The 57,671-nt window shown below is 50.0% G+C and carries 51 protein-coding genes and 2 tRNA genes (1 of these 53 running past the window's edge); 32 read left to right on the top strand and 21 right to left on the bottom strand.

The window, feature by feature from the left end; genetic code table 11:
- Positions 1-224: 224 nt before the first annotated feature.
- A complete protein-coding gene (locus ACN0IC_RS03240) occupies positions 225-1,328 on the bottom strand; it encodes a histidine kinase dimerization/phosphoacceptor domain -containing protein (RefSeq protein WP_416877331.1) in 1,104 nt (367 codons plus the stop codon).
- A 259-nt stretch (positions 1,329-1,587) separates the two neighbouring features.
- On the opposite strand from ACN0IC_RS03240, the gene ACN0IC_RS03245 reads away from it, so the two are divergent.
- The 7 genes from ACN0IC_RS03245 (at position 1,588) to ACN0IC_RS03275 (ending at position 8,488) form a co-directional block, all read left to right on the top strand.
- A complete protein-coding gene (locus ACN0IC_RS03245) occupies positions 1,588-2,205 on the top strand; it encodes an ATP-dependent Clp protease proteolytic subunit (protein ID WP_415812029.1) in 618 nt (205 codons plus the stop codon).
- A 236-nt stretch (positions 2,206-2,441) separates the two neighbouring features.
- Positions 2,442-3,707 (top strand): ATP-dependent Clp protease ATP-binding subunit ClpX, encoded by a 1,266-nt coding sequence (clpX, locus tag ACN0IC_RS03250; RefSeq protein WP_416877332.1) that lies wholly within the window; start codon positions 2,442-2,444, stop codon positions 3,705-3,707.
- Between the two features lie 199 nt (positions 3,708-3,906).
- Complete coding sequence (lon, locus tag ACN0IC_RS03255; protein ID WP_416877333.1) at positions 3,907-6,315, top strand: endopeptidase La; 2,409 nt, start codon at positions 3,907-3,909, stop codon at positions 6,313-6,315.
- Between the two features lie 235 nt (positions 6,316-6,550).
- Entirely contained in the window at positions 6,551-6,931 is a 381-nt protein-coding gene (locus ACN0IC_RS03260; RefSeq protein ID WP_416877334.1) for a DUF6152 family protein, read from the top strand.
- A gap of 23 nt (positions 6,932-6,954) precedes the next feature.
- A complete protein-coding gene (locus tag ACN0IC_RS03265) occupies positions 6,955-7,416 on the top strand; it encodes a hypothetical protein (protein WP_416877335.1) in 462 nt (153 codons plus the stop codon).
- Between the two features lie 338 nt (positions 7,417-7,754).
- On the top strand, positions 7,755-8,045 hold the full coding sequence (locus tag ACN0IC_RS03270) for a putative quinol monooxygenase (RefSeq protein WP_416877336.1): 291 nt from the start codon (positions 7,755-7,757) through the stop codon (positions 8,043-8,045).
- Positions 8,045-8,488, top strand: coding sequence for a MarR family winged helix-turn-helix transcriptional regulator (locus ACN0IC_RS03275; RefSeq protein WP_416877337.1), 444 nt, complete (start codon positions 8,045-8,047; stop codon positions 8,486-8,488). The genes ACN0IC_RS03270 and ACN0IC_RS03275 overlap by 1 nt, the downstream gene beginning before the upstream one ends.
- Positions 8,489-8,554: 66 nt before the next feature.
- On the opposite strand, the gene ACN0IC_RS03280 is transcribed toward ACN0IC_RS03275, so the two are convergent.
- Positions 8,555-8,631: transfer RNA gene (locus ACN0IC_RS03280), tRNA-Asp, on the bottom strand.
- A gap of 78 nt (positions 8,632-8,709) precedes the next feature.
- Positions 8,710-9,066: an MmcQ/YjbR family DNA-binding protein gene (locus tag ACN0IC_RS03285; RefSeq protein WP_416877338.1), complete on the bottom strand. Its 357-nt coding sequence runs from the start codon at positions 9,064-9,066 to the stop codon at positions 8,710-8,712.
- An 87-nt stretch (positions 9,067-9,153) separates the two neighbouring features.
- Between ACN0IC_RS03285 and ACN0IC_RS03290 the strand changes: the two genes are divergently transcribed.
- Positions 9,154-9,229: transfer RNA gene (locus ACN0IC_RS03290), tRNA-Val, on the top strand.
- 574 nt (positions 9,230-9,803) lie between these two features.
- Here ACN0IC_RS03290 and ACN0IC_RS03295 read toward each other — a convergent pair.
- The gene (locus ACN0IC_RS03295; RefSeq protein ID WP_416877339.1) at positions 9,804-11,534 is read right to left on the bottom strand and encodes a vanadium-dependent haloperoxidase; all 1,731 of its coding nucleotides are present in this window, start codon (positions 11,532-11,534) and stop codon (positions 9,804-9,806) included.
- Positions 11,535-11,689: 155 nt separating this feature from the next.
- Positions 11,690-12,163, bottom strand: coding sequence for a nickel-responsive transcriptional regulator NikR (gene nikR, locus ACN0IC_RS03300; RefSeq protein ID WP_416877340.1), 474 nt, complete (start codon positions 12,161-12,163; stop codon positions 11,690-11,692).
- 759 nt (positions 12,164-12,922) lie between these two features.
- Here nikR and ACN0IC_RS03305 point away from each other — a divergent pair.
- A complete protein-coding gene (locus ACN0IC_RS03305; RefSeq protein WP_416877341.1) occupies positions 12,923-14,287 on the top strand; it encodes an NAD-dependent succinate-semialdehyde dehydrogenase in 1,365 nt (454 codons plus the stop codon).
- Here the strand turns inward: ACN0IC_RS03305 and ACN0IC_RS03310 are convergent.
- From ACN0IC_RS03310 to ACN0IC_RS03325, 4 genes are all read right to left on the bottom strand, one after another.
- Positions 14,284-14,745, bottom strand: coding sequence for a MaoC family dehydratase (locus ACN0IC_RS03310; RefSeq protein WP_416877342.1), 462 nt, complete (start codon positions 14,743-14,745; stop codon positions 14,284-14,286). The two genes, ACN0IC_RS03305 and ACN0IC_RS03310, sit on opposite strands and share 4 nt — an antisense overlap.
- Positions 14,745-15,914, bottom strand: coding sequence for an isovaleryl-CoA dehydrogenase (locus ACN0IC_RS03315; protein WP_415811790.1), 1,170 nt, complete (start codon positions 15,912-15,914; stop codon positions 14,745-14,747). The genes ACN0IC_RS03310 and ACN0IC_RS03315 overlap by 1 nt, the downstream gene beginning before the upstream one ends.
- Positions 15,915-16,104: 190 nt before the next feature.
- Entirely contained in the window at positions 16,105-17,979 is a 1,875-nt protein-coding gene (locus ACN0IC_RS03320; RefSeq protein ID WP_416877343.1) for an acetyl/propionyl/methylcrotonyl-CoA carboxylase subunit alpha, read from the bottom strand.
- A 2-nt stretch (positions 17,980-17,981) separates the two neighbouring features.
- Entirely contained in the window at positions 17,982-19,565 is a 1,584-nt protein-coding gene (locus ACN0IC_RS03325; protein WP_416877344.1) for a carboxyl transferase domain-containing protein, read from the bottom strand.
- A gap of 82 nt (positions 19,566-19,647) precedes the next feature.
- Between ACN0IC_RS03325 and ACN0IC_RS03330 the strand changes: the two genes are divergently transcribed.
- From ACN0IC_RS03330 to ACN0IC_RS03360, 7 genes are all read left to right on the top strand, one after another.
- Positions 19,648-20,253, top strand: coding sequence for a TetR/AcrR family transcriptional regulator (locus ACN0IC_RS03330; protein WP_416877345.1), 606 nt, complete (start codon positions 19,648-19,650; stop codon positions 20,251-20,253).
- 9 nt (positions 20,254-20,262) lie between these two features.
- Complete coding sequence (locus ACN0IC_RS03335; protein WP_416877622.1) at positions 20,263-20,976, top strand: CoA transferase subunit A; 714 nt, start codon at positions 20,263-20,265, stop codon at positions 20,974-20,976.
- On the top strand, positions 20,976-21,629 hold the full coding sequence (locus ACN0IC_RS03340; protein WP_416877346.1) for a CoA transferase subunit B: 654 nt from the start codon (positions 20,976-20,978) through the stop codon (positions 21,627-21,629). The genes ACN0IC_RS03335 and ACN0IC_RS03340 overlap by 1 nt, the downstream gene beginning before the upstream one ends.
- A gap of 2 nt (positions 21,630-21,631) precedes the next feature.
- On the top strand, positions 21,632-22,444 hold the full coding sequence (locus tag ACN0IC_RS03345) for an HpcH/HpaI aldolase/citrate lyase family protein (RefSeq protein ID WP_416877347.1): 813 nt from the start codon (positions 21,632-21,634) through the stop codon (positions 22,442-22,444).
- Between the two features lie 86 nt (positions 22,445-22,530).
- The gene (locus tag ACN0IC_RS03350) at positions 22,531-23,421 is read left to right on the top strand and encodes an ABC transporter substrate-binding protein (RefSeq protein WP_416877348.1); all 891 of its coding nucleotides are present in this window, start codon (positions 22,531-22,533) and stop codon (positions 23,419-23,421) included.
- Positions 23,421-24,419 carry a FecCD family ABC transporter permease gene (locus ACN0IC_RS03355; RefSeq protein WP_416877349.1) on the top strand — a complete coding sequence of 333 codons (999 nt, stop codon included), beginning with the start codon at positions 23,421-23,423 and terminating at the stop codon, positions 24,417-24,419. Before ACN0IC_RS03350 ends, ACN0IC_RS03355 begins: the two co-directional genes overlap by 1 nt.
- On the top strand, positions 24,416-25,174 hold the full coding sequence (locus ACN0IC_RS03360) for an ABC transporter ATP-binding protein (protein ID WP_416877350.1): 759 nt from the start codon (positions 24,416-24,418) through the stop codon (positions 25,172-25,174). The genes ACN0IC_RS03355 and ACN0IC_RS03360 overlap by 4 nt, the downstream gene beginning before the upstream one ends.
- A 24-nt stretch (positions 25,175-25,198) precedes the next feature.
- Here the strand turns inward: ACN0IC_RS03360 and ACN0IC_RS03365 are convergent, their stop codons facing one another.
- Positions 25,199-26,185 (bottom strand): hypothetical protein, encoded by a 987-nt coding sequence (locus ACN0IC_RS03365; protein ID WP_416877351.1) that lies wholly within the window; start codon positions 26,183-26,185, stop codon positions 25,199-25,201.
- Between the two features lie 307 nt (positions 26,186-26,492).
- Here ACN0IC_RS03365 and ACN0IC_RS03370 point away from each other — a divergent pair, with 307 nt between their 5' ends.
- Positions 26,493-27,272 carry a sulfotransferase gene (locus ACN0IC_RS03370; protein ID WP_416877352.1) on the top strand — a complete coding sequence of 260 codons (780 nt, stop codon included), beginning with the start codon at positions 26,493-26,495 and terminating at the stop codon, positions 27,270-27,272.
- A 62-nt stretch (positions 27,273-27,334) separates the two neighbouring features.
- Here the strand turns inward: ACN0IC_RS03370 and ACN0IC_RS03375 are convergent, their stop codons facing one another.
- Positions 27,335-32,782: a glycosyltransferase gene (locus tag ACN0IC_RS03375; protein ID WP_416877353.1), complete on the bottom strand. Its 5,448-nt coding sequence runs from the start codon at positions 32,780-32,782 to the stop codon at positions 27,335-27,337.
- 642 nt (positions 32,783-33,424) lie between these two features.
- On the opposite strand from ACN0IC_RS03375, the gene ACN0IC_RS03380 reads away from it, so the two are divergent.
- From ACN0IC_RS03380 to ACN0IC_RS03420, 9 genes are all read left to right on the top strand, one after another.
- Positions 33,425-34,741 (top strand): hypothetical protein, encoded by a 1,317-nt coding sequence (locus tag ACN0IC_RS03380; protein WP_416877354.1) that lies wholly within the window; start codon positions 33,425-33,427, stop codon positions 34,739-34,741.
- 247 nt (positions 34,742-34,988) lie between these two features.
- Positions 34,989-36,416 carry a hypothetical protein gene (locus ACN0IC_RS03385; RefSeq protein ID WP_416877355.1) on the top strand — a complete coding sequence of 476 codons (1,428 nt, stop codon included), beginning with the start codon at positions 34,989-34,991 and terminating at the stop codon, positions 36,414-36,416.
- A gap of 161 nt (positions 36,417-36,577) precedes the next feature.
- Positions 36,578-38,311 carry a GspE/PulE family protein gene (locus tag ACN0IC_RS03390; RefSeq protein ID WP_416877356.1) on the top strand — a complete coding sequence of 578 codons (1,734 nt, stop codon included), beginning with the start codon at positions 36,578-36,580 and terminating at the stop codon, positions 38,309-38,311.
- Complete coding sequence (gene gspG, locus ACN0IC_RS03395; protein WP_416877357.1) at positions 38,308-38,757, top strand: type II secretion system major pseudopilin GspG; 450 nt, start codon at positions 38,308-38,310, stop codon at positions 38,755-38,757. Before ACN0IC_RS03390 ends, gspG begins: the two co-directional genes overlap by 4 nt.
- A complete protein-coding gene (locus ACN0IC_RS03400; RefSeq protein WP_416877358.1) occupies positions 38,758-39,183 on the top strand; it encodes a type II secretion system protein in 426 nt (141 codons plus the stop codon).
- 64 nt (positions 39,184-39,247) lie between these two features.
- Complete coding sequence (locus ACN0IC_RS03405; protein WP_416877359.1) at positions 39,248-39,721, top strand: prepilin peptidase; 474 nt, start codon at positions 39,248-39,250, stop codon at positions 39,719-39,721.
- A gap of 137 nt (positions 39,722-39,858) precedes the next feature.
- A complete protein-coding gene (cysE, locus tag ACN0IC_RS03410) occupies positions 39,859-40,674 on the top strand; it encodes a serine O-acetyltransferase (protein ID WP_416877360.1) in 816 nt (271 codons plus the stop codon).
- Positions 40,671-40,883 (top strand): DUF3126 family protein, encoded by a 213-nt coding sequence (locus ACN0IC_RS03415; RefSeq protein WP_416877361.1) that lies wholly within the window; start codon positions 40,671-40,673, stop codon positions 40,881-40,883. Before cysE ends, ACN0IC_RS03415 begins: the two co-directional genes overlap by 4 nt.
- Positions 40,883-41,404: a gamma carbonic anhydrase family protein gene (locus tag ACN0IC_RS03420; protein ID WP_416877362.1), complete on the top strand. Its 522-nt coding sequence runs from the start codon at positions 40,883-40,885 to the stop codon at positions 41,402-41,404. Before ACN0IC_RS03415 ends, ACN0IC_RS03420 begins: the two co-directional genes overlap by 1 nt.
- Before the next feature lie 22 nt (positions 41,405-41,426).
- Here the strand turns inward: ACN0IC_RS03420 and ACN0IC_RS03425 are convergent, their stop codons facing one another.
- Positions 41,427-42,014, bottom strand: a complete 588-nt coding sequence (locus tag ACN0IC_RS03425; RefSeq protein WP_416877363.1) for a GYF domain-containing protein — start codon at positions 42,012-42,014, stop codon at positions 41,427-41,429.
- Positions 42,015-42,125: 111 nt separating this feature from the next.
- Here ACN0IC_RS03425 and ACN0IC_RS03430 point away from each other — a divergent pair, with 111 nt between their 5' ends.
- Entirely contained in the window at positions 42,126-42,812 is a 687-nt protein-coding gene (locus ACN0IC_RS03430) for a rhomboid family intramembrane serine protease (RefSeq protein WP_416877364.1), read from the top strand.
- An 8-nt stretch (positions 42,813-42,820) separates the two neighbouring features.
- Here the strand turns inward: ACN0IC_RS03430 and ACN0IC_RS03435 are convergent, their stop codons facing one another.
- From ACN0IC_RS03435 to ACN0IC_RS03445, 3 genes are all read right to left on the bottom strand, one after another.
- Complete coding sequence (locus ACN0IC_RS03435; RefSeq protein ID WP_416877365.1) at positions 42,821-43,003, bottom strand: hypothetical protein; 183 nt, start codon at positions 43,001-43,003, stop codon at positions 42,821-42,823.
- Between the two features lie 490 nt (positions 43,004-43,493).
- Complete coding sequence (locus tag ACN0IC_RS03440) at positions 43,494-44,495, bottom strand: patatin-like phospholipase family protein (protein ID WP_416877366.1); 1,002 nt, start codon at positions 44,493-44,495, stop codon at positions 43,494-43,496.
- A gap of 9 nt (positions 44,496-44,504) precedes the next feature.
- Positions 44,505-45,473 carry an alpha/beta fold hydrolase gene (locus ACN0IC_RS03445; RefSeq protein ID WP_416877367.1) on the bottom strand — a complete coding sequence of 323 codons (969 nt, stop codon included), beginning with the start codon at positions 45,471-45,473 and terminating at the stop codon, positions 44,505-44,507.
- A 180-nt stretch (positions 45,474-45,653) separates the two neighbouring features.
- Between ACN0IC_RS03445 and rpsU the strand changes: the two genes are divergently transcribed.
- The 3 genes from rpsU (at position 45,654) to ACN0IC_RS03460 (ending at position 48,756) form a co-directional block, all read left to right on the top strand.
- Positions 45,654-45,884 (top strand): 30S ribosomal protein S21, encoded by a 231-nt coding sequence (rpsU, locus tag ACN0IC_RS03450; RefSeq protein WP_416877368.1) that lies wholly within the window; start codon positions 45,654-45,656, stop codon positions 45,882-45,884.
- A gap of 91 nt (positions 45,885-45,975) precedes the next feature.
- The gene (locus ACN0IC_RS03455; protein WP_416877369.1) at positions 45,976-47,064 is read left to right on the top strand and encodes a glycosyltransferase family 4 protein; all 1,089 of its coding nucleotides are present in this window, start codon (positions 45,976-45,978) and stop codon (positions 47,062-47,064) included.
- A gap of 132 nt (positions 47,065-47,196) precedes the next feature.
- The gene (locus ACN0IC_RS03460) at positions 47,197-48,756 is read left to right on the top strand and encodes a tetratricopeptide repeat protein (RefSeq protein WP_416877370.1); all 1,560 of its coding nucleotides are present in this window, start codon (positions 47,197-47,199) and stop codon (positions 48,754-48,756) included.
- A 63-nt stretch (positions 48,757-48,819) separates the two neighbouring features.
- Here the strand turns inward: ACN0IC_RS03460 and ACN0IC_RS03465 are convergent, their stop codons facing one another.
- Both ACN0IC_RS03465 and ACN0IC_RS03470 read right to left on the bottom strand, forming a co-directional pair.
- Positions 48,820-49,842, bottom strand: a complete 1,023-nt coding sequence (locus tag ACN0IC_RS03465) for an aspartate-semialdehyde dehydrogenase (RefSeq protein WP_416877371.1) — start codon at positions 49,840-49,842, stop codon at positions 48,820-48,822.
- A 90-nt stretch (positions 49,843-49,932) separates the two neighbouring features.
- Positions 49,933-50,271, bottom strand: coding sequence for a hypothetical protein (locus ACN0IC_RS03470; RefSeq protein WP_416877372.1), 339 nt, complete (start codon positions 50,269-50,271; stop codon positions 49,933-49,935).
- 125 nt (positions 50,272-50,396) lie between these two features.
- Between ACN0IC_RS03470 and ACN0IC_RS03475 the strand changes: the two genes are divergently transcribed.
- Entirely contained in the window at positions 50,397-50,795 is a 399-nt protein-coding gene (locus ACN0IC_RS03475; RefSeq protein WP_416877373.1) for a hypothetical protein, read from the top strand.
- Positions 50,776-51,252 (top strand): hypothetical protein, encoded by a 477-nt coding sequence (locus ACN0IC_RS03480; RefSeq protein WP_416877374.1) that lies wholly within the window; start codon positions 50,776-50,778, stop codon positions 51,250-51,252. Before ACN0IC_RS03475 ends, ACN0IC_RS03480 begins: the two co-directional genes overlap by 20 nt.
- A 13-nt stretch (positions 51,253-51,265) precedes the next feature.
- Here the strand turns inward: ACN0IC_RS03480 and ACN0IC_RS03485 are convergent, their stop codons facing one another.
- The 4 genes from ACN0IC_RS03485 to ACN0IC_RS03500 all read right to left on the bottom strand — a co-directional run.
- Positions 51,266-51,958, bottom strand: a complete 693-nt coding sequence (locus ACN0IC_RS03485; RefSeq protein WP_416877375.1) for a DUF2799 domain-containing protein — start codon at positions 51,956-51,958, stop codon at positions 51,266-51,268.
- Between the two features lie 120 nt (positions 51,959-52,078).
- A complete protein-coding gene (locus tag ACN0IC_RS03490; RefSeq protein ID WP_416877376.1) occupies positions 52,079-55,267 on the bottom strand; it encodes an amidohydrolase family protein in 3,189 nt (1,062 codons plus the stop codon).
- A 164-nt stretch (positions 55,268-55,431) separates the two neighbouring features.
- The gene (locus ACN0IC_RS03495) at positions 55,432-56,808 is read right to left on the bottom strand and encodes a M28 family metallopeptidase (protein ID WP_416877377.1); all 1,377 of its coding nucleotides are present in this window, start codon (positions 56,806-56,808) and stop codon (positions 55,432-55,434) included.
- A gap of 3 nt (positions 56,809-56,811) precedes the next feature.
- Positions 56,812-57,671, bottom strand: the 3' portion of a protein-coding gene (locus tag ACN0IC_RS03500) for a fatty acid desaturase family protein (protein ID WP_416877378.1). The gene runs 40 nt beyond the window's last position; the window shows 860 of its 900 coding nt (coding positions 41-900); its start codon lies beyond the right edge, outside the window; its stop codon occupies positions 56,812-56,814.

Genomic DNA, 57,671 nt, shown 5'->3' on the forward strand with positions numbered 1-57,671 from the left:
CGTCCGTAACACCAACACGCCACGCTAGCACGCCTGTCCGTGTGTCCGGAACATAGGGCAGTATAGCGCAACATATGACGGCGAGGATCTTTCTCTTGGGATTAGGGACAAGACATTGAAAGAGTTACACTCATAAAATTGATAAACTGGGATGAAATTGAAAATTCGATTAAATAACTAAACTAAATATGTTCAGTCAATCTGAGAATTTTGCGTTAAGTTCTTTAGGGGAGGAAAAGGGTTGCGATAAGTTCGAAGCCATTCGCGCTTTCATTTTGAACAATATTCCCACCAAATTGCGCAACAGAAGCCCTTATCAGGCGAGCGCCGATGCCTTGGGATGACTTAGACGTCTCGGAGATGTGCATTACATCATTTTGTTCGGCGACATTGTTTTTGCATATCAGAGTTAGCTCTTTTCCATTTACAGAAAGACAGAAGTTTATTTGGGCATCGTTACCAGAAATGTTGCCATGCTTAACGGTATTCGCTGCAAACTCGTTTGCAATCAGTCCGATTGTGCTGGCGACCTTTGGCGAGACAGAGCAGGCGGGGGCGCTTGCGTTCACTGAAACAGAAGACGGTAGTGAAACCTCAAGGTGACTTGCTAACATCGGAATATAGTCTTGCAGCTCGACCCCGCTCTCTTCTTTGGACAAGTAGATAGACCTGTGAACCGCCGCAACGGCGTCAAGTTGACGCCGTAAAGCATCAAATGCAGCATCCGAATCGCCTATTTTTCGAGCTTCTGATTTGTATAATCCAATTGCCCCGGCAATAGAAGAGAGGCTGTTTTTGACCCGGTGGTCCATCTCGTCACGTAATATGTTTTGAGTTTGCAGAGCGTGTCTAAGATCCAATTCTCGCGTCACGCGCCGGGCCAAAACTTTTAACGCTTGTTGTTGATCGGCGTCCAAAGTTCTTGGCTTGTTGTCGAGTACACAGAGCGTTCCGATTGGCAAACCGTTTTCCGATTTGATGAGCGCGCCTGCGTAAAATCGCAGTCCATCATTGGGAATACATAATTCGTTATCCGCTGTTCGGTGATCAATATGCGTGTCTTCGATCAGGGTGAAGTCTTCTTCAAGAATAACATGAGAGCATATTGACGTCTCAAGCGGTGTTTGCCGAGTGCCGAGTCCGACTTCTGCTTTAAACCACTGTCTGTCAGCATCGATTAGGTTTACGACGGATATTGGCGTGCCGCATATTTTGGCTGCCAATTCAACAATATCATCAAAATCGTCTTCTCGCGGCGTATCGAGAATATTGTAACTGTGCAGCGCGGCTAAGCGCTCGGCTTGGCGCGGGTGGAAGGAAGCTTTCATGATAAGTTTGATAACTTAACAGAAGGCACGTCACCAGTACTTTCGGAAACTGATTCCGAATCTATCGACAATCTAGAAATCTTTATACTTTGTTTGACCCAGCGAATCGTTCCGATGGAAAATTAATACACCAGCCAAGGAAATTGCGGGCACATCCGCGCATTGACCCCCTTGATTAGGCGTTCTAGCGTATCAATATAATAGTCATATTTATGTCCCAGTCTGTTCTTTGAAACAGACTCACTAATCAGGAAATCCTATGTTTGATCCCGTTGAACAAGCCACTAACTACCTTATTCCGACCGTTGTCGAACAATCCAGTCGCGGGGAGCGGGCTTTCGATATCTACTCGCGCCTTTTGCGTGACCGCATCATCTTTCTTTCCGGCCCTGTCGAAGACAATATGGCGGGCTCCATCACGGCGCAGCTTTTGTTTCTCGAAAGTGAGAATCCGAAAAAAGAGATCTCCATGTATATCAACTCACCGGGCGGCGTTGTGACGGCCGGAATGGCGATTTACGATACCATGCAATATATCAAATCCCCTGTTTCAACCGTCTGTATGGGGCAGGCCTGTTCTATGGGCTCTCTGCTCTTGGCGGCCGGTGAGCCGGATATGCGAATCGCTTTGCCGAATGCACGGGTTATGGTGCATCAACCGTCCGGCGGGTTCCGGGGTCAGGCGTCTGACATTGAACGTCACGCCCAGGATATTCTGGCAATGAAAAAGCGCCTGAACGAAATCTACGTCAAACATACGGGCAAAAAATACGCGCTGATCGAGAAAACGCTCGACCGTGACCATTTCATGACGGCTGATGAAGCCAAGGACTTCGGCATTGTTGACCACGTTTATACCTCTCGCGGAGAGAAATAAGAGCGGTTTTCAAGACCCTACCGTCTGAAAATTTGACTGTATAAAGGCTGGGATATTTATATCTCGGCCTTTTCTTTTGACTTGAAACCTCTAGGTTTGACGTGTCCAATGAAAAAATCGTGCGAAATGTAAGGCGCGATTAAGGAAAGAGCCTTAATGTGACAGTTCAATGTCAATGAGGCACTGATTTTGCAGGGGTTTCGAAACAAGACACCCCGATATGAACGAGTACGGTTATGAGCAAAAACACAAGCGGCGAATCAAAAAACACGCTTTACTGTTCCTTCTGCGGCAAAAGCCAGCATGAGGTCAGAAAGCTAATTGCCGGGCCGACCGTGTTCATATGCGACGAATGCGTCGAACTTTGCATGGATATTATCAAGGAAGAGGGCAAGGGCTCTATTGCCAAAACGTCTGAAGGCGTCCCGACACCGAAAGAGATTTGCGAAACACTTGATGATTACGTTATCGGACAGGAATATGCCAAGCGTGTGCTCTCTGTAGCCGTTCATAACCATTATAAACGCTTAAATCACGCGACCTCCAATCCGGAAGTTGAACTGGCCAAATCAAATATTCTTCTGGTCGGGCCGACAGGCTGCGGTAAAACTCTGCTTGCGCAGACTCTGGCGCGCATCCTCGATGTGCCGTTCACTATGGCGGATGCGACCACTCTGACCGAAGCCGGTTATGTCGGTGAAGATGTTGAAAACATTATTCTGAAACTGCTTCAGGCCTCTGATTACAATGTTGAGCGCGCCCAGCGCGGCATTGTCTATATCGATGAGGTCGACAAGATTTCTCGCAAGTCCGACAACCCCTCCATTACCCGCGACGTGTCGGGTGAGGGCGTCCAGCAGGCTTTGCTCAAAATTATGGAAGGGACAGTGGCTTCTGTGCCTCCACAAGGCGGGCGCAAACATCCGCAACAGGAATTTTTGCAGGTTGATACAACGAATATCCTGTTTGTCGTGGGCGGCGCCTTTGCCGGACTTGATAAGGTTATTAGCAATCGTGGCGACAAGAAATCCATCGGCTTTGGCGGAGAGGTCAAGGAAATGGATGAACGGCGTATCGGCGATATTCTCCAGGGCGTCGAGCCGGACGATCTCACGCGATTTGGCCTGATTCCTGAATTTGTGGGCCGCCTTCCGGTGATTGCGACGCTTACGGATCTGGATGAAGATGCGCTGATCACGATTTTGACGCAGCCGCGTAACGCTCTGGTCAAACAATATGAAACGCTGTTCGATATGGAGAAAGTCAAGCTGACCTTCTCTGAGGACGCGCTCAAAGCGATTGCGAAAAAAGCCTTGGCCCGGAAGACCGGCGCGCGGGGACTGCGTTCCATCATGGAAGGTATTCTGCTCGATACGATGTATGATTTGCCGTCCTATGAAGGCGTAGCAGAGGTCGTCATTAACGGCGAAGTGGTCAACGGGACGGCGCAGCCGCTTATCGTTCACTCCGAAGAAGAGACGGCTCAAGAGCAGGCGTCCTGAGCCATGAGAGCGGGGTCGGAAGATCAGTAAGATGACTGAAAACCGCTCTTTTCGAGCGGTTTTTTTGTGGGCGACACAGGTGAGGGTGATGACAGCCAAGCGCAGTCAAATAAGCGCTCCGGCCTTGCATGGCCCTAAGCCACGCCCCATCTTGTGTGAAAGACAAGGCGCACAAAGACGCGCCGCTTGAAGGACTATTATGACTGATACTCATCTTTTACCCGTTCTGCCGCTTCGCGACATCGTCGTGTTCCCGCATATGGTTGTGCCGCTCTTTGTCGGGCGCGAAAAATCCATTAATGCGCTGGAAGAGGTTATGCGTCAGGAAAAGCGTATTCTGCTTTTGACACAGAAAGACTCCGAGGACGATGATCCGTCAAAAGACGATGTTTTTGACCGCGGCTGTATTGCGAAAATCCTGCAGCTTCTCAAGCTCCCTGACGGGACCGTGCGCGTTCTGGTCGAAGGACAAGAGCGGGCGACTGTGGACGCTTTCACAGACAGTAAGGACTATCTCGAAGCCTATGCCGAGATTGTCGAAACCGAAATGGACAGTGCGAGCAAGGCAAAAGCCTTAGCCAAAGAAGTGCGCGAAAAGTTTGATATCTACGGCAAGCTCAATACGAAAATTGCCGAGGAGGTGGTCGGCTCTGTGACAGAGACGAAAGATCCGGCGAAGCTTTCGGATATCATTGCCGTGCATCTCAGCGCTGAGATCAAGCACAAGCAGGACCTTCTCGCGGAGCCGAAAGTCACGGCGCGGCTGAAAGCGATTCTGGATCTTATCGACGCCGAAGCCAGCGTGTTGAAAGTCGAAAAGAAAATCCGCGGACGCGTGAAGCGCCAGATGGAAAAGACCCAGCGCGAATATTATCTGAACGAGCAGATGAAAGCGATCCAGTCCGAGCTGGGCGATGGCGATTCGCCGAATGAAATGGCCGAGCTTCAGGAAAAAATCGAGAAGACCAAGCTCTCTAAAGAGGCTCTGGAAAAAGTCACGGCCGAGATCAAAAAGCTCAAACAGATGAGCCCGATGAGCGCCGAGGCAAATGTCTCCCGCAACTATATTGACTGGATGCTGTCTGTGCCGTGGGGCAAGAAAAAACGCATTCAGCGCGATCTCGACAAGGCACAAGAAATCCTCGACGCGGATCATTATGGTCTCGAGAAAGTCAAAGAACGCATCATTGAATATCTCGCCGTGCAGAGCCGCACGAAAAAGGTTAAGGGTCCGATCCTTTGTCTTGTCGGCCCGCCAGGTGTGGGCAAGACCTCTCTCGGTAAATCCGTTGCCCGCGCAACGGGGCGTGAGTTTGTGCGGGTCGCGCTAGGCGGCGTTCGGGATGAGAGCGAAATTCGCGGTCACCGCCGGACTTATATCGGCTCCATGCCGGGACGCATTATTCAGTCAATGAAAAAAGCAAAATATATCAATCCATTATTCTTGTTTGATGAAGTAGACAAAATGGGAATGGATCATCGCGGCGATCCGTCTTCTGCGCTTCTTGAAGTGCTAGATCCGGAGCAAAACGATACGTTCAACGACCACTATCTGGACGTGGATTATAACCTGTCGGATACAATGTTTATCACGACGGCCAATAGTCTAAATATGCCGCAACCGCTTCTCGACCGTATGGAAATCATCCGTATCCCGGGCTATACCGAGGACGAGAAAATCGAAATTGCCAAGCGCCATTTGCTGCCGGAACAGATCAAAGAGCACGGCCTGAAAGAGGATGAGTTCTCTGTTTCCGAAGATGCTCTGCGCTCTATCGTGCGTTATTATACGCGCGAGGCGGGCGTGCGAAGCCTCAAGCGGGAAGTTGCCAGACTGGCGCGGAAAACATTGAAAAAGATCGTTTCCAAGGAAGCAACTTCTGTCGATGTGACGTCAGACAATATCGGCGATCTACTCGGCGTGAAGAAATTCCGTTATGGCCGCGCCGATGAAACCGATCAGGTCGGAACGGTCACAGGACTGGCCTGGACGGAAACGGGCGGCGATATTCTCACAATCGAGGCCTTGTCCATGCCGGGTAAAGGCGGCGTCAAAATCACGGGGAATTTGAAAGACGTGATGAAAGAATCCATCTCGGCGGCCAATTCCTATGTGCAGGCGAGGGCGCCCGAACTGGGCATCAGCCCGCGCGTCTTCCGCAGCACGGATATCCACGTCCACGTGCCCGAAGCGGCCACGCCCAAGGACGGCCCGTCAGCCGGTATCGGCATGGTGACCGCCATGGTGAGCGTTCTGACGCAAATTCCTGTGCGCAGTGATATTGCCATGACAGGCGAGGTGACCCTTCGCGGCCGCGTTCTGCCGATTGGCGGCTTGAAAGAAAAGCTCCTGGCGGCATTGCGCGGCGGTATCAAAACCGTCCTCATCCCGCAGGAAAATGAAAAGGACCTGGCCGACATTCCGGAGTCAGTAAAATCTGCCTTGGAAATTATTCCTGTCAGCCTGGTGGACGAAGTCCTCGAACATGCCCTGACGCGTGAGCCGACCAAGATTGAATGGACGGCCAGCGATAAGGCGGCGCTCGCCGGGATTATCATGGGCACGCAGGCTACCGATCCCGCTTTAGGCGGCGGGGCCACCCACTAATCTCTTTGGACGCTACGCCCTAGCCCGCCTTTAGGCGGGCTTTTTTTTGCTCCCTCGTTGAGTGAATTTCTCATCTTAGTAGGAAGCTAGGTATGGGATTACATTCGGAGAGAGCGGTTTGAGAGGCATCGGAACGCAAAGGGGTTAAAGACGTATAATCAACAATCTATAACTGTGATAATGATAATTAAGACTAAGGCGACAATCTCAGAGAACACAGCGTCAGGAGGACAGTATGAAAAATTTATTTTCCAAAGCCATGATAATTGGATTGTTTGCCGTTCTCGTGAGCTCTCTTCCGCTCTCGGCTTTTGCGCATCATGGATGGGCCTGGAGCACTGGCGGCAATATTGAACTCACCGGGACCATTACGGAATCAAAACTTGGTAATCCGCATGGGATTTTGAAGGTGGAGGTTAATGGCGAAATCTGGACGGTAGAGGTGGGCCAACCCTGGCGTAATGAGCGGGCGGGGCTGACCGATGAGGATTATGCTCCAGGAAAGGAAATCCGGTTCATTGGGGAGCCGTCATCCGACGAGAGTGATCGCCTTCTCAAAGCCGAAAGAGTCTATATTAATGATCGCGAATACGAGCTTTATCCAGATAGGGATTAACAAGGCGGCCGTTTCGTTCTGTCATGGAACCCATTCTGGAATGGCTCGCGCAAACCGATATCGCGACTTACTTACGCAATTCCCGATGGGGGTTTGCGGCCGTTAACACAGCTCATATATTCGGCATTTCCATTCTTTTCGGAAGTATTCTTACACTCGACCTACGGCTCCTGGGACTCTGGCGGAAAGTTCCTATCGCCCCGTTCAGTTATGCTCTACCGCGAATTGCCGCTTTCGGGCTCGCCCTTGCGGTAATTACTGGTATTTTATTGTTTTCTGTCCGTCCCAATGAATACGCTGCACTGGGCGTATTTCGTATAAAACTGGCTTTAATTTGTCTCGGGTTTCTGACGGCGCTTCTGGCGCATGCGAGAGGGAGCCTGCACAATGATAATAGACGACAACAGATGGTCACGGGTGTCGTCTCGATTTTCTGTTGGGCAGGCGCGCTTATTTGCGGTCGACTGATCGCGTTCATGGCCTAATTTATCGCCTGTTCCTGCTGAACAAGCTCTACCCCGCAGTCGCCATGAACTTTCCGCATGTTTGAACGCCTTGCTCAGTTTCGTCCTGAATCGCCATCCTTATTGCGATTGATTATACCAAGCGTCCTAAAGCGGTCATTGAGTATGCCCCAAAAACTAAACCAACATTAGAATAAAACGTGAGCAATAAGGCGGCGCTCGCCTGTACTTTGATGGGCACGCAGACGACCGGTCCCTCTTTGACCCCGCCCCTAGAGGTGGGGTTTTTTATTACCCGCTATTTTGACAAATTTGATACGATCTATTAAGTTATCATGATAACTATATGGAGTCAGACTATGAGCCATTTATTTGTAATTGCTGAAATAAGGCCAAAACCAGAGTATTTTGCTAAAGCAGAGAAAGCCATTATGGATATTGTAAATCCAACACGGGAAGAGGCGGGGTGTCATGCCTTTTCCCTTTTAAAGGGGGAGGAGGGAAAGCATCTCTATTTGTCTGAACAATGGTCGGATCAAGCCGCTTTGGACGCACATTATGCGAAAGAGTACACAAAGGCCGTTTTCAAAAATTATGACCAATGGCTAAGTCAGCCGGTGGTCATTACCAAAATGCACCGACTTGCCTAATGTTTTTCCTGAAAAAGCTGCCGACACGTCAAATGACGGAGCATTACGGAGCACTTTATCCGGAAATGGATGTGGATTTAGTTGAAGACGCTCTTTTGATGATGCGTAAGGCAAGCCTGTTAATTCGGGAATTGGACGCCTATTTCAAATCCTATGACCTCTCTCTGCTTCGGTTCTTAATCCTTATGGTCATTGACCGGGAACCAGGTAGAACAAGTTTAAGCCTTGGGGAAATAGGTGCCCGAGTCGATGTCTCAAAGCCGGTCATGACACGCACGATTAAAGCGCTCGTTTCTGATGATCTAATTACAGTTGCGCAGGACAGCGAAGATAAACGCTCCAAGTTTGTGGCTTTGACGAAAAAGGGGGTGGTTAAACTCGAAACGGTGTTGCCGGAGTATTTTGCTCTGATAACTCAGTTTATGGGGTCTCAGGACGAATAAAGATTACCGAAAAACAAAAAACCCGGCCATGGGCCGGGCTATTTTTATCTTCCATTTCCGGGGAAATGGCGCGAGTGACGGGACTCGAACCCGCGGCCTCCGGCGTGACAGGCCGGCGCTCTAACCAACTGAGCTACACCCGCTAAGATGTGAGAGGGGCTTTAGCTATCGAGACCGAATGCGTCAACGCTTGTTTTATGTGTTTTGCAGTTATTTTCGCTTTATTCGGGATAGGGCGGTAGGGCGGCCTGTCGGGCTTTTGTCAGCCCAAAGCGAACTAGGGCATAACTCTCTTCCACACGGGCAAGAATGTCGTCTTTTTCCAGTCTGTCTGTCAGTAAATCCGCCCAGCTTCCGCGTTTCATATGCGTATGAATCTCGGCTACGCCGGCTTCGATCAAAAGCTCCCGACTCTCTAGACTGCCGAGCTTGATAAGCATGTTCGGTTTGCCGGGCCGAAGGACGCAAAACATTTTGTCATCCGATATTTTGAACACATGTGAGCCCATCCATTGTTCCGTCATATAGGCGCCGGGCAGGGACAGGGCGAAGTCGGATATCGCGTCAAACAAGGCCATGATTCGAATCTAAGAATTTTTTGTATAAATGTGAAGTCTTCCCTTGCGGTCACCCTATAGATTGGCCTATCTAGCCGCTCCTGAAGAGGGCGGTTAGCTCAGCTGGTAGAGCATCTCGTTTACACCGAGAGGGTCAGCGGTTCGAACCCGTTACCGCCCACCATTTTCCTTTATAAAAACAACGCTTTAGCGTTTCTCTGAATAAACGTGTCCGACTTCAAAACGGCTCATGTCCGACTGTCAGCCCAAATTGTCCGGTAAGTTTAGCTTTGACACAGGCAGCAAATATGTTTTTCCAAGCGTAGGTTGCGTTTTGGAGGGGACTGGTTATTTACGGATATGAGAGACACTTCATACTCTGGTCTAAAAACCTTTGTAATAGGCGTGCTGTATGTGATCACGGGGTTTGCTATTGTCTTTGCCTTAACTTGGAGTTTTTACCAACTCGTCGAGATTTTCAATTTAGAGGCGTACGGCGAAGGGTTAATCAAAGGAATTATTAGTCTTAGTTTTTTTGGGCTTTGGTTCGGATTTGGTGTCTGTTTGGAAAAGAATGTGTTTCCAATTTATCACAAGAGGACTAAAATTATTCTGGTCTTACTCTTAGGAATAATTCTGATTGTTTTTGGGTCGTGGCTTCACGACTTTCGTATCTATCCACCAAGATAGTCGCACCATAATTTTTCCTTTGGACAATTTACCCGCGTTGGCTTTGGACAGACTCTGTCGACTATTTTTCAGGTTGTGAGACCATTATTGATATTGACGGTTGTCCCGTCAAATTTGGTCAAGGTGAACCCATCAAAGGTTTCGCGATAGGTTCTTGTGTAATCCTGCAATAAACCGATCGCCTGTTGTTCTCCGACCTGCAAGCCGTCAACGCCGTCAGAGCGGTAATGAACCCCGGCCCAATCACGACCCAGGGCAATATTATTGGCGAGCTTGTTAATCTCTCCGCCCAGCGTGAGTGCGGGGCCTGTATAGGGCCGTAATTGTGATCCGTCATTGCTGCAAATGACCGGGTTAGGAAACTCCAGACTTTCTTCAAAGAATGCTTTCAGAATCGTTGTGCAAGCTCCCGCAATCGTCGCATGTCCCGCCGGGTAGGAAGGATGGGTTGGGGAGCCTTCGGGAAAGGCCTGAGGCAAGAGGTATGTGCCTGTATTGGCAAATACGCGTCCCACACCCTCTGACTCCAAAATTTCTGACGGCAGGTCGTAAGACTTTTGCATGGTTTTTTGGAAATGCAGGCGCCCGCCATAGGCTTCCGGACGAAGGCGGCGATGAACGAGCCATTTCTGATACCACGCCCCGGAGAGAGCGAGATTACCCGCTTTCGCAACGAGATCCAGGACATCCGGACCGCCAAGAGTGGCAAAAGCCCCTTGGGTAGTGGACGTGTTGTAAAGATTCCCAATATCAAAACTTCCCGGAATGCCGAGCAGGATGAGCGCTGCGTTCAAGTAAGATTGGTATGAATAGTCGATATGGACAAATTCGCCCAAACCTCTGGCATCGTTAATATATCTGCGAAAGCCTTTGTTTAACGGGGCCGATGCGCCGCCGCGTTGAATGCTCAGCCAGGCCGATTCGCTTGTTGCAAAATCATTACCTACCGCCGGTGTGTCATAGGTTTGGACAATAGTTGTATTTCCGTATGGAACGTCTTGCCATAAAAACTGCGAGATATAGGGGCCGACAAGGTCTCCGGGCGTTTCGCCTCTGAAGATTGTTTCGACATTTACCGAAGATCCCTGTTTTGGCCCCACCGTTTCAGAAAACGCATTGAGATCTGTAATTGCGGCCTGGATAAGACTGCTGGTTTCATATTCAGCAAATGGCACGTCTCGGCAGAGGGATTTCCAATAAAGTTCTCCCATCTCTGCGGCAGTTTCCAATCCGGCAAAGCTTGGCGCGGGTCTCATATAGGTCTTATGCGAATCAAGGCCCACAAGCTCGAACCGGAAAGCCGCCTGCGGATTGGCAAGTTTCCGGGTGCCGCCAAGTGGGATGGCTTCGAAACGATCATTCTCGCCGCTATCTAAAGCTTGCAGAAACGACTCATAGGCATTTCTGTCGACTTCGCCGAGATTATTATGCGGCAAGCCTTTTGAATAACTTCCTCTGTAATCGGCATATAATCCTTCATCGCCATTCGTTTCTTGAGTGCCATATTTGACGCCCGACTGAAAAGTCGCGGCCTCATTGCGAATATTCAAGGCTTCGTTTTGTCGGGTCATGCTATCAGCTCCAAAGATCGGGTGTACGCCGCTTCCGGGTTCGGGTGAGGGCGGAGTTTCGCCTGCAGGCAAAAGCGAAGCGATTGAGGCCTCAGAAGATCCGCACCCGGAGAGTTTCAGGGAGGATAATGCCGCTGCGCCTTGCAAGAAATGACGTCGAGACGGCCGTCTTTGCTGTCCGTTGTTTTTACAGATTTTCTGGTGATGATTCTTAGACAATCTTGTCATAACGCCCCCGCTCAAAAACGGGATTAGCAAGAAAATTTAATTTTTCAAGATAGTAATTTGGCTAAATTTTATAAAACTTTAGGACAAACATACCGTGCATTAACAAAACGAGTTCAGTTGAGCCGTCGCGGTAAAGGAAATTCGCTTTGGGGTAACTATGCCAAAATAGGCGACATGTGGCGGTGTTCATCGTGCTCGTGACTGTCCGGATCGTCATGTTCGTCGCTCGGTTCAACGGCGACCATGTTCAGCTTGGCAAACTGGAGTCCTCGCTGGGCTTGTACGGTGTCGGCGAAATGCCTGACATCTTCGGCCCGCCCTTTCATCATGATTGTTTCCATACTGTGATAATGGTCGAGCCTGACGGTTGTGGAGGAAGCGACGAGGTCGTGATGTTCGTGTTGTAGGGTGGAGAGCTTTTCAGCAAGAGAACGAATGCGTTTGTCATAGACATAAGACAAACTTGCGACGCAGAAATCGACGGCTTTATCATCTCTCCGCCAGTGCTCGATGGTGTTGCGGACAATGTCTCGCAGGGCTTCCGAGCGGCTACGATAGGCGCGGGCCTGAATCATTTCATCAAATGTCTCTGCGAGTTTATCATCAATGGAAATCGTAATTCTTTGCATAGCAGGCCTTTATTTAACGCCCCCTTATGCGCCCGTCTGTGCGTAGGGTCAATTTCCCACCTGGGTGCAACGCCCCGTCGGAGAGATAAACATTAGAGAAGGGAGATTTGCGGGTTAAGCAGTCTTAAGCAGCCATGATGAGGCTGGGCTAAGCAATGACTTTACTCTCAGCAGGAAGGCGTAACTAAGCGACGCCTAAAAAGATGGCAGCCGAGCTGGAAATCAATATCGCGACAGCGCCCATGCCCATAAGTTCAATATATGAAAGCTCATCAGCCGTCTTGAACCTGCGCGGTTTTGAGGTTTTTGCCAGAGGGATATGTAATAAATCTGTTATCATGTTGTCATAAAACTATCATAAATATGTCGCTTACGCAAACAGAATGTGAGTTTCCTTTGTAATAAAACTGTCTTATTCCTGTAATAAAAGCGTATCCGAGCAAATAGTTTCAACAATTTTGCAGAAAATCGGCAAAAAATGAAACTAACTCCCGCCCTGAAGATGAAATTTGCCTCTTTGCGCTTTTGAGGCCGCTATTTAGGCCCAACTCTGTTTTAGCGCATTTGAGGATATTTTCGATGATGAGGGGACTGGCTGCGGGAGCGCCGAGGGAAGGGGCCCCATTTATCCGGTCAGCTTTGTTTGAGACCTGTGCATTTTCTGTCCCTCGACAAGCGAACCTACTTTGCAACAAACTTAGCTTCCTGACGTAAGCTAACTGACGAAACTTAGCGCGATTCAATTAAGTGAGGCAAAGCATGGCTATCCAGACCCAAAATCCAGCGACAGGTAAAGTCATAAAGACTTTTGAGGCTTACAGCGACGCGCAGGTCGATCACGATATCGAAAACTCGCTCTCGGCGCATGAAATTTTGCGGGACTGGTCATTCGAGAGGCGGGCCGAAGCCATGCTTAAAGCCGCAGATATCCTGGAAGACGAGGCCGATCGGCTTGGCGAAATCATGACATTGGAGATGGGCAAGACTTTCAAGGGGGCGAAGGCCGAGGCCAAGAAATGCGCCTGGGTCTGCCGGCATTACGCCGAAACGGCGGAGGACTATCTGGCCGATGAAATGATAGAAAGCGGCGCGTCCAAATCTTACCGGAAATATCTGCCGCTTGGCCCTGTCCTGGCCGTAATGCCGTGGAATTATCCGTTCTGGCAAGTCATGCGTTTCGCCGCTCCGGCGCTTATGGCGGGTAATACAGGGCTCTTGAAACATGCGTCCAATGTGCCGCAATGCGCTCTGGCGATAGAAGATGTCTTCAATCGCGCCGGGTTTCCGGACGGGGCCTTTACAGCTCTCCTTATCGGCGGCTCAAAGGTAGAACGCATCCTGCGGGATGATCGGGTGAGGGCGGCGACCTTGACGGGGTCCGAGCCGGCGGGCGCGTCTGTCGCGTCTATCTGCGGAGAAGAAATCAAGCCGACCGTCTTGGAACTTGGCGGATCTGATCCTTTCATCATCATGCCGAGCGCGGATCTGGAAGAGGCTGTGAAGGTCGGCACGACGGCCCGTACCCAGAATAATGGACAGAGCTGCATCGCAGCGAAACGATTCTTTGTTCACGCGGATATCTATGACGATGTGAAGTCCCGTTTTGTCGAAGCGTTCGAAGCGCTGAAAATTGGCGACCCGATGAAAGACGAGACCGATATTGGGCCGCTGGTCAATAAAGACGGCCGCGATACAATCTCAAAGCAGGTTGACAATGCGCTGAAAGACGGAGCGAAGCGCGTCACCGGAGCCGAGCCGATGGACGGTGATGGATATTATTTCAAGCCGGGCATCATTGAAAATATTCCCGAAAGCTCTGACGCCTATCACGAAGAAATATTTGGTCCCGTCATGTTGCTGTTCAAGGTGGAAAGTTTGGACAAGGCGATAAAAATCGCCAATGCCTCGCCCTTTGGATTGGGCTCATCGGTTTGGACTACAGATAAGGCCGAGCAGGAAGAGGCGATTCGCCGTATCGAAGCCGGAGCGACGTTTATCAATTCCATGACCGCGTCCGATCCGCGTCTTCCTTTTGGCGGGATCAAACGCTCTGGCTATGGGCGGGAATTAGCCGCAGAAGGCATTCGCGCCTTCTGCAACGTTAAAACGGTCAGTATCGCCTAGTCTGATTTGGGTTTTTTATGCTGAAGGCCGGAGCGCTGCAGCGAACAGACGAGTTCGTCCTTTTGGTTATAGGCGCGGTGCTCAAACGTCACGATGCCCTGGGTCGGGCGAGATTTAGATTCGCGCAAGCCCATTATTTCCGTTTCGACATGTATGGTGTCTCCGGCAAAGAGGGGCTTTGGAAATTTAACATCGTCCATGCCCAAATTGGCAACCGCCGTTCCCATTGTCGTTTCATGCACGGAAATCCCAATAACAAGGCCGAGCGTGAACAGGCTATTGATGAGAGGTTTGCCGAACTCGGTTTGCTTTTCGCAATAATCCGCGTCGAGATGAAGCTGCGCCGGATTATGCGTCATGGAGGTGAAGAGGATATTGTCGGTCTCCGTCACCGTGCGGCGAATAGCGTGCTGAAAGACCTGACCGACTTCCAGCTCATCAAACCACTTGCCGGCCATTATTTTGTTTCCCCGAACAGTTCGCGGCCAATGAGCCAGCGGCGGATTTCGGATGTACCTGCGCCAATTTCCATCAGCTTGGCATCGCGTAAGAGCCGGCCCGTCGGATATTCATTAATATACCCGTTACCGCCTAGCATTTGAATGCCTTCCAGAGCGATTTGCGTCGCGCGTTCGGAGGCATAAAGCACACAACCTGCCGCATCTTTACGGGTGGTTTCTCCGCGGTCACAGGCGGCCGCCACAGCATAGGTATAAGCGCGGGCCGTAGAGAGCGAGACATACATATCTGCGAGCTTGCCCTGCATGAGCTGGAATTCCCCAATGGCTTTGCCGAATTGTTTACGCTCGTGGATATAAGGCAGGACCACATCCATCACGGCCTGCATAATACCGACACCGATACCGGACAGAACAACGCGTTCATAGTCCAGACCGCTCATCAGAATTTCCGCGCCTTGGCCGACTTTGCCGACAACGTTTTCTTCGGAGACGAAGCAGTCTTCAAAGACAAGTTCGCACGTATCAGAACCGCGCATGCCAAGCTTGTCGAGTTTCTGCGCTGTCGAGAAGCCTTCCATATCCGGGGTTATCAGAAAGGCGGTTATGCCTTTGGAGCCGCCATTCGGATCCGTTTTGGCATAGACTAGAAGCGCGTCCGCGGTTGGCGCGTTGGTGATCCACATTTTATTGCCGTTAAGCAGATAGCCGCCTTGTTGCTTTTCGGCCTTGAGCTTCATGGAAACCACGTCAGAACCTGCGCCCGGCTCGCTCATGGCGAGAGAGCCGAGATGTTCGCCGCTAATAAGTTTAGGCAGGAATTTGGCCTTTTGCTCTTCATTTGCCCAGCGGCGGATCTGGTTGATGCAGAGATTAGAATGCGCGCCATAGGACAGACCGACCGAGGCAGAGGCCCGGCTGATTTCCTCAACGGCAATGGTATGCTCCAGATAACCGAGACCGGTTCCGCCATCTTCTTCGCCGACGGTGATGCCGTGCAGGCCAAGCGCGCCCATTTTGGGCCAGAGATCCCGAGGGAATTTATTTGTTTCATCGATTTCGGCGGCTCGGGGAGCGATTTCCGCTTGCGCAAATTGATGCACGCTGTCGCGGATCATCTTGGCTTCGTCAGAGAGGCCGAATTGGAGTGTTGGATAATTGGTTGTCATAATAAAATCTCACGTCTTTAAAATTTCCTCCACCGCCGGGGCGGGGGAGGTGGGCCCGAAGGGCTCGGAGGGGGTAGGCGAAACGATTAAGGCCAAAGGTTTGTTGGGCAACGCAGACGCGTTGCACCCCCTCCGTCCTGTCGGACACCTCCCCCGCTTTCGCGGTGGAGGAACTCGTTGAAGGAAAACCTCACTCTTCGTCCTCAAGCGTCAGTAGAACTTCGCCGTCGCTGACCAAATCTCCGACACTGAATTTTACCTCGTCAACGGTTCCGTCCCGCGGCGCTTCGAGGGTCATTTCCATTTTCATCGCTTCCATCACGATAAGCGGATCGCCCGCAGAGACGGCGTCGCCGGATTTCGCGTTCACGGCGATAATTTTTCCGGGCATAGAGGCGGTGAGGGCGTTGCCGCCCACAGCATCCGCAGCGCCTGCCGCCATGTTCTCCAGCAGGTAACTCAGGCCGTCGACAAATACCACATCCCCTTTTGGCAGGGTAACACGTTTAATGTGGCTTTTAAGAGTTTGAGTTGTGGGCGTAATCCGTAAGGTCAGGTCTTCGCCGTTTAGAGACCGGGTAAAGGTTTCACGCGGGGGCTGATTGAGACGCCAGCCGTCAGTGACGCCAAAGTCGGCACTTGTGGCTTTCGGCGCCATCGCGAAAGACAGGCTTTCCATATCTTCCTGCAAGGTGTCGTCGTAAAACAGATTGCCAGCTTCATCCGCAATAAAGTTCGTGGAAAGCTGTCCGGCAATAAATCTTGGATGAGCCAAGCAATTTGCCAAGAAACGCGCATTCGTTTTGATCGGGAATACGCCCGTGCCGCGGCACATATCTTCCAGAGCTGAGATCGCATTGGTTCGCGTGTCGGCCGCTGCAATCATTTTGGCGATCATCGGATCATAGTGAAGGGACACTTCGCCGCCCTGTTCAATGCCTGTATCGACGCGGTTGCGCGTTGGCATATTCAAGATTGTAAGGTCGCCCACACTCGGCAGGAAATCATTGGCCGGGTCTTCGGCGTAGAGCCGCGCTTCGATCGCGTGGCCTTCCATTTTAATCTCGTTCTGCTTGGGCAGCTTTTCGCCCTGCGCAACGCGGATTTGCCATTCAACCAGATCAAGTCCCGTAATCATTTCTGTCACGGGGTGTTCCACCTGTAGGCGGGTGTTCATTTCCATGAACCAGAAGCCGTCTGTCTTGAGCGCGCCAGAGCCGTCCACGATAAACTCGACTGTGCCGGCTCCGACATAATTGACGGCTTTCGCGGCGTCGACCGCCGCCTTGGTCATGGCGCTTCGAACGTCCTCGGTCATGCCGGGGGCAGGGGCTTCTTCGATGACTTTCTGATGGCGGCGCTGGAGGGAGCAATCGCGCTCAAACATATGAATGACGTTCCCGTGAGTGTCGCCAAAAACCTGCACTTCTATGTGACGCGGGCTCAGAATATACTTCTCGATCAGGACTTCATCATTGCCGAAAGAGGATTTGGCTTCGCGCTGGCAGGAGGCGAGGGAAGCGTCAAAATCCTTCGAGGCATCCACTTTACGCATGCCCTTGCCGCCGCCGCCTGCGACAGCTTTGATAAGGACGGGATAGCCGATCTCGTCCGCTTTGGATTTCAGCACTTTCGGGTCCTGGTCTTCGCCGAGATAACCGGGGGTCGTTGGAACGCCCGCTTCGTCCATCAATTTCTTGGCGGCGTCTTTGAGGCCCATCGCTTCCATGCTCTCGGCTTTCGGACCGATAAATGTCAGATTGGCTTTCTCGCAGGCCCGGACAAAGGCCGGATTTTCGGAGAGGAAGCCATAGCCGGGATGGACGGCATCTGCCCCTGTTTCTTCAGCGGCGCTAATTATTTTGTCAATGACAAGATAGCTCTCATTCGCCGGAGACGGGCCAATATGAACGGCTTCGTCGGCTTGGCGAACATGCAGAGCTCTGCGGTCTGCGTCGGAATAGACGGCGACCGTGGCAAGGCCCATCTTGCGGGCGGTCTTGATCACCCGGCAGGCGATTTCGCCGCGATTGGCGATGAGAATTTTTTTGATTTGCTTCGACATAATTACATACGGAACACGCCGAAACGTGTCTCCTCTTGAGGGCCATTTGCCGCCATTGCGAGGCCGAGGCCGAGAACGCGGCGCGTATCTGTCGGCGCGATAATGCCGTCATCCCAGAGACGGGCCGACGCAAAATAGGGGTGACCTTCTCTTTCAAATCTTTCCCGAATGGGTTTCTTGAAGTCTTCTTTTTCTTCTTCGCTCCAGCCCTCGGAGCCGCGAGCGACGGTCGCCAGAACGCTGGCGGCCTGTTCGCCGCCCATGATGGAAATCCGCGCATTGGGCCACATAAACATGAGGCGGGGGCCGTAGGCGCGGCCGCACATACCGTAATTCCCGGCTCCGTATGACCCGCCGACCACGACGGTGAATTTCGGCACTTTGGCGCAGGCCACGGCATGGACCATTTTGGCGCCATGTTTGGCTATGCCGCCGGCTTCAGCCTTGGAACCGACCATAAAGCCCGTAATATTCTGAAGAAAAATGAGGGGGATATTGCGCTGGCAGCACAACTCTACAAAATGCGCGCCTTTGACAGCGCTCTCAGAGAAGAGAACGCCATTATTGCCGAGAATGCCGACCTGATAACCGTGAATTTTTGCAAAGCCGCAAACCAGCGTTTCGCCAAAATCTTTCTTGAATTCGTGAAAACGGGAACCATCAGTAATACGCGCGATAATCTCTCGGCAGTCATAAGGCTGTTTCGCATCCTTTGGAACAATACCGTTGAGTTCGCTCTCGTCATAAGCCGGAGGTTCTACGGCGTCAGGGAGGTAGCTTGGAGACGCTGCGCCGAGCGTTTTGATGCTCTCTCTTGCAATTTGGAGCGCGTGGGCATCATTTGCGGCGAGGTGATCGACTACACCAGAGGTTTTGGCGTGAAGCGCGCCGCCGCCAAGGTCCTCAGCTTCAATTTTTTCGCCCGTGGCCGCTTCGACAAGAGGGGGGCCTGCGAGGAAAATCGTGCCCTGATCGGCGACAATAATGCTCTCATCCGCCATGGCCGGAACATAGGCGCCGCCGGCTGTGCAACTGCCCATAACAACGGCGATTTGTGCTATGCCCTGGGCGCTCATATTGGCTTGGTTGTTGAAACAGGCGCCGAAATCATCTTTGCCGGGGAAAATTTCCGCCTGGTTAGGCAGGTTTCCGCCGCCGCTATCGACCAGGTAAATGCAGGGAAGGCAGTTCTCTTTCGCAATTTCCTGTGCGCGGGCCTGTTTGGCACAGGTCATCGGATAATAAGTTCCGCCTTTGACCGTCGCGTCATTGCAAATAATCATGACTTCGCGGCCGGCCACGCGTCCCACGCCGCAAATTAGTCCGGCGCTCGGCACTTGCCCTTCATACATATCATAGGCGGCCATTTGGGAGAGTTCGAGAAAGGGCGTTCCGGGGTCGAGAAGGCGTTCGACGCGTTCCCGCGGAAGGAGCTTGCCGCGATCCAGATGTTTTTTGCGGGCGCGTTCGGAACCGCCCTCGGCGATCTTGGCAACCTTTTCTCTAAGATCGGCGACGAGGCTTTCCATATGCTCGGAATTGGCGCGGAAGTCGGAACTGTCGGTGTTGATTTTAGACTGAATCATGGTGACCTGTAAATTTGTTTGACCCCGTGTATTAAAATTTGAACCTTGAGTCAAATTTATTGAAGTGATATAGCTTCATTTCATGAACGCCTCAGCCACCATAAAAGCTCCATTTGACCGGGATAAGCAATTTGCGGCCAAGAGACGGGCGGTGATACTTTCCGCGGCGAGCGCATTTCGCCGCCGTGGCTATCATAACACCTCCATGGTCGATATTGCCAAAACATTGGGGCTGACCAAAGCCGCGCTCTATTATTACGTCCGAAATAAGGAGGAAATTCTGTTTGAATCCCACCTTATGGCTTATGACTCGATGGATAAAATTCTCAAGCGTCCACAGTCCGGAGAAGATGGATTGGAAAATCTCGCCAATGTGTTTCGCGAGTTTGTAAGTTTGCTGACCCAATCCGGGGTTTCCCTGCTGACCGACGTGGATAGCCTGTCAGGCAAGAGCCGGGAACAAATTCTGGCGCGGCGCGGTAAGATTGAGAGACGCGTCATTAAACTTGTGAAAGCCGGTCAAAAAGATGGTTCGATACGTATCGGGGATGCCCGCTTGCAGGTCTTTTTCTTTATGGGAGCGCTGAACTGGCTCAACGCTTGGTATGATAGCGAAGGTCGGTTAAAGGGGGACGATATAGCCGATCATTTCGTGGAACAGCTTAGGTCCGGGATTATGGCCGAATAGGAGAGAATGATGAATAAGGTATTCAAGACACCAGAGGAGGCGATGGAAGGTCTCTGCAAGGACGGGATGACCGTGATGAGCGGGGGCTTTGGTCTTTGCGGTATTCCGGAAAATCTGATTGCGGCGCTTCGTGATAGCGGCGTGAAAGATCTGACGGTGATTTCCAATAATGCGGGCGTGGACGGATTTGGCCTTGGCCAGCTCTTGGAGACCAAGCAGATCAAGAAAATGGTCAGTTCCTATGTGGGCGAGAATAAAGAGTTTGAACGCCAATATCTCGGCGGTGAGCTGGAGCTGGAATTCAACCCCCAGGGCACACTGGCCGAACGGATTCGAGCGGGCGGCGCAGGCATTCCGGGCTTTTACACCAAAACGGGCGTCGGCACGATGATCGCCGAAGGGAAAGAGCATAAAGACTTTACCAATAGGGAAGGGGAGACCGAGACCTTCATCATGGAGACGGGGCTGAAAGCCGATGTGTCTATTGTCAAAGCCTGGAAAGGCGACGCGGAAGGTAATCTGATTTACAAGGCTACGGCGCGCAACTTCTCCCCTATGATGGCGACAGCCGGAAAAGTCACAGTTGCGGAAGTGGATGAAATCGTACCGGTTGGCTCATTAGACCCAAATTCTATTCATACGCCCGGCATTTTCGTTCAGCGCATTGTGCAAGCAGAATGTGAGAAACGGATTGAACAACGCACAGTGCGGGAGGTAGTGTAATGACCGAACAGAAAACAGGCTGGACACGCGACCAGATGGCGGCGCGGGCGGCGCAAGAGCTTGAAGATGGTTTCTACGTCAATCTCGGCATTGGCATTCCCACACTTGTGGCAAACCACATTCCGGACGGGGTGAACGTGACCCTTCAATCTGAAAATGGCATGCTCGGCATGGGGCCTTTCCCGACCGAGGACGAGGTAGATGCGGATCTGATCAATGCCGGAAAACAGACGATTACGACTCTGCCAAAGTCGAGCTTTTTCGACAGCGCGACGAGCTTTTCCATGATCCGTGGCGGTCATATTGATCTGTCCATTCTGGGCGCGATGGAAGTTGCCGAAAATGGCGATATTGCGAACTGGATGATCCCCGGAAAAATGGTCAAAGGTATGGGCGGCGCGATGGATCTCGTTGCAGGCGTCAAGAAATGTATCGCCTTGTTCGACCACACCAATAAACGCGGCGAAAGCAAATTTCTCAAAAGCTGCTCTCTGCCTCTGACCGGGCAGGACTGTATCGATATGGTCATTACGGATCTTGGCGTTTTCAATCGGGAAGGGGACCAGAAACGATTCCGTCTGAAAGAAATGGCCCCCGGCGTCACGGTGGACGAGATTAAGGCCAAAACCGAAGCGGATGTGGTCTACGAATAGATATGGCCTTTTATCGCTCCCAACTCTTTGTCCCCGGCAACCGCGAGGACAGGTTTGAAAAAGCCTGTCAGGCCGGAGCGGATTTGGTGTGTATCGATCTCGAAGACGCTGTGGGTCCGTCCGAAAAGGACACAGCGCGAGAGACTGTGCTGAACTGGCTGTCAAAGACCGAACATAAAAATGTGAGTCTACGGATAAATGGCCTGGATACAGAGGTTGGAGAGAAAGATATTTCCGCTCTTTCCGGCAGCGGCCTATCGCTTCCTTTTGTGATGATTCCCAAAGTCGCGTCAAAGGATCAGCTGGACGGCTTATCAAAAAGACTACCCGAAAATCTGGGGCCGTTTTTTGCGATTATCGAAAGCGCTTTGGGGCTAGTCAATGCGGAGGAGGTTTTCTCTCACCCGCGCGTTAAAGTGGGAATGTACGGCGCAATAGATTATGCCGGAGACGTCGATTGCGATCTGGCGTGGGAGACGCATCTTTTTGCAAGATGTAAGCTTGTCGCCGCCGCCGCCGCCTATGATGTGCAATTGTTCGATACGCCGCATATTCATGTGCGTGACCTCGCCGATTGCGAGGCGACAACGCAGCAGGCCAAAGCGCTCGGCATCCATGCCCGCAGCGCAATACACCCCGCTCAGATTGCGCGTATACACTCCGCGCTGACGCCGACATCTGATGAGATTTCCTATGCCAAGCGGGTTATCGCGGCCTATGAGGAGGCCAACGGCAATGTCGTGCTTTTGGACGGTAAATTTATTGAAGAACCCGTCGTCAAACGCGCTCGCCGGGTATTGTCTTATTCGTCCTAGTTTTATTCGCGCCCCAAATACCAGATAATAAGAAATCAGAAACCGAAAGGGTTTCATTCAAAAGTCTTTAGGCTATGAGAGCGGGGATGAAATTTGGTTCTCTCATATTCTCTCTTGGAAGTTTGGCGTTCTTCTCCGCCTGCAACCCGTCTACTCCTGTCAAAACTTATGTGGAAGCACCCTCTGTTTCAGGGGTGCCAACGGATCCTCCGAAACGCATTGTCAGTCTTGATTATTGCGCCGATCAATACGTTCTCAAGATGGTTGAGCCTGAGCGCATTCTAGCCGTGTCGCCCGATGCTGATAAGGCATTCTCCTATATGCGCGAGACCGCTGAAAAACTGAAGAAAAAGGGGTTGAAATCCGTGCGCTCCAGCGCCGAAGACGTTCTCATTCTCAAACCGGATTTGGTCGTACGCTCTTATGGCGGCGGGCCAAATGCAACGCGGTTTTTTGAAAAGGCAGGCATCCCTGTTTTAAATGTCGGCTGGGCCGGAGATATTGACGGGATCAAACGCGTGACCCGCGAAATGGCGGACGGGCTCGGCGTTCCGGAGACAGGCGAAGCCATTGTCATGGATATGGAAAGCAGATTGGCGGCGATCGAAGCCAAAGATGGCGCGGAAAGCGTCCTTTATATGACCCCGTCAGGGGTAACGAGCGGCCCCGGGTCTTTAGTCGACGAAATGCTGACGTCTGCGGGCCTCATTAATTTTCAAACTGAACCAGGGTGGCGCCCGCTTCCGTTAGAGCGGCTGGCCTATGAACAGCCTGAATTGGTGGCAGCCGCGTTTTTCGACACAAACGATTTCAAGAAGGACAAGTGGAGCGCTATGCGCCATCCCATCGCCAAAAAACAAATTGAAACCCTCCCGACAGTGTCCCTGAGCGGCGCCATCATGTCTTGCGGCGGATGGTTTACGCTCGACGGCATAGAGGCTCTGGCTTCGCACCGAGATACTGAGGGATTTAGGTGATGATTACGCGGTACCTCAATCCGGGATTGGTCGTGATGTCTGTCCTGATATTATTGGCGGCCTGCCTTTTGGGCACCACGCCGATGGATATGGGGCGGGTCTTTACGGCGTTGATCGGGCAGGGCGATCCCTCTGATACGCTGGTTATCTGGCAAATTCGTCTGCCCCGTGCTTTGGCGGCTTTTGTTGTTGGCGGTGCATTGGGGGCAAGCGGCGCCGCGCTGCAAGGTTTACTGCGAAACCCTCTCGCTGAACCGGGCGTACTCGGCGTTTCGGCGTCGGCGTCTTTATCCGCCACATTTGTAATTTATTACGGGCTTGTCGGGACGCAGGCTTGGCTGCTTCCGATTGCGGCGATTATCGGGGCCTTGATCGCGACAGCGATAATTGCTCTGGCCGCAATCCGGACGCAATCTGTCGTGACGCTCATTCTGGTCGGGGTCGGTTTATCGAGCTTTGCCGGAGCGGTGATGAGCCTACTGCTCAACCTCTCTCCGAATCCGTTTTCCTTATTCGATATGATCAATTGGACTTTGGGCTCTGTGGCCAATCGGAGCTTTGAAGATATCGCTCTGGCCGGGCCGTTCTTACTGGCAGGATTTATCATCTTGTATCTGACGCGCCGGGGTTTGTCTGCGCTGACATTGGGCGAAGAGGCGGCAAGCGGGCTTGGGGTTAATCTCAGAAACCAAAGAATTTTTGTCGTGTTGGGCGCAGGGCTCGCGACGGGCGCCGCTGTGTCTCTGGCCGGCGCTATAGGTTTTGTCGGTATTGTCGCGCCGCATATTGTCAGGCCCTTTGTCCGGCATGACCCGGCGCGGTCGCTCCTGCCATCGGCGCTCCTTGCGGGCGTGTTTCTTGTCTTGGCGGATATTGGTGTGCGACTCGTGCCTACTCAGTCGGAGCTGAAATTGGGTGTGGTCGCCGCCATTTTCGGCGCGCCGGCTTTCATCTGGATTGCGATGAAGCGGCAAGGGGGCGGGGCCAGAGAAGAATGAAGTTAGTTGCTGAAAATATCACCGTAAAAGCTCAGAATTCAGCTCTGGTCGAGAATGCCTCATTTTCATTGCTGCAAGGCCGTCTGACAGCGTTATTAGGCCCTAATGGGGCGGGCAAAACGACATTATTACGCGCGGCCATGGGGCTGTCCAAACCGGAGGCGGGGCAGGTCTTGATTGACGGGGAAGATGTTCAGAGCTTGTCACCGATGCGCCGTGCAAGACGTGTCGCCTACCTCCCGCAGCGACGACCTATGGCCTGGCCCAATACGGTTCGCGACGTCGTGGCTTTGGGACGTTACTCACATGGGGCCAGCCTGGGGCGTTTGAAATCTAAGGACGCGGAGGCCGTTGATTCGGCCATTGAGGCTTGCGATATTGTTTCTCTGGCTCACAGAAAGACGGACACATTATCCGGAGGCGAAATGGCGCGTGTACATTGCGCGCGGGCCTTCGCCGCTCAGGCCCCGCTTTTGATTGCAGATGAGCCGGTCGCCGCCCTAGATCCACTTCACCAGTTTCGGGTTATGGATCTCCTAAAAGATTACACCGAAAACGGTCGCGGCGTTTTGGTTGTCCTTCATGATATCAGTCTGGCAGCCAGATATGCGGATCATCTGATTTGGATGAAAGACGGAAGAATTCTTGCGGACGGATCGCCTGAGGACACTCTGACAGAAAACCGGCTTGCGGACGTCTATGGTGTCAAGAGCCGCGTAAAACGCAGCAAAGTTACAATCGAAGGCGCTTTGTAAAAGCCGGTTACGGTTTCGAAGCGCCTAAGTCGCTTCACCATTAAGATCCTGAAGTAATAGTCGTTTTCCAATGCCGCTCATCATCGCGGTCACAAACCGCATCTGCTCGAATAACATTTCTTCTTTCGAAAGGTAGCGATATTTGGAATGATCCAGCGGAGCAAAAAGAGATTTTTTCTTTGGAAAGTATTTTTTCCGGACCCATTCATTGCAGTCTTCATATGATCTGAGAAGCAAAAGACGTTCTTTTTCGGTAATCAAGGAAATGCGTTTCTTCCCAATATACTCATCGCCCGTGAGTTCACGCACCAAATGATAAAATTCATTGTCATGTGTTGTTTCGAATATGGCATGATTGCCGGATACCAAAGGAACAATCAGATCAGAAAAAGAGGGATTTACTTCGCCGATTGAGAAATCAAATTCGTCCTCTGATGGGTTTTTGAGAAAAAAATCGAAAGCATCATGCGCGATATTCTGATACTTCATCTCGCTGCGTTCAAAAACTCTCACATGAATATTTTCATACCCTACATATTCTGCCCAAGCGCGAATGAGGGCGTCCCATTGACCAATTTTGGTTTTGGCGCGTTCCAACCAATCATTTAGGTTGGTTTCCCGCTTGGAGGACCATTGCTGCCATGTGGACAGTAAGAGATCATCCTGACGACGGATATAAAGCAGAACTTCTGTGTCAAAGTCTGCAAAAACAGGGCCGAAAAAGTCAGTTTTCCCCATATTGGAAAGGCTTTCGGCCGAAAGGACGATTTCTTTGTGGCCCCGGCTGGCAAGCCTATCGAGTTTTTCTCTCAGTTGAGCGCCGGGAAAATCATCATGGAAAAAGCTTTCAAATGAAAATGAGTGTTCCCCTGTTACGACTCCTGTATCATTAAGACGCGTATCCGGAACAGTAAGGCCGTATTGTTGAAACTTATCCAGGTTTTGCCGAATGAACCTTTGAATGGCTGAACTGCCCGTCTTGTTTGCCCCGATATGCAGTTTAATTTTCATATTTAAAGTCGTTTAATTTAAGAAGTGGGTTGAAAAGTTCAGAACTTTTGTCTCTCTGGAACAATAGCTGTAAACTCAACTCACTACCATGGAGAAAATGTAATATCTGTGAAGCAGAACTTTCCTGAATGGATTCTAATGCAGTTGAAATTACAAAATAGGTTTTTCAAGACTAGTGTCAGCCTGTGAAACTCTATATGCCGTGATAAATTATTTGGCTGAATGTAGCTAATGAGATGGAATGAGATTGCCATCTTCTATAATCCACCCTGGCCAATAGGTATGGTTTTGTTGGAAAAGGAATAAAATGACGGGTCCTATTTTTATTGTCGGCAATGGACGCTCCGGGACGAGTGTTCTTTTAAACACAATACGCAAGACACTGGATATTCCAGGCCATGGGGAAGGACACTTTCACCCTCTTGCCTTTGAACTCATGACATCGGCGAACCGGTTTTTTAAAAAGAACGAACGCAAAGCCCAGAGTGAGAATCATTTGCTTCACTATGTGGAGCTTAAGAAAATTAAGAGAGAAATTAGAAATATCATCGCCGCCACTTACAAAGAACAATATGGCACCGAATACTTCATCGATAAAACTCCTGGGCCCCAAGGCGTGCAGAGTGTGCCCTTTGTTCAGGACGCTTTTCCAAATACCAAAGTCATCTTTGCGCACCGCAGGGGCATAGAGGTCGTACGCTCTGCCATGAAAAAATTCCCTCATGTGGAATTTGAGGGGCATTGCAAAATTTGGAAAAACAGTATGGCGAATTGGAGAACGGCCCGATCTCAGTTACATGTTCCCTACCTTGAAATTGACCAGCATGATATTGCGAATTCACCTTCTCTTGTTTCTAAGCGAATAGGGGACTTGCTCGAGCTGGATGAGGAACAAGTCAAAACGCTTGAAACATATTTTACAAATGACCGCCCTCAATCCAGCGGCGACTTAAATACCGGGATGGTAAGCCTCGAAACATCGGGATGGGACGAAGAACAAATTAGAATATTCCGGAGAAATTGCGGGGCCATTATGACCGAGTTTGGCTATTCCGAAGGAAGTGATTACAGGGTTTCTTCTGAATAGAGCGCTAAAAAACTGGCTCTCAAGCTGTCCATCAGATCAGGCCTAAGCTGGAAGGTTTCAACTTAGGCAATCTTTTCAAGTTTCTCGATGAAATCCTCGACCGGGTTTTCCGGCAAAAAGTCGAGTATCTGTTGTCTCGCCAATTGTCCGATTTCTTCCCAGTCAGCCCTCTGCTCCATAGCGCGTTTCAAGGCGTCCTCTACTGCTTCCGGGTCAGGATCTGAGGCAATAAAACCGGACTTATTATTTGATACGACTTCAGCGTGACCGCCAATATCCGTCAGGATAGGGACCCGGCCTGATAACATGGCGCTGACAAGCATGATGGGCAGTCCTTCCATACGCGAAGGCATGAGCAAAGCGTGGTTGGATTTCCAGATGTCGGAGATATCTGCCACACGGCCATGGAGCCTGAAACTTTCAATCCCTTTTTGCTTGGCGAGATCGCGCAAATTCTGTTCATCCGGACCGGAGCCGTAAAAATTGAAGGTAATGTTTTTGGATTTCCATTCTTCCTTGCCCAGAAATTCGGTCAGAATATCCTGCCCCTTATGGATGAATAAGAGTTTCGAGGGGATAGCGATCTGAGTGTTGTCGTCCGATGGCCAGTCCGGGACCACAGAGCGGTCTATGTGGTAAGGATTAAAGTGCAGACTGCTATTCTTTAATTTGGACCCGAGGCGATCCTGCATCACCCTTTGATTATTCCAACAGGTAAAGAAGGTCTGCTTTGCTTCGCTATACCCTTTTTTGACGGCTTTGGTTTTTTCCTTGCGAATAGCCCAGAATCTAGCCTCTTTTGTCAGTTGATTGACGATGGCATAAGGGATGCCAGCTTCTTTCAAATCCGGATAAAATTCGAGGCCTTCATCTTGGTCGCCCAAAGAAACTATGACCAAATCAGGTTTGTATTTTATCAGATCGGCAAAACCGTCTTCTGATTTGAAAAGAAGTTTAATGCCGGCCCGCTCCATCTCGTCAAAAAATTCGGGTCGCGGCTCCCATTTCTTGATGACGGCGAAAACGTCATGCCCTTTTTCGCGAAGAGCCATTGCGGTTTCTCGCCATAGCATTTCGCTCCCACCGTAATGCGAACCGTTATTCGTCGTGATGAATCCAAACCTCTTTCGTCCGGCGGCTTGCTCCCTCGATTTATCCAAAAGAGGCAATATGACAGGAACTTCGGTGTTCTTTTCAACTTTTTCGATCCGGTAATCCCGGTTCAAAAACCAGTCCATGCGATCCATATCCTCTTGACGGATTGGGAAGTGGGCGCAGAGATATTCCCGAATATTTGCAAGCTCTTCCAAATAGTCCAGAGATTTGCCGCGAATACGCGTGACGCTTTTTTCATGACGCCTGAAATGATTGAGAGACTCTGCGCAATAGGCAATATTGCCGCTACGAAGAAGATGGGAGTAAAGTTTCCAGTCGCCTGTATATTGAAGACCCGATAAGACAGATTTTGCATCATCCAGGCAGGATCTTCTCAACAGGGCCGCACTCGCATTTGGAATCGTGTTCCGGAAACATAAAGCATCTACGACTTCCCGAACGCCAAGTTCTGTATAGCTTTCGCTCCAACGAGTTGTGGATACATCTCTGGAATGGGCGCGATTATCTTCGGCTGTCACGTCGCCGTGTCCGTCTATCCGCTGCGACTCGGCATAAACAATATTTGTCTCATTATCTGCCAAAGACAGTAGCTTTTCTATGAAGTCAGGTTCGCACCTATCATCTGCTTCTGCAATCCACACCCAATCTTCTGTGGCGGCTTCGAAACCTTTGATCCACTGATTGTAAACGCCTGAGTTTTCTTCGCTGGCGATTATTTGGTAAGGTATATCCTGTTTTGAGAGCAATTCTTCTGCAACGCTCACGCTGTCATCCGATGAAGCATCATCGAGGAATATAATCTGGGCCGGGCTTACTGTCTGATAAAAAATCGACCCTAGCCGCTCTTCGAGATATTCGGCGTAATTATAATTCGGGACGATAACGCTGACAGAAGCTGTTTTGCTTTTAAAGTCGGTTGGCGCATTGCGTTTTTTGTAAGTTTGCAGGTTTAATGTCTTGTCAAATTCCGACGGTTTATGTTTCTGAGATGTAGGTTTGGGCCTGTCTTTAAAGACGGCATCAAACATGGAGTTGATCTTCTCTCCAAGAACTTCATAGGAAAACAAATCTTTTGCGCGCTGGCGGGATGCTTGCCCGAGCGCGTCGGTAAACTCTCTAGATTGGATCATTTTCTCTATGTAATCCAAGGCCATTTCAGGTTTGCGATAGGGAATTACAAAGCCGGTTTTCTCGTGATCCACGACCTCGGGTAAGGCGCCGTGATCATAAACAATTGACGGCAGACCCGCCGCGCCGCCTTCGGCAATGGTGCGGCCAAAAGATTCAGCGAAGTGAGAGAAATTCAAGACAGCGTCGATCGTACTTATGGCGTCGACAACATTACTAATATAGCCCCGGAATACCACATTGGTGAGGCCTTTACGTTTGACAACTTTACGAAGGCGTTCAGTTTCTTCTGTTTCGGGACCAATCAAATGAAACTCGACATTCAATCCCTTTTCGGCCGAGAGTTTCGCAAGTTCGACAACATCCGCAATTCCTTTTTTAGGAAGATTACTGCTCAACATGCCAAAGCGGAACGTCGCATCATTTCGCTTATTCTCAATTTGATCAAAATCTTCAATTTTTATGGCGTTATAAATGAGGAAACTATTGTCAGGATTGCCAAAAATCTCGAGTGTTGCATTTGAGTTTCCAACAACGAAATCACTCCGGGCCACAACGTCCTTGATGATTTCTTCTGCGGGTTTTCCGATAGCTTCAATCAGATCCGGGTCATGCGTAATGGCTTCTCTGATATGGCAAATGCCCGGAAGGTTGAAACGGCGAGCCGCTTCCAGAGGTTCGCGAAGCATAATCGTATTGACATAGACAGCGTCGACTTGATGCGTTTTAATAAGGTTGCCATATTGCGATATAAGTGACTCCGCCATGCCTTTGCGGCTCTCCCACCAGATTTTTTTTGTAAAATGGACGGCGTCGACTTGTTTCGAAAGCTGCCTTACATATTCTGTATCCGGATTGGGCAATGCTACAATGACGCTGTATTTCGATCTGTCGATTGATGTGACAACGTCCAGAAAGCTTCTTTCACTCCCAAACAAATGACCTGTCGCAGAATGCGCTACGGCCAAGATGACGGGCCTGTCGGAATCTGAGAATGCGGCGGCCTCAGCATTGGTTGGTATATTTAAGTTCTGGCCCGTTTCGAGGAAATGGCCAAGCGGGCTAATTGTTTTATCGGATTCGAGATATTCCTTTTGGTACCAATTTGGGTCAAAGCTTGGATGTGGCTGAAAACCCAAACTCTCGCCAATCTGCATATAATGAATAAGAGGGCATATGCCGTCCTGTTTTGCTGAGAGATTATTTTCCAAATACCAGTTAGAATAAAACCAGGCAGATGGATTTCGGCCTTCTCGCCACCCTGACTTGAAATAATGAATATGAGGCAGAACATGGCTCGTCTCGACATCCGGATAGAGGTGATTATAGTAATGAGTATCAAAGACCGGGCAGGGGGATCGGCCTTCCTCGGACCCATATTCGAGAAAATGCAAATAGGCCTTATGTCCTAAATCCGATAGGTCGCTATAACGTTTTTTATACCAGACAGCATCAAATAAAGGATGAGGAGATAAATCCAGAGACGCGCCGACTTCCAAATAATGCTCAACTAAATCAGTATCCGCGGCGAGGTTTAGCCCTTTACACTGTAACTGATAATGTGACTCTACAAAGCCTTCCACGAGGAGAGCTCTTAGCGTTTCATTTATGGGCAATCTGGTTTTGCTCTGGGGCTCACCAAGAACAGCATTTTCATTTGAAGGAGAAGCCGACTTAGGTGCAACAAAAGCAGTTTTCGTATTCAGCGGTTGAGATTGAGATAAACGCGAAATTTTCTCAGCTTGTTCATTTATTTTTTTAGAGTTTTCGCGCGCCAGCAATCTTTTTGTTTCGCTCAAATCCGCGTTTACATTGGAAAACCGCTCAACTTCTTTTTTAAGATAAAGATTTTCAGTCTGAATGATTTCTAACTGCCTGACGCCGCGTTTCGTCGAAATAATCTCTTCTTGAAGGTCGCGAATTTGGCTGTCGTAACGCTCAATGCTTTCGTGATGTTCTTTTTCAAGATTGGTTGTATAGTTCTTGTACTGAGTAATATTGCCCTGATGCTCTTTTTCAAGTTCAGCTATATTATCTTGATGCTCCTTTCTCAGGTGAAGAATGTCCTCTTCATACTCCTTCGCTTTGGACTGATAGCTCTCTTCCTTTTTTTCACCTGTTTCGATAGTTTCCTGAAGACGTTCCCCAAGCTTTTCTCGCTCCTTATTCGTTTCGACGATCTGCTTTTGAAGGTAATCGATTTTGTGTTTGAAAGATTTAGCAAGCTCTTCGCCTTTTTCGAGAGACTCATTTAATTGAGCGATATCTTCCTCAGCGCGGGCACGCAGCTCAGTGGTCTCCTCCTTGGTTGAGGTAAGGTCTTTACTCAGTCCGCGGGCAAATTGCTCCGTTTTGGAGAGGAGGGGGTAGAAGACGCGTCCGGCAAAATTGAACTGCCTTCGAAGCTTGTTTAGTCGCCGCTTGGCTTTGTCGCTTAAGGGTTTGTCTTTAGTCGCAGAGAGCAGGAGTTCGTAAACCTCTAAACTCAGCGCAAGCATTTCATGATCAGAACCAGTGTCGTCATCTTTAGACTCGTGGTGCTTCAAGTCTTTACTGAGATATTTATTGACTTTAGTTTGTGCCGCCTTTGTGAGCTTGAAAGGTTTAATTTCTAGCTGTTCATTAATCCGCGCGACTTCTGCTTTCCAGTCGCCAAGTAAGTTTTCATAGTGAACGAAGCATCTGTTATGGCTTCGCGTTTGAAACTCCCCATCCAGATTATAGCGTAGCCAAAGCCCAAGTCCGCGCTCCATATTCATCTTGTCTCTGTGATTGAGCGATTTGGCGACTTCCAACGGGTGGCGAAGACAAAAGATATAATTAGGCGCAAAAATGTTATCCTGCTGAAGCGAGGTATTCCAAAAATCTGCGATACGGCAAATGCGAGGATCTTTTACAGCGGCTATTTTATCGCCGGGGAATTCTTCTTTAACGACATTTAAAATCCTTTCGTCAAAATGCTTGGATTTTAACTGTCGGAGGCTCTCTTTTTTGAGGTCTGACAAGTCCGTCCAGCCGGAGTCCACGGAGTTCAAAATCTCCTCATTTAGCTGCATGACAGCGCGGGACTCATTATAACCCCGGCTATTATATTCATTCGCCTCGACCGGGCTCTTAGGATCAGACGCGCCGAGCCGGTTCATCACGCCTGTTAAAGCAGACGTACCACTTCTGTGCATGCCCGTAATCAGGAGGATGGGCTTGGCTTGGGTTTTATCGCTTTGAGGCGAAGCGGCCGATTTCTTTTTAGATTTACTCTTTTTCACACTCATCGTCCGATAAAATATAATTTGATTGCCAATATTAAGAACAAGCGTCGCGACCTGCCGAGGACAGTCTGATAAGCTAGAACCATGAGGCATAAACCACAAGCATCATCTTATTTCAATTGTAATGAATTTGCGGTTTGAAAAGAGAGGGTAATTAAACAAGCAAACTTTAAAATGATTGAATTGTTCAATATAAAAAGGCACAAAACCTATGCTGCATAGTCGCGTAGGAGGAATATCAACTATAGTATTGCTGATTCTTGCTGGATACAATCTGGGGGCGAAATTCATTTCACCCCTTCCAATTACTCAACTGAACTCATTACATAAGTTAAAGATAGGTAAAAATTGTAGGTTTTATGGGAGAAAATAGGTTTAAATCGCCCAAACTTCCCCTTGACGGGCGAGTAACTCCCAAATAATACACAGTAATGCAGAGGGCGGTTAATACCGGGCTTTCCGAGTTGATGACGTCGTTCACATGCTTACATCGTGAATTTCTGCCTGTGCGGATTTCGCAAAACTTTGAACTGATTTACAAATGAGGAAATCATGATTTTACGTAAACTTTTAGTGGCAACATCGATTGTTGCAATTTCAGCTGGGGCAGCTAACGCCCTTGAAGTTACAGCTGGTGGCATGACAGTCACGCCTGCTCTTGAGCTTCAACTTCCCGGAACACCTGCTTTTGCTGGCTCCACAAGTGCCTCTCTTTTAACCGAGACAGGTAACTTCCCTTCAGGCAACAACATTTCTATTGTTGTTACGTTGCCAGACAATGTTGTTTTTGATTCAAGCGTTAACGGTGGGTCTGTTACGGCTTATGACAATGATGGCGCTACACGTACAGAGGTTACGTCTGGTGTTTCAGCAGTTGTTCAAAGTGACGGTGCGGCGGGCGACAATTCAGTTACCTATCTTGTCTCAATCAACAGCGGTGTTTCCGTTGACGAGCTAGAGTTTGATTTTGATTATGCACTCACTGCCTGCGTCCCAGACGGTTCTGAGTTGGTTATCACAGCCAATATCGATGGTTCAGGAACGCCAATTGAAGAAGGTACAGCGTCGGCTGACAGCATCGTAGCGCCTTGTGAGTCTGCTATTGACGGTGTTGTTCTTTCTGACGAGATGACTCAAGATACATTTGTCACACTTGCGAGCAACTTTCAGGAGTTTAACGGTGGTAGCCCAGCGCCACTTGGTTCAGTCGAGTACACAATCGACCCAACTGTTGATGTAGATGCAGCTGGTAACCCTCTTATGGAAAGCTCAATCGACGAAATCACATTTGATGTCGTTTTCGGTGATGGAACAGGTATCGACAGCGTAACTGTTGGCGGCGTAGCTCCTGATACATTCATGGGCGGCGTAGCTTCCTTTACATTCGCAGGTGCTGATCTGACAGCACTTCTGAGTGGTCCTCAAAACGTTGAGGCCACAGCGGACGGTGCAATTGCTATCGAGACACAAACTGTTTCTGTTGAAAATGCTATCGTTAACTTCAACGATACAGGTCCAGACCTTGTTGCAACTGAGCCAGGCGCCACAGGCTCTCTTGATACTATCCAGCGCGAAGGCCAAACATTTGGTGTCTTTGACTGGAACAGCGGGTCTCCAAGCGGAACAATCTCTGTTTACCGCGTCACAGGTCTGACAGGTCCAACTGACTACACAGTCACTTTGACAAATGCTGGCTCTGCCAACGGTGTTTACAGCGGTGTTGCAACGCCAAATTCAAATGGTGAGTTTGTTATCAACTCTCTGAACTATGGTATCCCATCCATTCCAGCCTATATTCGCGCGGATGCAGAATTCGTCTTCGAATTTGCGGGCGACGTTGATGTGGACCGTCTGATGGCCCGTAACGGTGTTATCTCTGCCTTTGGTGACGGATCCAATGACGATTCAGTCTTGGGCGCCGCTCCATCAAGCGATGATGACAACGGACCTACATAATTAGGTTAACTTCTGGATCTCGAACGAGGTTAGAATTTGTAAGTTAAGAAAAGCGGCCTTGGGCCGCTTTTTTTTTCTCTATTTCAAATATTTTTCTTCCATTAAATTTCGCTTTGGCATAGAAAGTGATCGGGGCGATCAGTATAAAACCTTTCCGAGTTGATGACGTCGTTCACAAGCCTAAATCGCGGGATTCTGCCTGTGCGAATTTCGCAAAACTTGAACTGATTTACAAAATGAGGAAATCATGATCTTACGTAAGCTTTTAGTGGCAACATCGATTGTTGCAATTTCAGCTGGGGCGGCTAACGCCCTTGAAGTTACAGCTGGTGGCATGGCGGTGACGCCGGCTCTCGAGCTTCAGCTTCCCGGAACCCCTGCTTTTGCTGGCTCCACAAGTGCCTCTCTTTTGACTGAGACAGGTAACTTCCCTTCAGGCAACAATATTTCTGTTGTTGTGACATTGCCAGACAATGTTGTCTTTGACTCAAGCGTAAGTGGTGGGTCGGTCACGGCTTATGACAATGATGGCGCTACACGTACAGAGGTTACCTCCGGTGTTTCAGCGGTTGTTCAGTCCGGTGGTGCCGCTGGTGACAACTCAGTTAGTTACCTTGTCTCAATCAACAGCGGTGTTTCCGTCGACGAGCTAGAGTTTGATTTTGATTACGCGCTCAATGCCTGCGTCCCAGACGGGTCTGAGTTAGTTATCACAGCAAATATTGATGGTTCAGGAACGCCAATTGAGAACGGCTCAGCGTCTGCTGATAGCGTCATTGCGCCATGTGAATCAGCCATTGACGGTGTTGTTCTTTCTGACGAAGCCACAGATGATACTTTCGTTACTCTTGCAAGCAACTTCCAGGAGTTTAACGGTGGTAGTCCGGCTACCCTCGGTTCAGTCGAGTACACAATCGACACGTCTGTTGATGTTAATGCAGCCGGCGATCCTCTTATGGAAAGCTCAATCGACGAAATCACATTTGATGTTGTTTTCGGTGATGGAACAGGTATCGACAGCGTAACTGTTGGCGGCGTAGCTCCTGACACATTCATGGGCGGCGTAGCTTCCTTTACATTCGCAGGTGCTGATCTGACAGCGCTTCTGAGCGGTCCTCAGGATGTTGAAGCCACAGCGGATGGTGCAATTGCTATCGAGACGCAAACTGTTACTGTTGAAAATGCTATCGTTAACTTCAACGATACAGGTCCAGACCTTATTGCAACGGAACCAGGCGCCACAGGTTCTCTTGATACTATCGAGCGTGAAGGCCAGACATTTGGTGTCTTTGACTGGAACAGCGGGTCTCCAAGCGGAACGATCTCTGTTTACCGCGTCACAGGTCTGACAGGTCCAACTGACTACACAGTCACTTTGACAAATGCCGGTTCTGCTAACGGTGTTTACAGCGGTGTTGCAACGCCAAATTCAAATGGTGAGTTCGTTATCAACTCTCTGAACTACGGTATTCCATCCATTCCAGCCTATATTCGCGCGGATGCAGAATTCGTCTTCGAATTTGCCGGCGACGTTGATGTGGATCGCTTGATGGCCCGGAACGGTGTTGTTTCAGCTTTCGGTGATGGATCAAATGAGGATAGCGTTCTTGGAAACTCTCCATCCCGTGACGACGACAACAGCTTTTTGATCTTCCCTCCATCCGGGCCGCTCTAAAAAGTTGGCTCGTCCCAATCGGATTTTTCCGATGTTCCGGGGTGTTTTAAACTGACAAAAGCGGCCTTGGGCCGCTTTTTTTCTTTTGGCTTTCCATATAGGTTAGTCGAAGATAGATTTCCGGGATTATTCTAAACGAAAGCGATTTGATTGATCTCCAGATGAAAATGATTTCAGACATTTTGAAGGAACGCGGTCTCGTCACGGAAAAAGACCTCCGGCAGGCCCGTATCCTGAATGAGGACGTAGGCGGGCTTGTCGGTCAGGCTCTTTTGCGTTTGGGCGCTGTCTCCGAAGAGGATTTGCTTCAGGCCCAATCCGACCAGCTCGGTCTGGAAACTCTGAGCTTTGAAGAGGTGCCGTTCGAGACGGAAAGCTACCAGCGCGCTTTGACGGCCCTTAGATTGAAAGCCAATTGGGCTAAAACGCGGCGCTGCGCCGTTTGGCAATATGTGGAAGACGGCCCCGTCTATCTGATCGCACAGGACATAACCAATAATGAGATAAGAGAGGCGATTGAAACGCGCTGCGGGGAAAAGAACCTCGATCTTTTATGCTTCATCGCGTCAAATCATACGGTCGACACGGCCATTACCTATCTCGTGCAGACGGATGAAAATGACGAGATGATGGGCGTTTCGGATGATGATACGCAGCGATTAAAGGAAATGGCGGAAGAAGCGCCCGTTATCGATTTTGTAAACCGAATCTTCTCTATGGCGCTCAAAGAAAACGCTTCGGATATTCATATCGAGCCTTTCGAGCATAGATTTCAGATTCGCTATCGAATTGATGGGGTGCTGCATACGCGCCAGACCGAAAGCCGCGGCCAGTTCGACGCTGTCGTCAGCCGTATCAAGCTCTTATCCGGCATGGACATTGCCGAGCGGCGCTTGCCGCAGGATGGGCGTCAGTCCGTGCGGTTTGCCGGCGAAGAAATTGACCTGCGTGTCTCGTCCCTTCCGGGATCTTGGGGCGAGAGCATGGTCATGCGTCTTTTGCGCAAAGAAAATGAGCTTCCGGATTTGGAAAGCCTGGGTCTGGATGGTCATTCCAGAACGATTATGCGCGAATTGCTGGGACATTCCAACGGTATCATCCTTGTGACAGGCCCAACCGGGTCAGGTAAATCGACGACGCTTTACCGTAGTCTTCAGGGCTTAAATGACGGCCTGCGTAAAATTATCACGATTGAAGACCCGGTCGAATATGACATGGACGGTGTCGTTCAAATTCAGACCAACGCCAATATTGGCTACACATTTGCCAAGGGATTGCGCTCTATTTTGCGGCAGGATCCGGATGTTATCATGGTCGGCGAGATACGTGACGGCGAGACGGCCTCCATCGCGGCTCAGGCGGCTCTAACAGGGCATTTGGTGCTCTCCACCCTGCATACAAATTCTGCTCTCGCTGCGGTTGCCCGTTTGGTCGATATCGGATTGGAGCCTTACATGATCGCCTCTGCGGTGAGAGGTTTTGCGGCGCAGCGCCTTTTACGAAAACTCTGTACGAGTTGCAGCGTCCCCATAAAATCCGAAGAGGGTGAAGACGCGGTTTGGAATATGGTAAAATCCGGCGCCATTCCCAAAGGCGCGCTAAAGAATAAGTCTGCCTGGCGGGCGCCCGTGGGCTGCGAATTATGCTCGAACACAGGGTATCTTGGCCGAATTGCTATTTTTGAAGCGGCCAAGGTCAATCAAAAGATTTCCGAAGCCATTATGAAAAATGAAAGCCTTCCGAGGCTTGTGAAAGCGGCCCGCGAACAAGGCTTTATGACCCTAATGGAAGATGGTATCATCAAAGCCCGAAACGGTCTGACAACGCTTGATGAAGTTTATCGTATCTGCGGACAGGAATCCCCGGACGGACTGATTATAGAGGAAGAAACATGAAGCAGAATAAGCATCTGGAAGAGGCCGGAAACGAAGCCGGATATTCTCTTTTGGAAATATTGGTGGTTTTGGCCATTATCGGCACGTTAATTGGCTTGGTCGCTCCGCGGCTCCTGGGAAATGTGGACAAATCTAAAGTCGTTGCGGCGAAATCCCAAGCCAAAAATATACGTCTCGCGCTCGATTCCTACAAACTTGATGTGGGTCAATATCCTACGGAAGAGCAGGGTCTTGCCGCACTCGTCGAAGCGCCCCAGGGCTTTGAGAATAACTGGTATGGCCCATATCTCGAAGACGAAGTGCCGCTCGACCCCTGGAACGCCGATTTCATCTATGTCGGTCCTTCTGTCGGGAATAATGGACAGGTTATCAGTCCGGTTGTCATCTCTTTAGGCGCTGATAGTGAGACGGGCGGCAGCGGTATCAATGCAGACATAGAGTCCTAAATGGACAAAGCAAAAAATGCCGGTTTTTCTTTATTAGAAGTTGTGGTCGTCTTGGCCATTATGGGCCTTATTCTGTCTATCGTCGGGCAAAGAGCGGCCCAAAATATTGAATCGGCCTATTTTGTGAATACCTCAGAATCCGTATTAGCGGATGTCACATTTTGGAAAATTGACGCTAATGTGAATCAACAACCCCGTATTATTGAAATGACCGTCTCCGCGCCGCAAAATTGGACTGAGCAGGAGCAGCTTAATGTTAGAACATTGGACCTCCCTGAGGGGTGGATCTCTGAAGGCGATCCGATAAGGATTTCATCGACGGGAATGTGCTTTGGCGGTCAGGTCACTTTAGAGGATAAGAATGGCCGTCGTATCGCCTACGAACTGACGCCGCCGCATTGCGAGAGAAGGCGGATAATATCCTAGACAACCCATTGTTTTGTATGCCTTGTTAAAACGGCCTGTGCATTTTGAATTTTAAGAGTTTTAGATGATTTATATTTTCGCGGCTCTTTTATTTGTCTCCTTGGTCTGGCTCGCTTATGTCGACATTAAAACCTTTCGACTTCCCAATGTAATAACTCTTCCCTTAGCGATAATTGGTATCGTTCAGGCGCATTTTCTCGATATGCGCATATTGGAAAGCTTATTGGGGCTTGCCTTTGGGTATATATTCTTCTTCCTCGTCGAAGTTATTTTCAAGCGCGTCAGAAAGAAAGACGGACTTGGAAGAGGGGACGCCAAATTACTGGCGGCCGGCGGCGCTTGGTGCGGCCTCGCTTTCATCCCTCAGATAATCCTCATTGCCAGTTTGACGGCCATTATTGGTCACTTAGCCCTCATGGCTAAGGCCTCTGCCGGAGGCCGAAAGGCAGAGCCCCGTATGGCCTTTGGCCCATTTCTCGCGCTGAGTATCATGTCGGTCTGGACGTATCGAAATTTCTTTTCGGGGGCGTTGGGGTGAATTTAACTCCGTAAAACTGCGCCAATGTGCAGATTTTCAAACGAAATAAGCCAGCGCAAACCCAAAGCCAACGGATTATTTATTTGGCTTTTGGCTCCGGCCCCCCTATCTCTGCTCTGAACCGAAAGGAGCCTGTCATGGCAAATCTTAACCTGGCCTCTGAGACAAATGCGGATCAATGCGTCTGGAGCCTGATGAAACAGGAAGCCGCGACCTATGCCGTTAAGGAAACGGCTCTTTCGTCCTTTCTACACGCCACCATATTGGATCAGGCCAGTCTCGACGGTGCTATGGTCAATCATTTATCTGAAAAACTCTCGACGGCTGACTTTTCGACTCTCAAACTCAGACAGGTCTTGTCAGAAGCGATTACGACTGACTCTACACTTATCGATTATGCGGCCAAGGATTTGATCGCGGTTAAAGAACGTGACCCGGCCTGTCATTCTTATTTGCAATGTTTTCTGTATTTCAAAGGCTATATGGCCATCCAGACGCACCGCTTTGCGCACGCGCTCTATATTTCGGGCCGGGATCTTCTGGCGTATCATCTGCAAAACCGGAGTTCCGAAATGTTCGGTGTGGATATTAATCCGGCAGCTGTCATTGGGCACGGGATAATGCTTGATCACGCCACCGGCTTTGTTATGGGCGAGACTGCGCGGATCGGAAATGATTGTTCTATACTCCAAGGGGTAACTCTCGGCGGAACGGGCAAATCGGATGAAGATCGTCACCCGAAAGTGGGAGACCGCGTTCTGGTTGGTGCAAATGCCAGTATTTTGGGCAATATTCGTATCGGTGACGGCGCTAAAATTGCGGCTGGATCGGTCGTTTTGAAAGCCGTAGAAGATAACTGCACTGTGGCGGGGGTTCCTGCCAAACCTGTGGGCGGCCCTTGTTGCGGCAATCCGGCCCAAACAATGGATCAAACTCTTGGAGATGAAAAATGACACCCGAACAAATTACGTCTGTCCGAAACTACCTATGCAAGCGTCTGGGGACAGAAAAAATTACGATTAAACCCCGCAAAGTATCTGACAGTGTGGAAGTTTATCTGGATCAGGAAATTCTTGGCCTTCTTTATATCGATGACGAAGACAAAGATGACATATCCTATGATTTGAATATTTCAATCTTGCAGCAGGATCTGGAAAGCTAATGAGCGTTTATTCGCTAGATGATATAAAGCCTCAACTCGCCGATGATGTCTGGGTTGCTGACTCCGCGACTGTTGTCGGTAATGTCATTATGGAAGCCGGAAGCTCCGTCTGGTTTGGAACGGTCATTCGCGGGGACAATGAACCCATAAAGATTGGCGCCGGGAGCAATATTCAGGACAATGCTGTACTTCACTCCGATCCCGGGTCTCCTTTGACGATCGGCGACGACGTAACTGTCGGCCATCAGGCTATGCTGCATGGCTGCACAATTGATGATAATTCTCTCATCGGTATTGGAGCAACGGTTTTAAATGGAGCGAAAATCGGGAAAAACTGTCTGATTGGCGCGCATGCCTTAATCACGGAGGGCAAAGTGATCCCCGATAATTCGGTTGTGATGGGCTCGCCTGGAAAAATTGTAAAACAAGTCCCGCAGGCTCAAGAGGCAATGTTGAAAGCAAGCGCGGATTATTACGTCAAAAATGCGCAGAAATTCAAAAATGGGTTGAAGCCCGTTTGAGATTTACAATGATTTCCTATGGTTAGGCCGTTTTGATATCTTTGCGGGTCTGGGACGTTTCTTTCCAAATAGAGGTCACGGCTTCGCCGACGCCTTCTCCAAGATTGAACCAACCCGCGCTATTGGAGAAGCTGTCATGGATGAACAAGCTATCCTCCTCTGACAAATTGCGGCTCAAAGACTCCCGCACGAACCTAATGTCGGTTGCCGTTGATAGCACCCAAGCCGTCTGTGAAATTTGCTGAAATCGTCCCATTTGTTTCAAAATAATGAGAAACTCTCGTTTCTTGAAAGGCTGTATATCCGCAATGATAAGATAGACTGTTGGCAGAGGCTGGCCGGAAAAGCGTTTCGCTTTGACCGATTGCTCCCATGTCTTAAATTCATGCGTTTCTGAAGCGGGATGATAAGCCCCATAAGCTTCGTCCGATATCAAGGTTTGCGGTCCAACCCGACTCTCCTCCACAAATTGTTCCATAAGCTCCGAAGTGAAAGGGCCATAAATCGTATTGTCAACTTTCACAAAATATTCCGTCTTGGGGTCAGTATCCTCTGAATAGAGATTCATCGCCTGGGATGAATTGTGAACAATGTTGGGCGGATAAGTCATCCCGCTTTTATGAATCCGATTCTATCATTTCGCCAAATGAAACTTATATCTCTAGGAGAAGAAATATTTGTCGAGTTTTAGGCTGGGCCGAAAAAAGGAAAAATCTTAAGCGTGACGCAAAATTCCAATATCAAAAGATCAAAAGAACCATTTTTCAATTTCACGGAAGCGCTCCCCGCTTATATCGCTGGCGCGTTGATAGCTTTGTATTTTGCTCTGCAATTCCTGCCCATGCTTTGGCGCTTAGCCGCACCTTTGGTCATATTACGCCCGCTTGGCTTTCAGGGAACCTCTTCAGCTGAACAAATCTTTTCGCTTTTAGGACACGGCGCAACACACGGGTCCTTCACCCATGTTTTGATGAATGCCGGCATGATTGCCGTGCTGGGCGTCGCGACGATTAAAGGCGCAAGGCTAAAAGCGATTTCGAGGGGGCGTAGCCGCTCCGCCAATTTTTCTTTTCTAACTATATTCTTTTTTGGGATCATTACGGGGGGATTGGCTCAATGGCTATACTGGTTCGTTATCAGCGCGCCGCTTGGCATAAATGCCCCGGCCGCAGTGGGCGCATCCGGGGGCGCGTCAGCATTATTAGCGGTCGCCGGGTGGGCGATCGGCGGAAAAGACCAGATGATAAAGTTCGGCTTCGGATGGGCGGCCATAAACCTCATAATGGTTTTGATAGGCCCCTATATCGGATTGTCTCTGGCTTGGGCGGCTCATCTTGGCGGGTTTCTGGGCGGTATGATCCTGGCTGCGCCCCTGGTGAAAGCGAGAAGTACAGGGTTAGGACTGTAAGCTTGAATTTATATCCCGCTGCCAACAAAAATTAAAACGGATAAAGCTCCGCTGATCGCTGGCAGGCGCGTCTTACTCAAATAAGCAATTGAGAACCCTGCGCTGCCGGCCAGGAAAACGGAGGTTCCCAGAGTCTGAAACGCCAGAAGACCGATAAGGCTGAGTGTTAGCCAAAGGGTGAGGGCGGTCATTTCCTGCACGCGCCAATTCTGGTCGGTTAAACACAATATAAGCGTGCTAAAGACCACAACAGAAAAGGCAGACCCCAGAATTAGAGGCGAAAAAGCATAAAAGGCAAACACCAAGGCAAAGAGAGAAATTAACAACCCTGAGAGAGCGATAAATTTGAAGCAGGTCCTGAAGGTTTCAGATTTATAGGAATTTTCTGTGTTGATTGAGTCTACAACAGAAAAATTAGAGATTTGTTTTTGAGACCTGTTTTGCTGGGAGAGCAAGGTGGGGGATGCGAGCTCATGAAAGGAAGCTCTGCGATGCCCTCCAGCAGCTCGCTTTTTGACAAAAGAATGCCCGGATAAAGCCTGGGGTTTTGAACTATTATCGTTCGCAACTTTGATTCTTTCGTCAGCGTTCATGTTTAGGTGCTAACTAAGATACTCATAAAGTCAAAAAGCTTCTCCTTTCCGATGTATTAATTCTGTTCCATTCCCGCCAATGGTTGAGTTATTCTCTGTTCTGATCTTGTGGAGCGGCCGCGGAAGGCATTTGTCCAAGCACTTCCATAACTGACGTGATAAGAGGGATCTCATGTTGCATCGCGCGGTAACCTCGTTCGATAAGTTCTGCCGCCCGGGTAAATTCCATCATGCCGATATGGCCGATCCGCGGCGCAATAAAGACATCGGGCGGGTCGCCCGACAGGCGCGAGCGTGAGAGCCGATCCATCACAATGTTCAGAGTTCCCATCATGACCGATCCGATTTTAGGGCTTTTCCCCGGCTCGACATTGCCGAGCATGGATTTCAGCAAAAGCCTGTCAGGACGCAATTTATTCAAAGACTGGGAGGCCAGTTCAAAGGGGTCGACATCGTCCGTTTCTTCGTCATCAAATTGGAGTTCATGACTGGTGCCAATGGGGCCGAAAGCGTCTCCATTCAGGCTTACGGCGATGACCATATGCGCACCCAGGGCCCGGCAGGTAGAGACCGGAACGGGATTGACCAATGCGCCGTCAATCATAAACCGTTCATCGACTTTGACAGGCTCAAATGCCCCTGGGAGGGCGTAGGAGGCGCGAATGGCCGGAACTATCGGGCCCTTTTGCAACCAGACCTCATAGCCTGTTCGCAAATCGCAGCACACTGTTGCATATTTACGGTCCAGCTCTTCTATTTTCATATCGCCGAAATAGTGCCGCAGGACGCGCGCCAGTCTTTCACCGCGCATTAGTCCGGAGCCTCCCCAACGAAGGTCCATATAGCCCATCATTTTACGGCGGTTTAGAGAGAGCGCCCAATCTTCGAGCGTGTCCAGATTACCGGCCAGATAAGCCGCTCCGACAACGGCGCCAATGGATGTGCCGGCTATGATGTCAGGTTTTATTCCAGCCTCGATAAGGGCGCGAATGGCGCCGATATGTGCCCAACCGCGGGCAACGCCGCCGCCCAGAGCCAAGCCGAGAGGAGGGCGATGTCTTACATCAGAAGGTGAGGTGTCCAATCGCATAGAATAGCCCTAAGTCTGGCCGTCTGTCGGAGCAAGACCCAACCAGTCAATTATGGCGTTATTGATAGCGTCGGGATTGTCCCACATGGCCCAGTGTCCGCAATTCGGAATAGTCTGCCGCGTTAAATCGGGAATAATCGCGGGCATATGGTCTGTAGAGCTGGGCGGCAAAAGCAGATCATCTTCAGGGCTTAACATCAGGGCGGGCTGGACAATCTTTTCTGATAAACCTTTTGCCAGATTCCAGTTATGGGTTGTGTTTCGGTAAAGCGACATGCCGCCATGAAAGCCATTTTTTTCATAAGCCTTGGCGTAGACCGCGCGGTCTTTATCAGACATGACAGCGCCGGGCAGAGACGGGGCGCCTTTTTTCAAAAACTCAGAAAAGCTTTTCGGGATATAAGTGAATTTTTTATCCATTGTTTTACCCGAAGGAGTTGTTCGAAACATCAGGCGGAAAAAAGCGTCGGGGTTACGGCTGAACAGGGCTTCAACCTCGTCTGGGTTTTCATTGAACCTAAGAAAATAATGCTCCTCGCCAAATCGTTTGCGAAAGATTTTCAGAGGGTCAACAGGCGCGTGTTTTACATGAGGCGTACAAATCGAAACGAGCCGTTTGATACGCTCAGATATCATTCGGGCCGCGTGCCATAAAATGATACCGCCCCAATCATGGCCTATCAGCGTGACCTTAGAGGAGCCTTGAGCGTTAATAACGGTTTCCAAATCCGCCACCATTTGTTCAATCGCATAATGCTCTACGCCGCGCGGGGCATCAGACAGCCCAAATCCGCGCAAATCATAAGCAATAACGCGGTATCCGGCTTTTACGAGAGGCGGAACGGTCGTTTTCCAGCTATAGGCAAGTTCCGGCCATCCATGTATCAGAATCAAAATGGGCCCGTCTTCCGGTCCATCTGAATAAGTAGCGATACGGTATCCGTCGGACGTCAGAAAATGCGGGTTAGAAAAGTCCATATCCGCACATTGACCTAATTTTTGGGCAAAAACGACCCTTTTTCCGGCGTTTTCGTTAGAAACCTCTGAGAAATTCGCTTGAAATGCGGGCGTCAGACCGTTAAGTAACACGAAATTTATACGGGCCTCGCACTCGCGGCGGGGCTTTTCACTTTTAAACCAGAAATGAGTTGACCTGATATGGTTGAAATCTACGTCCGTCAAAACAATGTGGACCAAGCCCTCCGCGCGTTAAAGAAAAAGCTTCAGAACGAAGGTATCCTTCGTGAAATGAAAGCGCGTAAGCATTATGAAAAGCCATCCGAAAAACGCGTCCGCGAACAGGCAGAAGCCGTTCGTCGCGCCCGGAAACTGGCGCGTAAACGTGCTCAAATCGAAGGCTTGCTGCCCTCAAAAAAACGACGTCGTTAAACTGATTTCGTCATTATGACTATCAAAGCCGTTCTCATAGAGCGGCTTTTTTAATGTGGATTTATTGAAAATATAACCACGAGGCCGGGCCGTGAAAATTGCTTACGTCATTAACTCCCTAGAAGCGGGCGGGGCTCAATTTCCCATTCCGGCAGTTTTCCAAGTTCTCAGAGAAAACGGCGTTGAGATAAAACTCTTCGCGCTATCTCGTCGAAACGGTATGGCCATTCCGGCCCTGGAGGCGGCGGGCATAGACTGGCAGTGTTTTGACGGCAAAAAAAAGCAGCATTTCAAAGCGGCTCTTTGGTTTCAAAAGCGGTTGAAGGAGTATCGTCCGGATATCATTTGGACATCATTGACCCAGGCAACTATTATCGGTCAAATTCTGGGTAAGAAACTCGGCATTCCCGTTGTCAGCTGGCAACATAATGCCTTTTTAAAACCTATAAACCAAACTCTCTTGTCACTGACGAAATCTCTGTCTGCTTTTTGGGTCACAGACTCAGAGCGTGTCAAAGCACTTACAGTGAAGCGGTTCGGCTTAGACCCTGAGAATGTTCTGATATGGCCCCTCTTTTCCGTTAATCCACTGGCGCCGCAGGCTTCGGCGTGGAAGTCAGGGGAGATCTTTAAAATTGCGAGTCTCGGCCGTTTGCATCCAAATAAGGGGTATGACGTTCTCATTGACGCTTTGTCGCTACTCAAGAATGCGAATGAACTTCCGAAACAGGCCTTCCAGATCAATATTGCGGGCGCTGGCAAACAAGAGTCTGCGCTTAAGCTCAAAGCGAAAACTGCCAATATCACCGAACTTAATTTCATGGGGCATATCACAAACCCTCATGCCTTTTTGGCGGAGCATCATGCCTATATTCAACCCAGCCGCTGTGAAGGCTTGGGTATAGCGGCTCATGAAGCCATGCAGGCGAGCCTGCCCGTTCTCTGTAGCCGGACGGGACAAATGGAACTGACCGTTCAAGATACGATTTCAGGGTGGCACTGCGAACCGGGTGATCCGGCCTGTCTCGCGCGCGCGCTCAAAACCATGCTTCTTACACCGGAAAAAACAGAAACGATGCAAGGCGCCGCGTTTAGCGATGTCAGCCGCGCATTCAGTGTCGAGGCTTTTGAGACCGCCGGCGCTGTATTCGTGAAACGGCTAAAAGAGTTGCTAAAATGAAGTAGGTGAGGATGAATTACCTGTATTAGTAAAATGATATTGCTGCCGACCTATATGACGAGAAAATTATATCTTCCCTTGACCTCTTAAGAATAAAATCTGAAATAGAAAAAGTAACGAAAGGTAGAAAAATTGTATAAGAAAATCAGTGTAATTCTCTCCTCTATTTTGGCTCTCAGCGTCACACCAGCTCTGGCGGACCCGATCAAAATTGAATCTGATAATATTGTGTTTTATGGCGACGCCCCTCCTAAAACCGCAAAACTCATTGTTGAGAAAATGGAGATTTACAGGAAAATCATCATGACTCTGGCGGGTGTGGACACCGCTCCTGATGAGAAAAAACTGTCTATTTATGCTTTTGATAGAGCTTCGGATGTACAGAGTTTTGCGGGCATGAGAGGTGTCGCTGGCGTTTATACAAGCGGTTATGATGGACCGCTTCTTATTACACCTCTTCGCGGAGCGCTGCGTCAGGACAGCTTTAATAACCAAGTGTCCTTACACGAATATAGCCACCATATTCTCCATGGATATATGAAAACGGCCTATCCGCGGTGGTATGACGAAGGCTTCGCGAACTACCTTTCGACTTTCCATATGGAAGACGGCACGATCCAGATCGGCCGCGCCGCTGCTAAACATGCCCAAACTTTAATGGGACGGCGAGCTGAATGGGTCGATGTCGAAGATGTTGTTGGCGCCATACGCGTTTATCCCTTTGCCGACAAAGGCAGTAAGAGAGGGTTCTTGATGAACCAGTTTTACGCCCAAAGCTGGCTTTACGTTCATTACCTTCATTCAAACAGAGAACTGTCCAGTCGCTTTGGTGATTATCTCAACAGAGTTAATGTTGGGGAGGAACCACTAGAAGCCTTCGAAAACGGCTTCGGCGTAAGTCCTGAGGCGTTTCATGAAGCGGCCAAAGAATACTGGTATGATAATAAGTTTAAAGTCCAGCAATTCCAGCCCAAAGCAGATTTCTTGGAAATTCCTATGAAAATTGAACGTATCAGTGAGGCCGAATTAGATCTCCAAATGGCCCTTGGCCAGCGGGCATTTTTGGGCGAGGATAATTTGAAATCCTATATCAAACGGCTGAACTCCTACGAAAAGAAGGAGGAGCAAACAGCACAAACCCTAGCGGCCTATATTCCATATTTCATAAATATGAAGGATTACGATCAAGCTGAGACTTACGCTCTATTTGCTCTTTCAAAAGCGCCAGAGAGTGTTGAAACGCTCCGAATGGCGGGGGACGCTTACTTCCATAAATCTCACGACAAAGAATTTGAAAAGCTGGAGGACACAGATCCTCGTATTTACACGATGAATGCGGATATGACGAAAGCTATAGATTATTTTGAACGTACGCTCGAGAAGTCAGATGAAGACTATAATGCTGTCGTTCATATGGTTTCAGCTTATGGGTCCTCGGACTTTCCTGTCACGCCCGAAGCCCGGAATGCGGCCCTGACATATGAAGCGCTGTATTGGGATGCCAATGATGTGAAGGGAAGTCTCGACCTTGCCAATATTCTTATGAAGTCTGGTGATACCGATGAGGCGTGTGATTATTTTGCGACGGCGCGGCAGCAAGTAAATACAGATCCAGATAAAGACAAAAACTATTTGGCGAACCAAGTCGAAGATATGATGTCCAACTTTAGTGCGAAGTGCGGTCTTAACTAACTCAAGGGTAAAAAATAAGGGCAGGGGAAACCTGCCCTTTAATAATTCTAATTGAACAGAGCTCTATTCATTCCGAGGCAACTGCCTATTCGCGAGTAACTCCGCGATTTGCACCGTATTCAGCGCAGCGCCTTTGCGGAGGTTGTCAGAGACAACCCACATGTTCAGGGTGTTGTCCTGTGTGCTGTCCTCTCGGATGCGGGAGACGAAAGTGGCGTATTCGCCGACACATTCAACAGGCGTGATATAGCCGCCGTCTTCCTGTTTATCGAAGACCATCATGCCGGGGCTGGTACGCAGAAGTTCGCGCGCTTCGTCCGCCGTGATTTCGTCCTCAAATTCGATATTGAGCGACTCCGCATGTCCCACAAAAGTCGGGACACGGACACAGGTCGCCGTCACTTTGACTTTCGGATCAAGAATTTTCTTGGTCTCGGCCTTCATCTTCCATTCTTCCTTGGTGTCGCCGCCGTCCATAAAGACGTCGATATGCGGGATGACGTTAAAGGCGATCTGTTTTGTGAAGTTCACTGGTTCAAACTGATCGTTGGAATAGATGCCTTTGGTCTGTAGCCAAAGCTCATCCATATTCTTTTTGCCGCCGCCGGATACGGATTGATAAGTCGAAACCACGACGCGTTTTATTTTTGCGCGGTCATGCAGCGGTTTGAGAGCAACAACCATCTGAATTGTCGAGCAATTCGGGTTGGCGATAATCATTTTCTTTTTATATCCGTCCACGGCGTCAGCGTTCACCTCTGGTACAACCAGCGGGACATCCGGGTCCATACGCCATGCGCTGGAGTTGTCGATTACAACGGCGCCGGCCGCCGCGATCTTTGGAGACCATTTCTTGGAAATATCGCCGCCCGCGCTCATCAAAGCCATATCGACTTTTTTGAAATCAAAAGTTTCGAGATCAACGCATTTTATATATCCGTCGCCATAAGTCACCTCGCGGCCCACTGATCGACGAGAGGCTACGGCGTAGACTTTTTCAATATCAAGATCACTTTCAGACAGAATGGCGAGCATTTCGGTACCTACATTTCCTGTGGCTCCGACGACGGCGATGCGATAACCCATGGCTATTCTCCTGTTGAGGGCTCTCAAATTTGAAAGCAATCTTGAAACAAACGGGTGGTCTCTAGGGGAAGCGTCCCTTTGGGGCAAGTCTTATCCGCGCTTACGCATCCGTAAGTAAACAGCCAGCGCAATAAATGCGACGAGAGCCAATCCGGCGGCCTCTAATTTGGAAATGCCCCAGAACCAGTCTTCTACCCATTCAGCCATGCCCGCCCCGCCACCAATAGGCGCGCCGTTAATGGCAATAGCGCCGAGCAGTATGGCGAGTAGAGCGGTAAATCCTGCAATCGCGAATATGCCAGCATAGAAACGTTGATCGCCTCTGGCTTGGGCCCGACGACGCATTTGCGCCTTTTGATAGCGCGAGAGGCGTCTTTGCCTCGGTTCGTTCTGAGATGTATTATTCTGGTCAGGAGGCGTCTCTGTCATAACTGTACCTTAACATGGATTTGGGCGAATCCTATGCTAAGCCTGAGTTCATGCGCAGGTCGTTATTTGTAGCCTTCTTGTATTTATCCTCTTTAACAATCTCAGGGGCCCTACCTAATATTGCAATGGCGCAAGAAGTTTATCTGCCCGAGCCAGGTTCCGATGCGCCGATGAGTGAAGCCGAAGTTCGGGAGAGCTTTTCCGGTCAGACCCACCGCGGCAGTTACAATTTCCAGATCAAAGACTTCGAAGGCGTTCATTTCGAAGAATGGACGTCAGAAAGCGGCGAGGTTCGTCACCGCATGGGGGACCGTCTGGATAAAGGGGTTTGGACGCAAAAGCGGGAGCAGATCTGTTATGATTATGAGTCAGAGGACCTTCTCCCGGCCTGTTTTTCCTTTTATCGCCGCGGAAATTGTATTTATCACTATCAGGAAACGGTCGGTGGAAACTATTCTCCGGGATTTACGGCCGTAAGCGTGATAAAAGGGGAGGAGCCAAGTTGTGAACCGCCTATGTCTTAGCTTCGGATTTGTTATCCTCATATTTTTATTCAGCCCAATCCCGGCAACCTCACAAAGCCAGACAACGGATATCCGTCCGCACGCCTTGCGTCTGAGCGGAGAGGAAATCAAAGCTGAGTTTAAGGGACGCACGCATGAAGGCGCGTATAATTTTAACGCGGTAGGCGAAGCCCGAAACAATTATATTGAGAAGCATTTCGAAGACGGGCGCACACTCTATAAGGAAAAGAATCTGGAGAGCCGCGGCATCTGGTTGGTCAATGAGGGCTCTCTTTGCTTTATATATGAGGACGATATGTTGGCGGGCGGCTGCTTTCGAGTTTATAAAGTTGAAAATTGCTATTATTACTATAGCGACCAGTTCGCTGAACGCCCCGATGAGTTGGAGTGGGATTACTGGACGGCCAGGTCAGTCATAGAGGGCGAGACCCCGCAATGCGAGGCCGCCATAAGTTAGTTTACTGTAGAGCTTAAATATCAGCCTCTGAGAGAGTGTTAAGACGTTCAAAGACGCGGATATTGATTTTCATCTCTTCCAGTTCTTCTTCGATCCGCTTTTCTTTTTTACGCAAGCGACGAAGCTCTCCGTCTGAAATATTTTCCTTTTTCATATTGTTCCGCGTGCCGATAAGGGCCTCTTCGCGCCGAATATATCGATCCACCATCTGATCACGTTCTTCATACAGAGCGTAAGTGATTTGACCTTCTTCATAGCCTGTAAAATAGCCTTTATCAGGGACTGTCCGGCAGAGCTCTGCCTCGGAGTGATTTGACAGGCCATGATCATATCCGGTCTCAAAACTACAATATCCGGAAAGGCCTTGATCATAGCCCACAAAATAATCACTGTCGGGGAAGGCCTGACATATAGCTTGAACACTATGGCCATTTGAGCCTTGGCTGAAACCTCTGTCATAATCGCAATAAAGCTTCAGCCCCTGATCATACCCTCGCAAATAAGCGGTCCGGTCCGGTTTCACGGCATATTTGGAGCAGGTGGAATTATAATCGGCAAGACGGGCCTGTGACTTCCCGTTTTCGCCGTCACGAAAGCCGATGTCTTCCCATCCGCCTGCAAGGCATTCATCTTCGGAGATTGTGGCGCAGGACGACAGCGCCAAGGTGGTTGCCGCCAGACAGGATGCGATAAGTAATGCTTTCATTGTACCCTCCATTTTTAAAACATTTAAAGGAGGAAGGTTGAACGGGCAATGTGCGGCCCGTTCAAACTATGTTCATTTATGCTTATCATTCCACCACGGGTGAAACGGTGGGACGGGTTATTATTTCTCCCACCAATACGGCAAACGCTTTTTATCGCCCGTCACGACTTCGTTCATGGTGTTGGCCTCATAGAGACGTCCGCCAATCATGACGTGCTCGATCCCATCCGTGTTTCGAATATCTTCGAGTGGATCGTTTTCCAAAATAACAAGATCTGCGAGCTTGCCGGTTTCCAGAGACCCAATATCGTCGTCAAAGCCGAGATGTTCGGCCGGCATAGTGGTAGCGGTTGAGAGCGCTTGTAGCGGGCTCATTCCGCCCCGGGCAAAGCTCCACATTTCCCAGTGGGCAGCAAGACCTTCGCGTTGGCCGTGCGCGCCAATTCCGACCAAGACACCGGCATCGGCGAGCTGTTTCGACGTGGCAGCTGACGGGGCGTCTGAATAATCTTCAACAGGCGCCGTGACGACACGTTTGGCACGCGCTCGCAAAGTAGCGGGCGGTACATGTTCAGACAGAATTGGATGTTCGGAGACATCTCCTTCCTGATAGAAGAAGCGTTCTCCACTCGGGCCGCCATATGTGACCACAAGCGTAGGTATATAAGCCACATTGGTCTGACTAAACATCTGGATGACATCATCATACAGAAACTCTTGAGGCAGGTTATGTTCGAGCGACGTATTCCCGTCCTGAACCAGAGCCATGTCCATATGGAAAAGAGAGCCGCCCTCGGCAACGACTATCATATCATTCTCGCGTGCGGCATCGACAACTTGCTGCCGTTGTTCCCGTCGAGGCTGATTATAGTTTTTAACGCCGTGCGCACCTTGCTTTTTCAAACGGGTCACATGCTCGAGCGCATCTTCTTCGGACTCGATATTGGCAAAAAAGCCCGGGGCTTTGGCACCATAAATGACTTCTCCGGTTGAGAAAATCCGCGGAGCCAGTAATTGCCCGGCTCTTTGAAGTTCTGCGGCCGGGAAGATCGTGTTGGCGCTGCTGGATGGGTCAAATATTGTGGTAACGCCCAAAGCCAGCGTGGCGACGGTTTCCCAATTCTGCTGAGGCACTAGATCGCCTACGCCTTGCGGACCATGAGCGTGGGCGTCAATGAACCCGGGAACTATAGTTTTCCCCTCCAAATCCACGGAAACTGTGCCGTCCGGAACAGTGATATCGGCTCCGATGGCCTTGATGCGATCACCGTCAATCAAGATGGTGCCGTTTTCAATAATTCCGCCGTCTTCGTCGGACATGGTGATAATTTTGGCCCCGGTGAGAGCCACCATGCCATCAGGAATATCCTTATTGATTTTTCGGGATAAAGCCGTCACGGATTTAGGTGTTTCCGGCTGCTCGTCTGCAGATGGGTCAGCTGAATAAAGAGTCGGGCCAACGGACCAGAAAACCTTGCCGGAATTTGTCCAGCTCGGATAGGTGGCGCCGTTCTGGCTCAGTTTGGTCACGGGCAGGGCGGTCGCGCTTATCCCGCCGCCGACATTTTGCGGACCGGACAGGATAGGCATAGTGTAAAGGTTATAGTTCTCGCGGAAAGCCACAGTCTGGCCGTCGAAGGAAACCTGATAGCTTTGTGCCATTTCAGAGCTCGTATGGGTTCGAGCGTCATGGCCGAGCAGATTTACGCTGACCAAAGCATTTTTCCCGTCTTCATTTCTCGTCATAAAGAGACGAAGATCATCTGCGCCGAAATGCGGCATGGAACCGGACTTTGAGACTCTGACGGCGTCGCCATTCTCGATGTCCTGAACGTAAATGCCTTCAGCTTCTGACCATTCCGGAGCTGTCAGATTGCCGCCGCCCTTTTTCTCAAAAGTCAGGTAATCGCCGCCGGGTGACAGAGCCGGGTTCGCATAGTGGCCGGGCTTGTCCGTGTGGGTGGTGATTTCGCCTGACGTTAAATCTATTGAATGAATGGCGCCGAGATCCGCATCATCCCATGTTGCAAAGACGATTTTGCTTCCGTCACGGGAGAAACGGGGGTGAAGCTCTTTCAGGTCAGCCGGAAGGTTTGTCAGGCGCTGTTCCTTTCCGCCAGACGCCGGTTTTCTGTAAAGCTTTCCCAAGCTTTCAAATATAACGGTGCGACCATCCGGAGAGACCTGAACGAAACGCGGCATATGTGTTGTGAAAGTGTCGGGCGCGACATCAACTTTCGGACGCGGCGCTGTCCGAATTTCGCGTGTGTCTTTCACGCTGAAATCGATATGTTCGATATCGCCAGTCTCGACGAGAAGTTTGTGAATTTGGCCGCGTGCCCAGAAATAGAGCGCTTTGGAATCCGGGCTCCAATCCATATTCGGATAAACGCCATGTACCGCCCAGGTTTCCTGCATGTCGCGGTCCAGATGATCAAAAATTTCGCGTTCTTCGCCGCTCTCCAGATCTTTTACAAAAAGACGGGTTTCGGCATTAACGCGTTTGACGAAGGCCAAATGTTTTCCATCCGGTGAAGGTGTGGGGCGCACCGCGCCGCCATAGCCGCCAGCGGCGACGGATATTTCGCCCGTCTCCATGTCATATTTTTTAATTTGGAAAAGTTCAGTGTGAGAATTCTGAGCATATTCGAAGATCGGGCCGGGGGTCACGTTCTGGCTGTAATAAATGCCTTTGCCGTCCGGCGTGAACATGGGCTCTCCCAGTTCCTTCTGGTGAGTTTCGGAAGGACGCTCGACGAGTTGAACGCCGGAGCCGCCCTGCGTGCTATAGAGCCAGATTTCGCCGACGCCGAGCGAGCGTGATGTCGTATAATGCTTTCGGCCCGCAATGAAGTTCCCATTTGGATGCCAAGTGGGATTGTTGAGCAAACGAAAGCTTTCATCCGTCACCTGTTCCATGTCAGAGCCGTCCACATCCATCGTCCAAATATTGTCGCCGCCCTCACGGTCAGAGATAAAGGCCAGGCGCTGTCCATCCGGAGAGAAGCGGGGCTGCATCTCCCACGCCATGCCGGAGGCGATATTTGTGGCTTTGCCGCCTGTGACAGGCATGGTGTAAATATCGCCCAGCAGATCAAAAGCGATTGTTTGGCCGTCAGGGGAGACATCCAGGCTCATCCAGGTGCCTTCCGTCACGTCAATGTCGATGGATTTTTTCGGTCCCGGAGGGTTGGTAACATCCCATTTCGCCTCGTCCTCTTTCTTGTCGGTGTCATCGGACTGTGCATAGGCAAATGAGGACAGAGACAGAGTTGCAATTGAAACCAGGAGGGATGTTTTGAATGACATAGGGGGCCTTTATCTGAATTGGATTGTAACTAACGATATTTGAGACGAAAAATCATACCTTTTCGTCTCGTAAGGGAATAATAAACCGAAAATATTTCTATCTTCCCGCGCGAACCCTTGTTTTGAGGGTAACGCGCAGAGAGGCAAAATTAAATTTGGCGGGGTTAAAACCGTCCGGCGGCACCCGGAAAGACAACAGGCGTTTCACTACCGTCTTTGGCGACCGCGCTAACGCCGAAAAAGTAATTGTCGATAACGAGGTTTTCGAAAGTCCATTCATTTACCTTTCCGACAAAGCGCGAATGTGTCCATTCCGGTTCTGTTGTGAGACGCCAATGTACGCGATATCCGGCCAGGTTCGACGCGTTGGCAGGTGTTTCCCACTTGAGCATTGCAGAAGGCTCGACCGCGCCGGAGGCTTCGACATTGGCGGGAAAGGGCGGAGCGCCCGCCATTCCGGCCATTGTGACAGCGTTTAGCGCGGTGAGTTTCGCGGCATAGGTTTCGTCAACGCCCTCCATTGTATCACCATAGATAATACCATCTTCCGTACGGAGATCCTGATGCTGGCGGTCATAATGTTCATGGGTTTCCATAATGCGAACGCCGGGAATTCCAACCATATTGAAGGGGCGGTGATGGCCGCCGCGCCCAAAACGGTCCAAGCGGTAGATCATCATAACATTCAGGTTCGTCATATACTGGTCGGCTTGAGCCTTCACATAGCGCGCGAGATTTCTGGACGGGCTATCGACTTCGCCGCCTGTAAACCGGCGTGTGCGGGCCTCTTCCTCGGTTTCATTGGCGCGTGTGCCTTCGGAGAAAACGCGGGCTGTGGAGTTATCGGTGACGCCGTCAACGCCTGTAATGTTAGAGATCATATCGTTATTGAGAACGCCTTTGATATCCCAGCCCTGATCAAGTGCATGCTGCGCAACGATCTTGCCGCCAAACAGTCCCTGCTCCTCTCCGGATAGTCCGGCATAAATGATGGAGCCTGCAAATTTATGTTTTGAAAGAACGCGCGCCGCTTCAATTGTACCGGCCATACCGGAGGCATTGTCATTGGCGCCGGGGCTATCAGACGTGCCGTCTAGAGGGTCTGTAACGCGGCTATCAATATCGCCGCTCATCATGACATAACGGTTCGGGTCGATACTGCCTTTTTGAATAGCCAGCACGCTGACGACTTCTGTTGGCTCCGGGATGCGGGTTTCGCCTTCGATCGTGTCTGAAACATACATCACTTCGAGACAGCCACCGCACTCAGCGGAGATTTTCTCGAACTCGTTAAAAATCCAGCGCCGGGCTGCGCCTATGCCGCGTGTGTCGCTTTCTGTCTCGGATAAAGTATGGCGCGTCCCGAAATCGACGAGCGTTTGGATATCCGAACGAATGCGTTCCGGGGATGGAGCAACAGCAATATCGTAAATCTTCTGAACCTCACTCGGGGGCGCGTCCTGACTTTGAGCATATGCCTGGGAAGGCAAGGTAAACATCAGGGCGGAGGCGCCCAGAAAAAGAGGTTTCAAAACTGTCATAGATTATCCCGTAGAAGCGAGTTTGAGTACGTTTGTATAAGAGGTTTCATATTCCATTTTCGGCAGATATCCAGCGTTCCGCATGGCCTTGTGAAGCCTTGGAAGGCGGTAGCACGGCACATACATATAAGCATGATGCTCGAGATGGTAATTCACCCAATATGGAGCGAGGAAAATTCGGGCCGGAAGCGAGGCTTTCGTCGTTCGGGCGTAACGAAACGGATTTCCGTCCGTCGCGGTCATGGCGTGTTCTGCAATATTGCGAATTCTCAACACGGCCATGAACCAGGTCATGAGCGGAAAAAGCCAAAGCGCAAAATACGCCCACCAGATGCCTAACGCCGCCAAGGCGGCAAAAAGAACTATGTTTGTCACTATAATCGGTGTTCGCGAGCTTTTGGCAAAAGCATCCGAGCCTTCCAGCTCTACGCCCTTTAGGCTTGCCAGCCGTAAACGCCAGAATGTCTGGCCTGTCAGGTCACGGATAAGTTTCCGCTTGAGGCTTGCCTTAGTCGTGGGAAATTTGGCCGAGAGCGGCAGGTCGGGATCCAGCTCTGTCTGTGTATGCTTGTGATGTTTCAAATGGTAATGACGATAGGCCTGCATGTTTCCGCCATAAGGCGCCGCCAAAAGCCAGGTTCCGACAAATTCATTGAGCGATTTGGTTTTGAATAAGACGCCGTGCGCCGCATCGTGCATAAGGATAGCCATTCCGTGCTGCCGCGAGCCGATAAGCAAAAAAGACAACAAGAAAGTCAATGGGTTTGGTAACAACACAAACATGGCTCCGGCGCCTATACAAACGGCCCAAACATGAAATGTCAGCCAAGCGCCCCACAAGTCCGAACGTTTTGCGATAGGCC

Source organism: Litorimonas sp. (assembly GCA_029936425.1).
In the GTDB taxonomy this organism is placed as follows: Bacteria; Pseudomonadota; Alphaproteobacteria; order Caulobacterales; family Maricaulaceae; genus Litorimonas.

Excerpts from the sequence above, each read along its gene's own strand:
- clpX (WP_416877332.1), top strand. The coding sequence starts at position 2,442 with ATGAGCAAAAACACAAGCGGCGAATCAAAAAACACGCTTTACTGTTCC.
- ACN0IC_RS03380 (WP_416877354.1), top strand. The coding sequence starts at position 33,425 with ATGACAGTCACGCCTGCTCTTGAGCTTCAACTTCCCGGAACACCTGCT.
- gspG (WP_416877357.1), top strand. The coding sequence starts at position 38,308 with ATGAAGCAGAATAAGCATCTGGAAGAGGCCGGAAACGAAGCCGGATAT.
- ACN0IC_RS03360 (WP_416877350.1), top strand. The coding sequence starts at position 24,416 with ATGAAGTTAGTTGCTGAAAATATCACCGTAAAAGCTCAGAATTCAGCT.
- ACN0IC_RS03390 (WP_416877356.1), top strand. The coding sequence starts at position 36,578 with ATGAAAATGATTTCAGACATTTTGAAGGAACGCGGTCTCGTCACGGAA.
- ACN0IC_RS03485 (WP_416877375.1), bottom strand. The coding sequence starts at position 51,958 with ATGAAAGCATTACTTATCGCATCCTGTCTGGCGGCAACCACCTTGGCG.
- ACN0IC_RS03315 (WP_415811790.1), bottom strand. The coding sequence starts at position 15,914 with ATGACAACCAATTATCCAACACTCCAATTCGGCCTCTCTGACGAAGCC.
- ACN0IC_RS03305 (WP_416877341.1), top strand. The coding sequence starts at position 12,923 with ATGGCTATCCAGACCCAAAATCCAGCGACAGGTAAAGTCATAAAGACT.
- ACN0IC_RS03385 (WP_416877355.1), top strand. The coding sequence starts at position 34,989 with ATGATCTTACGTAAGCTTTTAGTGGCAACATCGATTGTTGCAATTTCA.
- ACN0IC_RS03465 (WP_416877371.1), bottom strand. The coding sequence starts at position 49,842 with ATGGGTTATCGCATCGCCGTCGTCGGAGCCACAGGAAATGTAGGTACC.
- nikR (WP_416877340.1), bottom strand. The coding sequence starts at position 12,163 with ATGCAAAGAATTACGATTTCCATTGATGATAAACTCGCAGAGACATTT.
- ACN0IC_RS03370 (WP_416877352.1), top strand. The coding sequence starts at position 26,493 with ATGACGGGTCCTATTTTTATTGTCGGCAATGGACGCTCCGGGACGAGT.
- ACN0IC_RS03265 (WP_416877335.1), top strand. The coding sequence starts at position 6,955 with ATGGAACCCATTCTGGAATGGCTCGCGCAAACCGATATCGCGACTTAC.
- ACN0IC_RS03495 (WP_416877377.1), bottom strand. The coding sequence starts at position 56,808 with ATGACAGTTTTGAAACCTCTTTTTCTGGGCGCCTCCGCCCTGATGTTT.
- ACN0IC_RS03335 (WP_416877622.1), top strand. The coding sequence starts at position 20,263 with ATGAATAAGGTATTCAAGACACCAGAGGAGGCGATGGAAGGTCTCTGC.
- ACN0IC_RS03320 (WP_416877343.1), bottom strand. The coding sequence starts at position 17,979 with ATGTCGAAGCAAATCAAAAAAATTCTCATCGCCAATCGCGGCGAAATC.
- ACN0IC_RS03365 (WP_416877351.1), bottom strand. The coding sequence starts at position 26,185 with ATGAAAATTAAACTGCATATCGGGGCAAACAAGACGGGCAGTTCAGCC.
- ACN0IC_RS03475 (WP_416877373.1), top strand. The coding sequence starts at position 50,397 with ATGGCGCAAGAAGTTTATCTGCCCGAGCCAGGTTCCGATGCGCCGATG.
- ACN0IC_RS03345 (WP_416877347.1), top strand. The coding sequence starts at position 21,632 with ATGGCCTTTTATCGCTCCCAACTCTTTGTCCCCGGCAACCGCGAGGAC.
- ACN0IC_RS03435 (WP_416877365.1), bottom strand. The coding sequence starts at position 43,003 with ATGACCGCCCTCACCCTTTGGCTAACACTCAGCCTTATCGGTCTTCTG.
- ACN0IC_RS03285 (WP_416877338.1), bottom strand. The coding sequence starts at position 9,066 with ATGGCCTTGTTTGACGCGATATCCGACTTCGCCCTGTCCCTGCCCGGC.
- rpsU (WP_416877368.1), top strand. The coding sequence starts at position 45,654 with ATGGTTGAAATCTACGTCCGTCAAAACAATGTGGACCAAGCCCTCCGC.
- ACN0IC_RS03400 (WP_416877358.1), top strand. The coding sequence starts at position 38,758 with ATGGACAAAGCAAAAAATGCCGGTTTTTCTTTATTAGAAGTTGTGGTC.
- lon (WP_416877333.1), top strand. The coding sequence starts at position 3,907 with ATGACTGATACTCATCTTTTACCCGTTCTGCCGCTTCGCGACATCGTC.
- ACN0IC_RS03325 (WP_416877344.1), bottom strand. The coding sequence starts at position 19,565 with ATGATTCAGTCTAAAATCAACACCGACAGTTCCGACTTCCGCGCCAAT.
- ACN0IC_RS03415 (WP_416877361.1), top strand. The coding sequence starts at position 40,671 with ATGACACCCGAACAAATTACGTCTGTCCGAAACTACCTATGCAAGCGT.
- ACN0IC_RS03355 (WP_416877349.1), top strand. The coding sequence starts at position 23,421 with ATGATTACGCGGTACCTCAATCCGGGATTGGTCGTGATGTCTGTCCTG.
- ACN0IC_RS03240 (WP_416877331.1), bottom strand. The coding sequence starts at position 1,328 with ATGAAAGCTTCCTTCCACCCGCGCCAAGCCGAGCGCTTAGCCGCGCTG.
- ACN0IC_RS03350 (WP_416877348.1), top strand. The coding sequence starts at position 22,531 with ATGAAATTTGGTTCTCTCATATTCTCTCTTGGAAGTTTGGCGTTCTTC.
- ACN0IC_RS03405 (WP_416877359.1), top strand. The coding sequence starts at position 39,248 with ATGATTTATATTTTCGCGGCTCTTTTATTTGTCTCCTTGGTCTGGCTC.
- ACN0IC_RS03440 (WP_416877366.1), bottom strand. The coding sequence starts at position 44,495 with ATGCGATTGGACACCTCACCTTCTGATGTAAGACATCGCCCTCCTCTC.
- ACN0IC_RS03260 (WP_416877334.1), top strand. The coding sequence starts at position 6,551 with ATGAAAAATTTATTTTCCAAAGCCATGATAATTGGATTGTTTGCCGTT.
- ACN0IC_RS03445 (WP_416877367.1), bottom strand. The coding sequence starts at position 45,473 with ATGGACTTTTCTAACCCGCATTTTCTGACGTCCGACGGATACCGTATC.
- ACN0IC_RS03425 (WP_416877363.1), bottom strand. The coding sequence starts at position 42,014 with ATGACTTATCCGCCCAACATTGTTCACAATTCATCCCAGGCGATGAAT.
- ACN0IC_RS03270 (WP_416877336.1), top strand. The coding sequence starts at position 7,755 with ATGAGCCATTTATTTGTAATTGCTGAAATAAGGCCAAAACCAGAGTAT.
- ACN0IC_RS03295 (WP_416877339.1), bottom strand. The coding sequence starts at position 11,534 with ATGACAAGATTGTCTAAGAATCATCACCAGAAAATCTGTAAAAACAAC.
- ACN0IC_RS03340 (WP_416877346.1), top strand. The coding sequence starts at position 20,976 with ATGACCGAACAGAAAACAGGCTGGACACGCGACCAGATGGCGGCGCGG.
- ACN0IC_RS03275 (WP_416877337.1), top strand. The coding sequence starts at position 8,045 with ATGTTTTTCCTGAAAAAGCTGCCGACACGTCAAATGACGGAGCATTAC.
- ACN0IC_RS03310 (WP_416877342.1), bottom strand. The coding sequence starts at position 14,745 with ATGGCCGGCAAGTGGTTTGATGAGCTGGAAGTCGGTCAGGTCTTTCAG.
- ACN0IC_RS03420 (WP_416877362.1), top strand. The coding sequence starts at position 40,883 with ATGAGCGTTTATTCGCTAGATGATATAAAGCCTCAACTCGCCGATGAT.
- ACN0IC_RS03470 (WP_416877372.1), bottom strand. The coding sequence starts at position 50,271 with ATGACAGAGACGCCTCCTGACCAGAATAATACATCTCAGAACGAACCG.
- ACN0IC_RS03245 (WP_415812029.1), top strand. The coding sequence starts at position 1,588 with ATGTTTGATCCCGTTGAACAAGCCACTAACTACCTTATTCCGACCGTT.
- ACN0IC_RS03490 (WP_416877376.1), bottom strand. The coding sequence starts at position 55,267 with ATGTCATTCAAAACATCCCTCCTGGTTTCAATTGCAACTCTGTCTCTG.
- cysE (WP_416877360.1), top strand. The coding sequence starts at position 39,859 with ATGGCAAATCTTAACCTGGCCTCTGAGACAAATGCGGATCAATGCGTC.
- ACN0IC_RS03330 (WP_416877345.1), top strand. The coding sequence starts at position 19,648 with ATGAACGCCTCAGCCACCATAAAAGCTCCATTTGACCGGGATAAGCAA.